This is a genomic window from Paenibacillus qinlingensis, from assembly GCF_013204845.1.
GTDB classification, from domain to species: Bacteria; Bacillota; Bacilli; order Paenibacillales; family NBRC-103111; genus Paenibacillus_E; species Paenibacillus_E qinlingensis.
Window position 1 is genome coordinate 115343 of record NZ_JABMKY010000018.1, and the last position, 57671, is coordinate 173013.

A 57671-nucleotide genomic window follows, 5' to 3' on the forward strand; every position below is an offset into this window, starting at 1 on the left:
GAGTGGCAATCGTATGAAGACATCCTTCCAGTCCTTTATCCGCACTGGCGCAATAGGCGTACTGTAGGGTTCTCCGAGAGACTGTAAGCTAATGATATGAGCGATGATGACCATGACACCTGCCATCATCCCTATAACACCATACATGGAGGCGATCGTCATCATCGGAAAACGGATTAAACGAACAGAAGCCGCCATGTCGTAATTCGGGAGAATGAAGGAAGCGACCGCTGTAGAGGCGACGACAACGACCATGAGATTGCTTACAATGCCCGCTTGAACCGCTGCTTGACCGATGACAATCCCTCCGACAATTCCCACTGTTTGACCAACTGGCGCAGGTAACCGTATACCTGCTTCTCTCAGCATTTCGAGCATGATTTCCATGATTAGCGCCTCTATAAAAGGCGGATAGGGGACGGCTGAACGAAACTCACCGATGGACAAAATCAAATCCAAGGGAATCAGTTCATGGTTAAATGAGATACACGCAATATAAAACGCGGGAAGAAATGCAGCGATGATACAAGCGAAGAAACGAAGCAGTCGAAAGAAGGTGGCAACTGGCCAACGTGTGCTGTAATCGTCAATGCCTTGGAAGAAGGCTGCAATCCCAACTGGCGCGATCAATACGCTGGAGGAGCGGTCCACGACGACACAGTATCTCCCTTGCAACAGTTGAGAGGCAGCCGTATCTGGGCGTTCAGTAGTGATCATCTGAGGAAACAAGGAAAAAGGATTATCTTCAATTAACTCCGCAAGCTCACCTGTATTTAGAATGCAGTCGATTTGTAAGTTCGTGATACGTCGCTCTAATTCATGGCGTATTTCTGGAAGCGCTACATCTTCTAAATACAAGATGGATACTTTGCTTTTCGTCCGATTTCCGACAAAAAATTCTTTGATTTTCAGCTCTCGACTGGAGAGGTATCGACGAATTAATGCAATATTTTGACTGCCTGTTTCTATAAAACCTTGATGAGCGCCTTTAAGAGAGGCTTCGATCTGTGAATCCGTAATGCCTCGTTGCGGCCAGCCTTGTGTTTCTAATGAGAAGGCATGAGCTTGCCCATCGATGAAAAGAACGCTATAGCCTCTCAAAATGGCATTTTCTACGGCTTCCCAAACAGGGAGGTTTTTGAGGTCTCCTAAAGCGACAGGCAATTCATCTCTGCCATCCGTAGTCGTGTAAAACATGAGCTGGTGAAGGACGTTATTATTGATAGAGTTTTTATCCACGAGCCCATCTAAATAGGTCAGGGCTGCTGGCGCTCCAGTTTGTTTATACGTGAAGGTACGGACGATCAAATCGGGTGTGTCGCTGAAAATCGTGGCGAGTTGATCTAGATTTTCGGAAAGGCTTGTGGAAATTTCGACGATATCGGATGATGGCGGTTCCTGTTGATCGTTGGAGTTGTCCTCTAGCATCCGATGTGCTGCTTTAAATAAACGGCGGATCAGTTCCATGTTCAACCATCCCATAAATTCTCAATTTCACGATACTGTCTTTCATTGTTCCATGGCACACGCTATTTTATGCGTCTTAAAGGCTAGATCACAACGAATCGCTTGGAGGTAGAAAGAACTAGAATAATCAGTGAAAAATGGAGGTTACGAGTTTGAAAACGCTTGCATTTAAGCGCTTTCAAGAGATATATCGAAAAAAACAAAGTTTTTTGTGAATTTCACCACATTTTCAGCAGGATTTCGTGTTTTTTTGTCGTATTTACTTCTTTACCAGAAAATTAATCTCTACAAATTAATATGGAATTGGGAGAGAACCGTATGCATGTTCGTTCATTTCAACTTGGTGATACCTCTTCGGTTAAAGAACTTCTAGAAGACGTTCTGTCGGAAACCTGCTACGAGGAGACGATTGAAGCCTTCGCTCGTCAGCTTTCGTGGGACACGGAGCTTGTTTTAATCGCTCAAGAAGAAGAGCAAGTCGTAGGCATGATTATCGGCACGATTGATAACAACAATGGCTACTACTATAGGATCGCAGTCGCAACAGCATATCAACGTAAGGGTATCGGCAAAGCTTTGATCGAGGCAATGAAGCAGCGGTTTCTCGGGCGGAATGTTAAGAAAATTATGGTAACGGTAGATGTGCACAATGAAATGGTGCTGCCTGTGTATGAGTCTGCTGGTTACAGTTCAGATGATTTTTCCAGAGCTGCTCATCGACTTAGCATTGTGAAAAAAGTAAGCGTCTAGTCTTCACTTGTTACTGGTAGGGAAATAAATAAGTTTGCTTCGAGGGAGCATATCTGTGCCGCCATTGCAATTGGGGGTCAGATATGCTTTTCTAGTATAATAAGGTGACGTTTCGGCAGCAATTGACAGAGGAGCATGGAACATGGATAATTTCACGCCGTATGTGATTAAAAGCTTTAAACACGACGGGCATCTACATCGCATGTGGTTGACCAATTGGCGGGTTCCTTCAAGTATGCTCCATGAAGAGCATCGGAAACAGGGCATGCTTGTGTTCATCAATAGTCAGACTAAGATTCAAGAAGCAGATGGCAAGGAGTGGGTTAGCCGCATTCCCGGGGTTTCTTTTTTTATTCCGAAAATGTGGTTTAATATCGTTGCGCTCATGGAGGAGACAGGGGTACGGTATTACTGTAATGTGGCCTCTCCTTTATATGTGAATCAGCACATCTTAACATATATCGATTATGACTTGGATGTTATTCGGTTGCCAGACCGAACGGTACATATTGTGGATCAAGATGAATACGAGCGTCATAAGCTCGGCTACCATTACTCGTCCCTTGTCGAAACGAAGGTCAAGGAGGGACTTGCAGCGCTGCTGGCGTTAGTGAATGAGGATAAGCCTCCTTTTCAGGATGACATGGTGACCTATTATTATGAGCAATGGGAAAAGTATAAGAGCGGAGGCGGTTGAGTGAGCTTCTTTGTAGGGCGAGAAGATTCGAAAAGGCAAGTTTCTGCACAAGGGTATGTCCATGAATCGAAAAGCTTCACGCACGAGCTGTGGGACTGGACGAAATCCATTCTCGTAGCTCTTCTTGTTGTTATCATTGTTCATCAATTTGGTTTCAATCTATCTACGGTGCGCGGTCACTCGATGGATCCGACGCTTCGAGAAGGTGAGTGGCTCTTCGTGAACAAAGCCATCACCTACTTGAAAGCACCTAGTCGTGGTGAAATCGTTATTCTCGAGGAGCCTGAGAGGTTAGCGTTACCTCAGCACCCTTTGTTGGTCAAAAGGGTCATCGCAATCGCAGGTGATGAGGTGCAGGGCCGCCAAGGGGCTCTTTATGTCAATGGGGATAAAGTTACCGAGCCTTATGCGGATACACCAATCGAGGATGGCGATTTCGGTCCGACAGAAGTCGGACCAGGTCAGATCTTCGTAATGGGCGATAATCGGCATCAGGCAGCAAGTGCAGACAGCCGTATGTTCGGGGTCATACCGATCAGTCTCGTACAAGGACGGGCTGAGTTTGTGTTATGGCCGTTCGATATGGCGGGAAAGCTATAAATACGTGTTCAAAAGGTCCGGTTTTCAGCACCGGAAGTTCCGCCTGAATTCAATATTCGATGTCGAGTATGCTTCTTGGACTGCTTCGTGATCAAAATTGGACTTGAGAGAGGTGTGCAGATTGGCGGTTTCCATGACAGACAGAACAGACTGGCGTAAGTTACAACAAGAGATCGTGGAAGCCGCTCCCTCTCTTGGTATTGATAAGATCGGCTTCACTTCGGCGGAGCCGTTTCACGCCTTGAAAGACATCCTTCTCCGCCACAGGGAGAAGGGCTTCGAGTCCGGCTTCGAGGAGCCGGACATCGAGAAGCGGGTACATCCCGAGCTGACCTTCGACGCGCCACGGTCGATCATCTCGATCGCCGTCGCGTACCCGTCGAAGCTTTCGAACCCGCCCCGATCCGAGCCTGGGGCGTATCGGGGCATGATCTCGCGCTCCTCGTGGGGGAGCGACTACCACGACGTGCTTCGCGATCGGCTCGCGAAGCTGGAAGCCTTTATCGCCGAGCGCGTGCCGGAGGCGAGACTGATGAGCATGGTCGACACCGGAGTCCTCGTCGACCGCGCCGTTGCCGAACGTGCCGGCATCGGCTGGAGCGGCAAAAACTGCGCCGTCATCACCCCCGAATGGGGGTCGTGGGTGTATTTGGGCGAAATGATCACGAACATCCCGTTCGAATCCGATATAGGTATTATGGACCAATGCGGGGACTGCACGATTTGCATCGATGCCTGTCCAACAGGGGCGCTAGTCGGCCCAGGGCAGCTCAATTCGAGCCGCTGCATCTCGTTCATCACACAGACCAAAGGGTATGTGGATGATGAATACAAACGCAAGATCGGCAATCGACTCTACGGCTGTGATACCTGCCAGGTCGTCTGCCCGAAGAACAAGGGGATGAACTGGACGCATCATCCCGAGCTTACGCCTGACCCGGAGAAGGTCAAGCCGCTGCTCATTCCCTTGCTCACGATGTCGAACAAGGAGTTCAAAGAGCAGTACGGGCGCATTGCGGCTTCCTGGCGCGGCAAAAAGCCCATTCAGCGCAACGCAATCATCGCGCTCGGCAATTTCAAGGACCGCACAGCGGTGCCGGTCCTTCAGGATTTGTTGCGGAACGATCCTCGCCCGGAAATCCGGGCTACCGCAGCGTGGGCGCTGGGGCGCATTGGCGGCGAGGAAGCATTCGCCGCTTTAACTAAAGCTGCTGCGGCTGAGCAAGAGCCGCAGGTGAAGACGGACATCGAGAAAGCCATAGCTGTACAGAACAGTCAAGCCGTGGCCATACAGGAGGAGTAAGATGAAACAGCCGCAAGAAACAGTCTTGCTCACCTATACCGAGATTGACTCGCCCATCGGTCCCCTCGTGCTTGTGGCATCCCCACAAGGCCTCTGCAAGGTCGAATTCGGTACCTTTGAGAAGAATCGAGAACAACGTGAGGGGTGGGCAGGTCGTTGGTATGGGGCGTTTGAGCTAAGCGAAAATGCAGAGCAGCTAGCGCACGTAGCTGACCAGTTAACGCAGTATTTTAAGAGAGAACGAGAGAGCTTCGATGGGGAGCTGGATCTACAAGGAACGGATTTCCAGAAGCGTGTATGGCTGGCTTTGCAAACGATCCCTTATGGGGAGACAGCTTCCTATAAACATATAGCGGAAGCGATCGGCTCACCTAAAGCTGTTCGAGCGGTAGGGGGAGCGAACAATCAGAATCCCATTCCTGTCATCATCCCATGTCATCGGATTATTGGAGCGAACGGCGATCTTGTAGGTTATGGCGGGGGCCTTCCGACCAAAGTCCACTTATTAGATTTGGAACAACGAACATTGCTCTCCTAGAAGTTCATCAACTACAACATGTGGAGTGAATCCTATGAAATATGTGCATTTGGATTCGGTGGAGTCTGGTCAATACCTGGGACGTACGATATATGCCAGTAATGGGGCTATTTTGCTTTCGGAGAATGTGCAGCTAACCGTGTTTATGATTAACACGCTGAATCGAATTGGCGTGACGATGATTTATATCAAAGACCCGAATCTGGAAGATGTAGAAATCCCAGAAATCCTGTCGGATGAAACGAAGCGGCTTGTCATGACACAGATGGGACAGACGTTCGCTTCTATTCAATCAGGGAAAGATTTCAACACACGCAACGTCAGCATGTCCATCAACACACTGTTAGATGAGATTATGAAAAATCGTGATGTCCTTGTCCAGTTGAATGATATTCGGACACAGGACAATCAGATGTATATCCATGCCATGAACGTCTGCATGATGGCTGTGCTCATCGGGATGAATATGGGTATGAATGCGACCCAATTGAAGGATCTCGCTATGGGGGCGCTGCTGCATGATATTGGAAAAGTTGAGCTGCTCACAGATGACGAATCAGAGGATCCGCGGCGACACCATACGTGGCGCGGGTTTGAGCTATTGAAGAATAAGCGTGAATTCAATCTGCTCATTGCACATGTTGCCTTTCAGCATCATGAGGCACTGAATGGAGAAGGCGTTCCGAGAGGCATCACGGGCGATGATATTCATCTCTATGCCAAAATAACAGCCGTCGCCAATATGTACGACAACTTACTCTTTGATATGTCTGCAGGACGCCGCAAGCTGCCTCATGAAGCCTGTGAATACATGCTGGCATTGGCGGAAACGAAGCTGGATCGCGATGTGTTGATTCAATTTTTGAAAATTGTTTCGATTTATCCGACAGGCACTTCGGTGCGGTTGACGAATCGGGAGACTGGCGTAGTCGTTGGTCAGCATCGAGGACTTCCAACGCGTCCGATTATTCGAATTGTGAAGCAAGATGCCGCAGATAAAGTGCTGGATATCAAAGAGATTGATCTGGCGAAAGAAACAACTTTATTCATTGAACAAGTTCTTTAATTTGTAAACCGTGGAACAGAAATGATATGATAGAACAAGCATTCTATTCTAAATTTGTACAAGCAGGGGGCACAGGTTATGTGGAGTTATTTAATTCCCATTCTCACATTGATTGCAGGTTTGGTTGGCGGTTTCTTTATTGGTGTATTCTATTTAAAGAGACAGCTGGAATCCATGCAAAACAATCCTGAAATGCTAGCCAAAATGGCGAAGCAAATGGGCTACAACATGAATAAGCAACAATTGAATAAAGCACAACAAATGATGAAGAATCAAAATTTTAACCAAAAGCGGAAATAAGAAATAGGGTGGAGTGATAGAGAAGATGGCATCCATCGATTATAAAAATGGATTAGTCGCAGAAAATCGCGAGCAGATTGAAAGCCATGTTCGTGAAATTTTGCGACTGATTGGTGAAGACGTGGATCGGGAAGGTCTATTGGATACGCCAGCTCGTGTAACGCGTATGTATGAAGAAATTTTTGCAGGGTATGCCGCAGATCCTCGTGAAGTACTTGGTGTTACTTTTGATGAGCAGCATGAAGAGCTTGTTATCATCAAAGATATCATTTACTACAGCCAGTGTGAGCACCATATGGCGCCTTTCTTTGGCAAAGTCCACGTTGGTTACTTGCCGAGCGGTAAAGTGGCTGGTCTCAGCAAATTTGCTCGTTTAGTTGATGTTGTTACACGCAAGCTGCAGGTGCAAGAACGTATTACCTCTGAGATTGCTGACATCCTGTTCGATGTGCTTAAACCGCATGGCGTCATGGTTGTCGTTGAAGGCGAGCATATGTGCATGTGCGCAAGAGGCGTGAAGAAATACGGCAGTCAAACCGTAACATCTGCTGTGCGCGGCTCCTTCCGTAAGGATGCGACATTGCGTTCGGAATTTCTATCTTTATTAAAATAATAAGAGCACCGGGGAATGTGCACGAAGACAATGGTCTTGTGCATCATTCCCTTTTTTCAGTTGTGCACGAAGTTAGGCTTGTTGGGGCATGGAGAATATAGTATTCTTTTAAGTTAATAATCCTTCTGCATCAGGGGGTCGAATGGTGACTATCGTACATGCTCTCGCATAAACTGATAGCAGTGTGAGGAAACGCCCCAGGAGCAGGACACAGGTGAGATCGGCGCCCAAAAGCGCTAGAGGGCTAGAGGAGGCAAGCATATGAACAACATACGGAAATATCGGCCTGGTGAGGCAGCTTCCTCGAAATGGAGTGAAGAACGGGATGAATTTGAACGGGATTATGCAAGGTTGATTCAGTCACCAACTTTTCGGCGTCTGCAGGGTAAATCTCAGGTGTTCGGGGCCGGCTCGGGAGATTACTATCGGACTCGTCTGACGCACTCCTTGGAGGTTGCACAGATTGCGCGAGAAGTGGCGAAGCGTTTAGAGCGGACGAATCCCTTTTTGAGCAAAAGAGAACATCCAGGCCTGATCATCGATCCGACTGTGGTCGAGTGTGCATCTATTGCGCATGACTTCGGTCACCCGCCGTTTGGACATAAGGGCGAAGAGGTGCTCAACCATATCCTCATGAAGGATCACGGCTTGAAATATGAAGGCAATGCGCAAAACTTCCGGATCCTCATGTTTCTGGAAAAACGAGCGGGCAGCGAGAGCGGTCTAGATCTGACGGCAGCCGTGCTTCTTGGTATCAACAAGTATCCTTTTTTGATCGAGGAAGAGGGGCGTCTCAAGGGTGTCTATGGGGCAGAGTGGGATGTTATTCAGGAGTTGCGTGACATTTGGAAAATGCCTGTCGGTTGTTCCACATTGGAAGCGCAATTGATGGACTTATGCGATGATATTGCGTATTCTACGCACGATATCGAGGATGGCATTCGTGCAGGCAAAATTCAAATGAACGCTACCTTTTTTGAAGATCAACGCTTGATTCGCCATCTCGTTATGGAGATATTAAATGATCCCAATCAGCATAAATTCGGCTGGGAGCAAGTTGATATCGAGCAGATGGTGCGTCGCGTGTTGCACGATTATTTGGAGCAATGGGAGCTCATATTTGCAGAATGCAACCGCGAGGAATCACGGACGCGCAGAGAGATGAAAGCGCGCTGGGTCAGCTCATTCGCGAGCCGTCTCGATATTATCGATGACACGGAACGCGGCTGGAAGAAGGTCGCCCTCGTCAAAGACGGCGCTGAAGATATGGATCTGCTGCGGACGATGGAAATCCTCAAGAAGCTGGCGTGGGTTACGCTGATCAAGGATTTCCGGGTCCTGCGCCTGCAAAAGCGCAGCGAAATCATCGTCGAGCGTCTCTGGGACAGCTTCATCGAAAAGGATAAAGGGCAATGGATCATCCCGCCCGACTGGATCGATAGCTACGAGCGGCGCAGCGTCAACAGCAACTGGAGTTGGCCGCGCTTCGTCGCGGACTATATCTCGGGCATGACCGACGCGTATGCCGAGAAGGTATACGCGGAGCTGTTTGCGAGCAAATCGGGCTCGATTTACGAGATGGATTGAGTGGGGCGTGCCCACTCAAGTTCTGTCTGCTTGTAGATGCGAGCGGCTGCTGGTAGCTACAAGTAACCACAAGCACCAGCAGTAACTGACAAGTAACCAACCACCTCGCCACCTCTCTTCCAGCAACTAGCCGCCGCCAGAGCACAAATAGATGGATTTTATACAGCTAATCTATCTAGTTTTCCTCATTTAGGAAGAATAGATGGATTTCCTGTAGCTAATTTGATGGTTTTAAGGGGAATTAGGGGAAACCGCGATATTTAGCTGTACTTTTTCCATTTAAATTCAAAAATCAACGAAATATGACAAAAATAGCTGTAGGTTTTCCAGTTAAGTTGTTGTTGTAGGCATACATGAGGCACCTGGATCGAAGCGCATACGGTGTCTAATGCACAAGAGAACAGTGAGTCCAGGGTCTAAGTAAGGACCTAAGTAACTAGCTACTTTCACTTACCTTAACCCACCAGTAGCCGCTTATCACTTACCAGAAACCGTAACCCACCAGCAGCCGCTTATCACTTACCAGAAACCGTAACCCACCAGTAGCCGCTTATCACTTACCAGAAACCGTAACCCACCAGCAGCCGCTTATCACTTACCAGAAACCGTAACCCACCAGTAGCCTTATCACTTACCAGAAACCGTAACCCACCCAGCAGTCGCTTATCACTTACCACAAACCGTAACCCACCAGCAGGCGCTTATCACTTACCAGAAACCGTAACCCACCAGTAGCCACTTGTCACTTAAAACAAATCGTAACCCAGCAGCAGTCGCTTTTCACTTAAAACAAATCGTAACCCACCAGCAGTCGCTTTTCACCCAGTACAACTCAGCATTCATTAGCAAAATCCATCACCCCCGCCGCGTGCAAATAGCTGGATTTAGTACAGCTAATCTAGCTAGTTTTTCACATTTAGGAAGTTTAGATGGATTTCCTGTAGTTAATTTAGCGGTTTTAAGGGGAATATGCGGAAACTGCAACATTTAGCTGTACTTTTTCCATTTATACTTGGTAATCAATGAAATGAGACGGAATTAGCTGTAGGTTTTCCAGTTAAGTTGCGACGTAGGAGCATTGAGTTGAGAGGGTTGGCTGAATATGAGGATGAAGGGTAAGCGCTGCTTGCCTCTTTTTCGCGCTTGGATGCAAGCCGGTAAATGGCCAAAAAAATACCGACCTCATCAGAGGTCGATTTTATAGGGAGGAGGGAATACCAGCGTTAACGTGCTCGGATGTGGCCGATGGTTCAATACTTCCGAGGAAGTCCATTGTGCGGCTCACATACGTTTTGGGCTCAGCACGGTACAGAAGTTCATGCTGTGCGTTAGGGAGAATCCATAGCTTAGAGGCGGTGTTGTGTTGCTGCTTGAACATAGCCTCGACTAAAACATGAGGAGCTTTGTTATCATTGGTGCCATGAATCATGAAGATTGGCATCTCATAGGACGTTGTGGTCACTTTCGTGAAGGGCACGTCATGCAAGCTTACGCCATTTAATAAAGGAAAGAATAAACGAACAAGTGGTAGAGAAGGGTATTTAGGGAGGTGCACGATTTGATTTATATTTTGATAAAGGGTGTCCGAGTTCAGCAGAAATGTACTGTCTAGGATCATCCCAGAAATATCTCCGTTTTGCTGTAGAGCTGTCTGTAAGGCAGTGCCTGCCCCCATGGAAAAGCCCCAAATAAAGATCGAACCGCCAGTGGTCTGTTTGATGTAATCAATGGCCCCAAGCAGCTCTTGGGATTCCTGAACACCGCCGGTCATGAGGCGACTGCTAGTGGGATTCACATAACCATAGTCAAACATGAGAACGTTGTACTGCTTTTTATGAAGCTCGCGAGCTAAAGTGTACAAAGGAACCCATTCCTCTTCGCGATTACCACCATAGCCATGTGAGAAAATGACAGTTTTACTCGAGCCAACAGCTGGTATGAACCAGCCATCTAAGTTGGATGTACCGTTTTGACTTGGAAAAGAAACGTTCGTATAAGGAAGTCGGACTGCCTTCATCGGATTCGAATGCAGAGGCTCAATATGCGGTCTAGCCAAGGTCCAAGCAATGTAAGCGTGGAAGATGAGTACGACTGAGGTGCAAAGAATTAATAAAGTTAGAAAAACTGTAGTGATTAGCTTTTTCCTGCGTAAAAAAGGTTGCGTAACCTGATCAAGAGTGGGTTGCAGCGATCCCGTAACAGGATTGAGTGTAGTAGTAGACATCGATGAAGCCTCCCTCCGTGAAGATGTGTATGTGAAATTTCGCTAGTTAGAGGTGTTAATTGGGAAGGGAGAGTTAATTGTTTAAATATTCTGAAAAATAATGCTGTACTTTAATATTATTCTGAATGCGCTTACAAGTCAATGTAGATGCGGCATTTGTAAGCCTATTGTAACGGTTCTGTAATAATGGGAAAAAGAGGTCTTTGACCTTTACGGTTCCGTGTAGTTTCGTTATACTGAACATAACAAGGTTTCATATAGTGAAACAGTTTGGCTTATAAAAGGTGGTGACTCTTCTATGGAAGATGGCAAGCTGACCGTGCGTGCTGTTGAGCGCGCTTTAGATATTATGCTTTGTTTCACAGGAGCGTCTGAGTTGACGTTAACCGAAATTGCTACACGTGTGCAGCTACACAAAAGTACCGTACATCGCCTTCTAGCATCCCTTGAAGGCAAGGGCTTCATCATGCGTGATGAAGCGACGGATAAGTACAGACTGGGCTACCGGCTCTGGGAGCTTTCGGCTAACCTGTCCAAAGAGGGAGACCCCGGCATCATTCTGCTGCCGGAGATGGAACGGCTGCGAGATCTTCTCGGCGAGACGATCTCGCTGTACGTGCAGGACGGCCTGGTGCGCGTGCGCATCCAAGCCGTGCAGAGCAATCATGCCATTCGCCGTGTTGCCCCTGTTGGGGCACGAATGCCGCTTTACGTCGGCGCCTCGAGCAAGGTGCTCGTCGCCTTCGCTGAGCCAGGGCTGCTGGAGCAGCTGCTAACCTCGGCCGACTGGCCGACAGGGTTAGACACGCAGGCGTACCTGCAGCAGCTCAGCGACACACGACGCGCAGGCTTCGCCACGAGCGTCGAAGAGCGTGAGCCCGGCGCGGCAGCTGTGTCCGCGCCCATTCTCGACCGCGGCGGCCGTCTAGTGGCCGCCCTGGCGGTCTCGGGTCCAGCGAACAGGCTTACGCTGGAGCTGATGCAAGAGCAGGCGCCGACGATTATGGAGGCGGCGCGCCGGATGGGTACGATGCTGCGCTAGCGGCATTAATGTCCATCTTGCGGCACATAAGCACTCGCGGTGGTCCTATCACGCTGTATGCGCCGATCTAAGCAGCAATAAGCAAGGTAAGGGTGCTTATCGCTAGCACATACGCCCGAAACGGGACATCTTGCAGCTCATAAGCACTCGCGGTGGGCTTATCTCGCAATATGCACCTATGTAAGCAGTAATAAGCAGGGTAAACTTGCTTATTACTGCTTTTTCATTTGCTCTGTCCCATCCCGTCTTGTCCCGTCCTGTCCCGTCCTGTCCCGTCCTGTCCCGTCCTGTCCCGTCCTGTCCCGTCCTGTCCCGTCCTGTCCCGTCCTGTCCCGTCCTGTCCCGTCCTGTCCTGTCCCATCCCGTCTTGTCCATCCTGTCCCGTCCGTCCCTCCGCGTCCCTCCGCGTCCCTACGCACTCCCACCCCAACGCCTAAATCCGAATCCCCAACATAGACGGATGCTTTACCGCCGATAAGCCATACTAAAAGTGGGAAAGGGAGTGGGCCATCATGAAGAAGACAGCCTCGATGCTTGCGATCTGGATAAGCCTAGCCAGTAACATCGTGCTGACCGCCATCAAAATCATCGTCGGCCTTCTGTTCAATAGCCAAGTGCTAATTGCCGACGGTATTCATAACGCTGGAGATGTTATTGCGACTGCAACGGCTTATAGCTCCATGCGCGTATCCTCCAAACCAGCGGATGTGGATCATCCTTACGGGCACGGGAAAGCAGAGGTGCTCGGGGCTTTTATTGTTGCGATAATATTGGCCGGAGCCGCAATCTATATGGGCTATCACTCGATACATGCTCTATTTGAGCCAGCGGGCGAGGCGCATATCATTGCCCTTTGTGCAGCTGTCGTTTCCCTCGTGTGGAAACAAGTTCTCTATATCTACACGATGCGTATAGGAAAGCAGCTTAATAGCAAAGGGCTGATGGCCACAGCCTACGACCATTTAGCGGACGTGTACGCCTCTATAGCGGCCTCGGTGGGGATCGGCTTAGCATTGATCGGAGATCACTACAATATTAGCTACTTGGCTTACGGAGACCCCGTAGCGGGGATTATCGTCTCCTTTCTTGTATTAAAGCTGGCCTACGAGATGGGTAGCGAATCCTTTGATATTTTGATGGAGCGTAGTGTCAGCCAAGCCTATATCGAGCAATATATCACATTGATTCGAGATGTACCTGAGGTTAAGCGGATTGATCGGCTTCGTGCGAGGGAACATGGTCATTACATATTAGTTGATGCGAGACTTGGCGTTCCAGGCCAGTTGACGATTCAAGAAGGTCATGATATCAGCCGCAGCATTAAGCGCAAAATCAAAGAGGCCCATAGTGATGTGGATGAGGTGCTCGTTCACTTAAATCCGTGGTATGAAGAACAAGCTGACGCCTGAGTAAGTGCGTTGGCTTTCTTTTATAATAAAACTGGTTATTATTTACAATCACTCCAAATCACGTTAGATTAGTCATAGTATCGTATCGACAACGTCTACGTGACAGTCCAAGGGAGTGAAAACAATGAGTCGGAGAGCCAAAGATATCTGGTTAGGAATCGCTGTGGCTAATGGTTGCGGAATCATCTTTATGCTTGTTACTGCGTATATCGTCAAGGTAGCAACAGGTGTGGGAGGGATTCTGATCTTATCGGATTTCGTCTTGCTCCCGTTTATCATGGGGATGATTAATGCCTATTTCTGGCGAAACCACCGCGTGTCGGTTGGCCCATCTTTTGGTTATGCTTTTCTTAATCTTGTTGTAGGTTTAATTTATAGTTATTTCATGATGGGCGAGGGGTATATTTGCCTGATCATTGTGGCTCCACTGATCTATCTTTTTATATTACTCGGTGTTCTGGCGGGTAAACTGATGTTTAAATGGAACCATTCAACGTTAAACGTCAGTATTCTCTCGGCCATGGCCGTTCTCATCCTAGTCAATATGATGACTGCTCAACCAAGTGAAAGTCAGGTCACAGACCGAATCTTAATTCATGCAAAGCCAGAAGTTGTATGGCAGCATGTCACCGCATTTTCACCCATTACGTCAGAACCTGATTATTGGTTATTTAAAATCGGCTTGCCCAGCCCTGTACAATCCACGGCAGACGGCCATTATGTTGGCGCAGCACGAAAGTGCATTTTCAGCAACGGCATCATTTTCGAAGAGAAGATCGTAGAGTATGAAGAAAGCCGAAAGCTAACCTTTGCCATAACCAAACTTCCAGATGATCCCGAAATACTAGGGCACTTGAGTTTATCCAAAGGACAATTTATTCTAGAAGACAATGGTGACGGGACCACGACACTCATCGGCACGAGCTGGTATGATTTGAAAGTGAAGCCATCTCTCTATTTCGATATATGGACCAAAAGCATTATTCGCCATGTGCATCTCGAAGTTATGGAGCATATGAAGGATTTAGCGGAACAAGCGTAACGCAGCAGCCTCTCTAGGACAAAAAACACCTCTACACGAGCTCGCTTGGGCGGCTCCATCTAGAGGTGTTTTTTATTTATACATCGCGTTCATCACACGATTTGCACACTATTACTTCGCAAAAATATGATTACCAATCTGTACCGTTTGTTGACGTGTCCAGATCCAAGAGCTTGTCGCAGTCTTTGGGTTGAAATAGTAGAGTGCGCCACCCGTTGGGTCCCAGCCGCGAACAGCCTCTAAGGCAGCTTTATAAGCTTGACTATCCGGTGTTAAATTATATTGGCCATCGCTGACTGCCGTAAAAGCACCACTCTCGAACACGATACCTTGAATGGTATTCTCGAACTGACTGGATTTTAACCGGTTCATAACGACCGCTCCAACAGCTACTTGACCCTGATAGGATTCTCCGCGTGCCTCACTGTAAATGACTTTAGCCAGCATATCGAGCTCTGCTTGATTCACCGTGAATTTTTGCAAGTACTCCCACGTTTTCGCACCAACGATTCCGTCCACGCTAAGTCCATAATTCGTTTGGAAGTTACGAACTGCCGCGGCTGTAATCGGACCATATTTTCCATCTATAGAAGGCTCATATATGCCTAAAGTTTTTAGTCGGAATTGTGCGTCCCATACGTCACCATTTTGTGTGCCTTGCTTTAAAGTCGTAGCTTCTGCTGCGGATGCCTTCGGGCTCCACGTTCCTGCATTCATCCCTAAACCAAAGGAAGCTACGAGTGCGACTACGACTAGTTTTTTAATCAACATCATCTTCATCTCCCCTTTCGCTTTCCTCAGTATAGGTGCCAGTATACCTCGTCTCAACCCGCAGTTTTTGGAAATGTAAGTCAATCCCTTGGGGCAGTAAGGGTCAGGAGGGTTGAATTTTTGAGCAAAATGAGTGAATTAATCACTTGTTTTTCCATCAAAAGGAAAAAGCCCGAGACTGCCATGAAGGCAATCCCGAGCTTTGTGTGTGTGTTTTGCTGGATATTATAATGATTAGTTTTTGTTTTCTGCAAGAATCGAACGAAGAACCGTTTGCAGGATACCACCATTACGGTAGTAGTCTACGTCTACCAAGCTATCCAAACGCACAAGAGCTGTGAATTCGAAGCTAGTGCCATCTTCACGAGTTGCAGTAACTTTTACTGTGGAACCTGGTTGAACATCGTTGCTAAGGCCAGTGATGTCGAATGTTTCGCGACCCGTAATACCTAGTGTTTTCCAGCTTTCGCCGTTAACGAATTGAAGTGGAAGAACGCCCATTCCAACAAGATTACTACGGTGGATACGCTCGAAGCTTTCCGCGATAACAGCTTTAACGCCTAACAAGAAAGTACCTTTTGCTGCCCAGTCACGGGAAGATCCAGTTCCGTACTCTTTACCTGCGATAACGACAAGGTTTTGGCCTTCAGCTTGATACTTCATGGAAGCATCGTAGATGGACTCCACTTCGCCAGTTGGCAAGTAAGTTGTTACGCCGCCTTCAGTTCCTGGTGCCACTTGGTTACGAATACGAATGTTCGCGAACGTACCGCGCATCATCACTTCGTGGTTACCACGACGGGAACCGTAGGAGTTGAAGTCTTCTCTTTTTACACCATGGTTAATCAAGTATTGGCCTCCAGGGCTGTCTACTTTGATGTTACCAGCTGGGGAGATGTGATCCGTTGTAACGGAATCGCCCATAAGTGCTAGTGTTTTTGCGCTGCGGATATCTGCGATATCATCAAGAACTGTTCCTAAGTCTGTGAAGAACGGAGGCTCTTGGATATACGTGGAGTTCGTATCGAACTCATACAGATCGCCTTCAGGGATTTGAATTTGGTTGAAACGCTCATTCGCGCGGAATACGTTGCTGTATTTGTCGCGGAACATGTCAGGGCTCATAGCAATGTTAAGAGCATCTTGAATCTCTTGGTTTGTAGGCCAGATGTCTTTCAAGTAGACAGGTTTGTTAGTATGGTCATAACCGATAGGATCTGTCGCAAGATCGATGTTTACAGTACCTGCAAGAGCATAAGCAACAACGAGTGGAGGTGATCCAAGGTAGTTCGCTTTTACTTGTGCGTGAACGCGGCCTTCGAAGTTACGGTTACCGGAGATAACAGCAGCAACTGTCATATCGTTGTCGATAATCGCTTTGCTTACTTCGTCTGGAAGCGGACCGGAGTTACCGATACAAGTTGCACAGCCGTAACCAGCAACGTGGAAGCCAAGAGCTTCTAGGGACTCAAGAAGTCCTGCTTTGATCAGGTACTCAGTAACAACAAGGGAACCTGGTGTCAAAGAGCTTTTTACGAAAGCTGGTTTTTTCAAACCAAGAGCTACCGCTTTTTTCGCTACAAGTCCAGCACCGATCATAACGCTTGGGTTGGATGTGTTCGTACAGGAAGTAATCGCCGCGATGACGACTGCGCCAGTACCCATTTTAACTGTTTCGTTTGGATACACAACATCAACAACTTCAGCCACTTTCTCTTCCGTCAAGCCGTATCCGCCTTTTTCGATCGGTGTACGGATGATAGCGTTGAAAGATTCTTTCATGTTCGTAAGTTCTACGCGATCTTGCGGACGTTTAGGACCAGCTAAGCTTGGAACTACCGTGCTAAGATCAAGTTCAAGAACATCTGTGAACACTGGATCTGGCGTGCTGTCTGTGCGGAACATGCCTTGTGCTTTGTAATAAGCTTCTACAAGTGCAATTTGCTCTTCCTCACGGCCAGTTGCACGCAAGTAGTTCAATGTTTCGTTATCAACAGGGAAGAAACCTATTGTTGCGCCGTACTCAGGAGCCATGTTCGCAACTGTTGCGCGGTCAGCCAAGGAGATGTTGCTTAGTCCAGGACCGAAGAACTCAACGAATTTACCAACAACGCCTTTTTTACGCAAAATTTGAGTAACCGTCAATGCCAAGTCAGTCGCTGTAGCGCCTTCTGCCAATTGACCAGTTAATTTGAAACCAACGACGTCTGGAGCTACGAAGTATAGAGGTTGACCAAGCATACCAGCTTCCGCTTCGATACCGCCAACGCCCCAACCTACAACACCAAGACCGTTAATCATTGTTGTATGGGAGTCTGTACCTACGAGGGAATCCGGGTACACGACAGTTTCGCCGTCAATTGTTTTCGTTGCTGCAACAGATGCCAAGTACTCCAAGTTAACTTGGTGAACGATACCTGTTGAAGGTGGCACAGCACGGAAGTTATCGAATGCTGTTTGCGCCCAACGCAAGAAGCGGTAACGCTCTTCGTTTCTTTCGAATTCTAAGTTAATGTTCATTTCGAGTGCATCCGGGGAACCGAAAGCATCAACCATGACAGAGTGGTCAATTACAAGGTCAACAGGAACAAGTGGATTAATACGTCTAGGATCTCCACCTTCACGAGCCATAGTCGCACGCATTGCCGCAAGGTCAACGACGACTGGAACACCTGTGAAATCTTGAAGAACGATACGAGCAGGAATGAAAGGAATTTCTTTGTTTTCATCGCGGCCTTCAGCCCAGCCAGCGATTTGTTTCACGTGCTCACTTGTAATTGCGCGACCATCGAATTGACGGACAGCAGCTTCAAGCAATACGCGGATCGAAACTGGCAGATTGCTAATTGTGCCGTGACCTTGACTTTCAAAGTCAGGAAGGCTGTAATACTGGAACGATTTCGTGCCGACAGTTAACTGCTTACGCACAGAAAAAGAGTCCTTATTGGACATAGGTAGTTCCTCCTCAAATTATAATATCTAACCATGTCACCAAATTTCATCTAGTGAAACTCGATTTCATAATTCCCTCTACCTCAAGTATAGCGCTTCGCCACGTGTGAGTAAAGATTAATTTCAATCATTTTTACCGTCAAAATGTCATATATTGAATCAATTCAAAGCAATTCGGGCTTGTCCTAACAAAACGCATTAAAACCTTAATAAAAGCTAAGGAGGGATACCAAGATGTCCTGGAAAACGGCGCTTTATAATTACGTTCATGCAAAAAACCAGGCTGAGCTTGAGGGCTCATCCGAACCCTTGGAAGCATTTGTCTCGGACAGCGCTTATGTACGGAAACAGGATGTCAAGGTGCGAAGGCTCCTGAACAGTTACCGAGAGCGTGACGCTAAGCTGCTGCGCGGAGAAACAAAGCTCCGTATGCAAGGTATTAAGGAATTACCATATGGTATTATCGCGGATATCCAGTTGCATCGGTTTTTGACCTATCAAATTGGTTTAATAGAACATCAGGAGGAGCGTATAGAGTCAGAGCGAGTGATCATCGAGCAACAGGCTTTAGGGTGGAAGGTTCAAAGTGCAGAGCTTTTGCAGAGCGAGAAGTCTCAGCCCAGCCGTGGCCGCAGCTTCCATTTGTCAGAGAATGAAACATTCCTAGACACCCAGCGCAGCTCGCCATCTCTTCCTTATATCAATCCTAGTATACGCAATACGAGTGGTCTGGAATCCGCTCACCGTAAAATCATTTATAATCGTCCCAAAGCCGTCCAATATGCGGAAAAATGGTGGCAAACACCGAATCCAAATTATGAATATTTTGAAGTAGATTGCACGAATTATGTCTCGCAATGCCTCTTTGCAGGCGGGGCTCCAATGGACTATACTGGGAAAAGGGAATCAGGCTGGTGGTATGCTGGCAAAAAAGGGCATCAAGAGCTATGGAGCTATAGTTGGGCAGTTGCCAACAGCTTGCATCATTACTTGGAACGTCCTCATAAGCATGGTTTGACAGGTACAGTCGTCAAGGACGCCTGGGAGCTACAGCCAGGAGACACGATCAGCTATGACTGGGATGGCGATGGTCGCTTTCAGCACAACACAATCGTGATAGGTAAAGATGCCAATGGGATGCCGCTCGTTAATGCGCATACCTTTAATAGCCGTAATCGGTACTGGGCATACAAGGATTCACCTGCTTGGTCGGAACGGACGAAATACACGTTCATTCATGTTGCTGATGAAATGTAAGAAGGCATAGAAATTGTAAATACTAGACGGAGGTACGTAATGAGCCGCAAAATACGAATTGGTTTAATTTATGGAGGGAAATCCGGTGAGCATGATGTGTCTTTGCAAACAGCATTGGCGGTTATGAAAGCTGTGGATTTCACGAAATATGAGATTACACCGTTTTATATATCCAAAAAAGGAGAGTGGAGAAGCGGAGCGCCGCTTCTAGGTCCCGCCCAGTCCAAAGAAGTGCTGACATTCAGTACGGGAGATGCTGGAGCTCCGGCTTCCAACGCGTTGGCACCGATTTTTGGCGGTATTCAAACAAAAGGTGATGTAGCTGTTTCTTCTATTACATCCGCTGGAGCGGAGGATCTCGGATTAGATGTCGTTTTCCCGCTTTTACATGGCACGTTCGGGGAAGATGGGACGATTCAAGGACTTTTGGAAATGGCGAACATCCCTTATGTAGGTGCAGGTGTACTGGCTTCTGCTGTCGGCATGGATAAAGTCATGATGAAAAAGGTTTTTGCGCAGGAAGGACTTCCACAGTGCATTTTCCGTCATTTTACCCGTACCGAGTGGGAAAAGAACCGCGCGTATCACCTCATGGAGCTGGAAACAGCGATTGGCTACCCATGTTTCGTGAAGCCGGCTAACTTAGGCTCAAGCGTGGGAATTTCCAAAGCGAGAAATCAAGAAGAGTTGATCGCGGCGGTTGCTTTTGCTTTCCAATATGATCGCAAAGTTATTATTGAAGAAAATATCGATGCTCGCGAAATCGAAGTTGCCGTTCTGGGGAATGATGAGCCTATCGCTTCCGTTGTTGGTGAGATCGTATCTTCCAATGAATTCTACGATTACAAAGCCAAATATTTGGATGGTAAATCAGCGATGATTATTCCTGCCGAGATCTCGCAAGAGGTATCGGATGAGGTCAGAGCGCTGGCTCTTCGTGCGTTCCTGGCGGTTGATGGTAGCGGCTTGTCTCGTGTGGACTTTTTCTTAGGCAAAATCGATCAAAAGATCTATATCAACGAAATCAACACGATGCCTGGTTTCACGCCGTTCAGTATGTATCCGCTGCTCTGGCAGGAGACAGGTAAACCCTATAAAGAGCTGCTTGATGATCTGATTCGTTTGGCGCTTGAGCGTCACGCAGCGAAGCAAAATATCCAATATTCTTTTGATACGGAGTAGATGAGCTATGGGATTTCAAACAGAATTTAATTCAGTTTGTAAGTTTAAGTCCGAACAAGAGCTCTACGAGCTACTGGAGTATGGCCGCGGCAAAATGGTGAAAAGCGGCTTCCGTGTTTTCCTGACAGGCCAAAAAGTTATCGCATACACGCCTGAGAATCAAGCAATTGCAATTGTTCGTATCGTAGCTTCTATTGCAGAAATCAATTTTCAAGGTGAAGAGGTTACACAAGTGGAGATGGAGCTCATTCGGCGGTTAACCGAGGAAGAAGCTCGCATTCAGACCTCGCTTGCATTCGAAATGTTTTTCGGCGAGCAAGCTTAGAGAAACACCGACCTTTAGGGGGTCGGTGTTTTTTGTTTTGCGTCTTTTCCCGCCAGCGCAGCTGCGGGGAAAAGCCAACAATAGCGCCCCAAAAGGGCGCTATTTCCGTGCCCCGGGCTGTCGCTCCGTAGGATAAGGCCCATTTTGGGCATTAAAGTCCTGTGCGTCAGCTCAGCTGCGAGGAAAAGCCAACAATAGCGCCCGAAAAGGGCGCTATTTCCGTCCCCTGGGCCGTCGAACCGTAGGATAAGGCCCGTTTTGGGCATTAAAGTCCTGCGCGCCAGTCTTTTGACCTTACTCTTTAACCAAACTCTTGCGTGAGACGTCGGAAATCGCAGTCTCAGTAGCGCACACACACCATTCCCCCTCTGAGACGTCGAAAATCGACTTCTCAGTCAAACAAACTAGCTGGATTAACGAAACTCTTGTGTGAGACGTCCGAAATCGCAGTCTCAGTAGCGCATACACACCACTCCCCCTCCGAGATGTCGAAAATCGACTTCTGCGTCTTCAAGCTGAGAACTATTTTAAAGTTGTAACTTGTTCAATGGCGAGATAGTTGACGCTTAAGGCTACGTTTTCGCAATGGCCCTTCCTATAGTATAAATCAGTATGTATATACGGTTTCTTTTGTCCCTTTCCAATAGAGTGCTAGATTCATATAATAGCTTATCCTACTAGAAAGGAAGTGATTATACATGGAAAAACACACGATCATTAGTACTGACGGCAGTTGGGTGAACGCCATTGAAAACGAGCCAAATGAGGCATGGGTGCAGCCGAGAGAAGGTGAAGCTTATGTTTGGGGAGCGAGTGATTCCGATGGGCCAGCAGGAGTGGTCGCCAAAACATTCAAAGTCCACTCGAAGAAAATTAAGAAAGCCAAGTTATTCCTAGCCGTTGACAACTATGCCATCGTACTCATCAATGGAGTACCGGTGATTATTGACCCACCGCAGGATACGGTAGCCTTCTACAATCCAGGGAGAACATTTCATATCGAGCCTTTTCTTCAAAAAGGTGAAAATAATATTGTAATTGCTGGATTTAACTCCCCATCCGATGCAAACCGAAGCGTATGCAATCCAGCCGGTATACTTGCACGTATCGAGATTAAATACGAGCATTAATCAGGCCTTCATCGCATCGTACAACAAACCCTTCTGACGTTTGGACGTTGATGGGTTTGTTTGTATGTGCACCTATTCGCTAGGGTAATCTAATTATGAGAAAATTCGGTTTTTGCAGCAACGCCAAGCACCAATACAGCCGAAGTAGCCGTACATTTCATATGCAATCGAATCTGGAGGTTAACCCGAACATGCTTATTCGCCTAGGATACGTAGCCATGTCCACTGTGGTAAAGAATGCTTCCCCGTCCAAGACGATGACGGCAACAAACTTCAGCAAGCTGCTCAATCGCGAGGCAGCTATTCGCAAGCTGCAGCGCATCGGCGCTGAGAACTTACATAATACGCTCCGTTTGCTCAAACATAATCGTGCTCATGACATCATGGTTTTCAGATTTTCTTCTCGTTTCATCCCGCTGATTGGTCATGAGATGCTAGGCGATTGGGATCCGATCCCTGCATTGTCGGCAGAATTTGAGGAGCTTGGCAGCTACGCCAAGCAGAATAACATGCGCGTTAGCTTCCATCCCGATCATTTCACCGTGCTCAGCACGCCACGGAAGGACGTCCTCCAGAAATCGGTCGAAGACTTGGAGCGCCACTCGGCCATGCTGAATGCGATGGGACTTGGCATGGAAGCCATGTGCAACATTCACGTTGGCGGTTCCTATGGGGATAAAATAAAATCTGCGAAGCGATTTGTCCAAAACTTCACCGCCATGCGGATTCCGATTCAACAACGAATCACGCTCGAAAATGACGACAAAACCTTCAATGCCCTAGAGACGCTCGAGATTGCCGAGGAAGTCGGTGCTCCCATGGTACTGGATGTGCATCATCATGCGGTCAATAACAATGGGGAAGATGTCGCCCAGTTGTGGCCACGCATTCAAGAAACCTGGCTAAGGCGCGCACGCTTGCATTTGGATGAGGCGTCAGCCTCACTTCCTCCCAAAATTCACGTTTCCAGCCCCAAAGGCGAAACAGAACCAAGAAGTCATGCCGACTACGTGGAGGTAGGACCTTTATACACATTCCTGAAATCCATCGCTCCCATCACGCCGAAGCTGGATATCATGATCGAAGCCAAGATGAAGGATAGCGCCCTTTTCAAGCTAATGGAAGACCTGAAAGGACAAGAAGGTGTCACAGCCCTCGATGAAGCATCGCTTACGCTCTAATCCCATATTTTTCTTGAATTGTTGGACAAAATGGGGTACTTTGGAAGGTAGATCTAATGACTAACCATGCCATTGTGAGAGGGGCTTCTACGAACCATGAGTCAATTGTTAAACGGAAAAAATATACTTGTTATGGGTGTTGCCAATGACCGCAGTATCGCTTGGGCCATTGCACAATCTTTAGCCGCTCAAGGTGCTAATTTGGTGTTCACGTTCGAAAACGAGCGCGTTGAAGAACGCGTACGTAAGCTAGCTGACACGATCCCAGGCTCCACGTTGATGCCTTGTAACGTAACCGTAGATGCAGAAATCGATACCTTGGCTTCCGCGCTCAAAGAAAAGTTCGGTGTCGTGCACGGTCTTGTACATAGTATTGCTTTTGCTAAAACAGAAGAGCTGGACGGGCTGTTCGTTGATACATCACGCGATGGTTTCGCGCTTGCGCATGACATCAGTGCGTACTCTCTAGTGGCCGTATCCAAACGCATTTACCCGCTGATGACCGAAGGCGGAAGCATTATGACGATGACTTACCTTGGCGCAGAACGCGCTATGAAGAACTACAACGTAATGGGCGTTGCCAAAGCTGCGCTTGAAGCTAGCGTTCGTTACCTCGCGGCAGATCTTGGCCAATTCGGTATCCGCGTAAACGGCATCTCGGCAGGGCCAATTCGTACTTTGGCTGCCAAAGGGATCAAAGATTTCAACTCCATTCTGCGTCAAGTTGAAGAGAAAGCTCCACTTCGTAAAACAACGGATACAGCTGAAGTTGGCGATACAGCGATGTTCCTCATGAGCAACTTGTCCCGTGGTATCACAGGCGAAGTTATTTATGTCGACGGCGGGTATCATATCGTTGGTATATAGAAGGTTTTATTTTCATAGATATAAAAGAAGGAAAACCGTACGGTCTTTGGGCCGCTACGGTTCTTTTCGTTTAAATTCCGCACCAAATGTGAAAATGTACGAATAATTTAGGATGAAACGCACTAGTATTAGAAACGTATAATTTACTATACTTAACGTATTATCTAAATTAATGAAAAGAAAGAGTTGATATATATGGTACAAGGTGGGACGGAAACTTTCGTTGTGGGTAGTAAAAGTTTTACAGCTGTAGCCATTAATACGGCAGCTAAGGCAGGTCAGTGGATCAAAACCAAGCTTGGAGATATTAATCATGTAGGGACGAAATTCTCTGCTCAAGACCTTGTGACCGAGGTTGATAAAGGAACGGAGAAATTGATTCGCAATCTGATTATGACGCATTTCCCGAACCATTCCATCCTTGGGGAGGAAGGCGTAGAGCCAGGTCCGGAGGCGTCAGCCAAAGCTTTGCAAGAAATGAGTGACGAAGAGTATCTCTGGATCGTGGACCCGATTGATGGTACAACGAACTTCGTTCATGGTTTTCCTTTTTTCTCCGTATCGATCGCACTGGCACATAAAGGTGAAGTCATTGTAGGTGTTGTATACGACCCATCACGCGACGAATTATTCGTTGCTGAGAAAGGGAAAGGCGCTTACATGCACGGCAAAAAGACAGAGGTTTCCGCGGATGAGACGCTGCTTACCAGTTTAATCGCTACTGGATTCCCGGCTGACCGTGACGGCGCGCTGCCCATTAACCTGAAAGGCGTTCAGGCGCTTTCTCCGAAAGTTCGTAACATCCGTGTGGCAGGCTCCGCTGCGCTGCATTTGGCCTATGTGGCTGCTGGGCGTCTTAGCGGGTTTTGGGAAATCGGTCTCAATGCTTGGGACATTGCAGCAGGTGCCTTGCTTATTACAGAATCAGGCGGCCGTGTGACAGATACGGAAGGTAATCCTTATCACTTGGGCGTTCGTAACGTGATGGCATCGAATGGACGCATTCACGAAGAGTTTCAGAACGAGCTAGCCTTAGCAGAAGCTACAAAAATATAAATTTAAAAAACCTCTTGCAAGGTCGTTCCATGAGGAATGACCCCGCAGGAGGTTTTTTCCTCTTTTGGAACTGTGGGAGTCCGTCGTAAAAGTCTGGTGAAATCCGTTCAAATCCACTATAATATGAGATATCTCATTTATTTAAACGTTTCAATTAACGGGACACGCGAGTCGTGATCGGAATGGATGGAGTGCTTCTATGTCGGTAAATACAGGATCAGGACCAGATATTATTACGTTTGGAGAAACAATGGCATTGCTCATGCCTTCAGGAGGTAAGGGCTTGGAGTACTCCTCGGAGCTGCATAGCCTGTTTGGCGGTGCTGAGAGCAATGTGGCGATCGGTATTTCACGTCTTGGCGGTCATGTGGGTTGGTTCGGCAGACTAGGTAAGGACCCGTTAGGTCGTATGATTTTCAAAAAAATCCGTGGTGAAGGTGTCGACGTTTCCCGTGCGGAAATGACGCCCGATGCGCCAACAGGGCTTATGATGCGTGAAGTTCTAATGGGCAAAACGTCCGTTTACTACTACCGCAAAAACTCAGCGGCAAGTCAGATGAGCCCGAAACATTTGGATGAGGCGTACATCGCTGGGGCTAAAATATTGCATATTACTGGTATCACACCGGCTTTGAGTGAGTCGTGCAGAGAGGCGGCTTTTGAAGCTGTTCGCTTGGCTCGTAAGCATGGCGTGAAGGTTAGTTTTGATCCGAACCTGCGTTTGAAACTGTGGAGCATTGAAGAAGCACGCCCTGTGCTGCTTGAACTTGCGAAACTATCGGATATTTTCCTGCCAGGTCTGGATGAGCTGAAACTGCTGTACCAAACGGAAGACTGGGATGTCATTGTTAGCAAGCTGCGCGAATTGTCGGCCGTTTCGATCGTCAAGGGTGGAGAAGATGTCACATATGTCGTTACGGCGGATACGATTACAACAGTGCCGTACTTCAAAGCAGAGCAAGTCATTGATACCGTGGGTGCGGGCGATGGGTTCTGTGCGGGCTTTTTGGTGGGCGTGCTAAAAGCTTATGAGTACCCTGAGGCTGTTCGCATCGGGAATTTGGTGGGCTCCATGATTGTGCAGACGGAAGGCGATTGGGAAGGTGCTCCAACGTGGGAGCAAGTGGAAGCAGTACTTAACAACATTAAACATATTGAACGTTAATTGTTTGGAAGAAGATACGAAAGATAAATCATACATGCTTACACATAGAAGGGAAGATGACCAGTGAAGAAACTTCAATTGCTTCAGCAAATTACAAATGAGGGCGTCGTTGCCGTCCTACGCGGAGATACACCAGAAGAAGTCGTCGAAATGGCGGATCAAGCGATCGCCGGCGGTATCAAAGTCATCGAAGTCACGATGACCGTGCCTTTCGCGCTGCGCGCCATCGAGGAGCTTGCGAAGCGCTACTCGAGCACAGCGAAGGACGCGTCTAAGTACGCGATTATCGGGGTGGGCACAGCCCTTGACCCGGAAACAGCGCGTGCCGCGATCCTAAGCGGGGCCGAGTTCGTTGTCGGCCCATCGTTGAACCCTAGCACCGTTACACTGTGTAACCGGTATCGTGTGCCGATCATGCCAGGGTGCATGACCATTGCGGATATTCAAGCCGCGCTAGAGCTTGGCGTGGACATTGTGAAGCTCTTCCCGGGTAATCTGTACTCCCCGGCGATGATTAAGGCCATTAAGGGTCCGCTGCCACAGGCGAACATTATGCCTACTGGCGGGGTGTCGCTGAGCAACCTCGGCGAATGGATTCAGGCCGGCGCAGTTGCCGTCGGCATCGGCTCCGATTTGACCAGCGAAGCCGTCAAAACAGGAAACTACAGCCTTGTTGCTAAGAAGGCTGCACAATATATCGAGGCCTACCAAGCGGCCAAGAAGTAGGCTTTTACATGCGCTCCGTCGAAATTAAGACGGAGCGTATTTTTTTGTGCGGAAATGGAGGCAGGGCATATGGAGCCGAACGGTCGGGCTAGATTATTGCTCAGTGTGAGCAATTTGGAGAAGTCGATAACTTTTTATAGAAGTCAGCTAGGTTGGGAGTTGCTTGAGCAGGATGAGGGGGGCCGTGCGGCATTGCTGCACATTGGTGACACAGCAGATGAGGCTGTTCTAGTCGTAGAGGGGTGTGAACCTAATGAGGTTCTGAACCGTTGGTTAAGACCGAATTACAGCAAAGCACAAGCTGGAAGCCTTGTTTACATCGGTGTAACTTCTGTAATTGACGTGGAGTCAAACTTGCTAGCCAGAGGCTTCCAGCAGGATATAGCGAGTAAGGATGCAGAACATATTCGTGAACGCCATGTTCCGACCATGGATGGGTATACACTGGTTTACTGGGAGGAACTGTTCCCAACCCATATCGAGATTATGGAGATGTATGAAGCGGGCGTGGCAGAGTTGCAGCAAGCCATTGACGGTTTATCCGATGCGCAGCTTAACTTACGTGAAGTGCATGATAAGTGGTCGATACGTGAGCACGTGCTGCATCTGATCGATTTGGAGCTGATCACTATACACAAAGTGAAATTTGCACTTGCGGAGCCGGGACGAATGTACGTGGGAAATTCGTTTCAACCGGATGATTGGCATCGTGGGCTGCACTACGCACAGCGGCCAATCGCTGCTGAAGTCCTACTATTTGGAGCGGTAAGGCAGCATATTCTTGGGCTGTGCAAGCATCTTCCGGATGCTTTAGACCGAACCATACGGACGACGAATCGGGAAGAAACCGTTGCACAATTGCTGAAAATGATGGCTGGACATGCCAAACACCATATGCGTGCTGCCCGGCGTATTCGTGAGCTGCATGGGGTTAGTGGGTAAGGGATACATGCACAGGGAATTACCGTCTAATTCGACTATAGTTAATCTTTCTATATATGCCATATCCCGGCTTATGGTAAGTTGGATACAACACAACAAGTTACCCAAGAAAGCAGCAGGGAGTCGATCAAGTGATTAAGTACCTAAAGGATTGGATGATAGAAGCAGATATAGAAAGTATGCAGGTGGCCATGGAGACAGGCGCAGTAACCTCAGAGGAACTTGTTCGGGTATATCTAGAGCGAATAGACATGTATGATTCTACCATCAATTCAATATTAGAAATCAATCCCGACGCGATCCATATCGCCAAGGACTTAGATAAAGAACGCAAGGAATCAGGGAGCCGTGGGAGATTACACGGGATACCGATTCTTCTCAAAGATAATATCGATACAGGGGATAACATGCATACGAGTGCTGGCTCGATTGCACTGGCGGATTCGTATGCGGCTAAGGATTCATTTGTAGCAGCGAAGCTGCGAGCAGCAGGTGCCGTTTTGCTAGGGAAAACGAATATGTCAGAATGGTCGAACTTTATGTCTAGCTCCATGCCTGCAGGATATAGTTCACGTGGCGGGCAAGTGCTTAACCCTTATGGCCCTGGGGAAATGTTCGTGAGCGGGTCTAGCTCGGGTTCGGCGGCGGCAGTAGCTGCAAATCTAGGGGCTGCTTCTATCGGAACGGAGACGGCAGGTTCTATTGTTGGACCAGCAAGTCAGCATTTTGTAGTGGGAATCAAGCCTACGGTTGGACTAGTGAGCCGTGCGAGGATTATCCCGATCTCAAACAGTCAGGATACCCCTGGGCCGATAGCTAGGACAGTGAAGGATGCTGTTATTTTGTTAGGGGCATTAACGGGCTCTGACAGCGAGGATCCTGCTACGCTAGCGAGCAGAAAAGTCGCTTTACAAGACTACACACCGTTTTTGGATACGAGTTTCTTACGTCAGGCCAGAATCGGCATTCCGCGGCATTATTATCAACATTTGGACAAAGAACGATTAGCCATTATGGAAGCCGCCATTGCAACCCTGACCATGGAAGGCGCAACAATCGTAGATCCGGTTATCTTACACGTGGAACAGCAAAACTGGAACAATGATGCTATCACCTATGAATTCAAAAAAGGCCTGAATGCCTATTTATCGCGTTTGGCTGAAGACATACCTGTTCACTCTTTGGAAGAGCTGATTGCTTATAACGACAACCATGCAGAAGCTGCTTTGAAATTCGGGCAAGACACGCTCGTTCGCTCACAAGAAACAACCTTGACGGAGGCAACCTATCTGCAGAAGATCCAAGCCTACAAGGAGCAGCCACTCCAACAAGGAATTGACTATGCACTTGAAAAAGACGACTTAGATGCGCTCCTGCTCCCTGGTGATGTGGATGGCCTGTATATCGCGGCTCGACTGGGCTACCCATTGATTTCAGTTCCGGCCGGGTATTCTGAAGAGGGAGTTATCGACGCACGTGGTCATTCAACCAAGGGGCCTTTTGGGGTAGTATTTTCGGGCAGAGCGTATAGTGAACCTACTTTGATCAAAATCGCCTACGGTTTCGAGCAAGCTACCCATCATCGTGTTCCGCCAGATTTGGACAAGAAGAATGTGAGGGAGCAACATCCCTAGCTTTAAAAATACAACAAAAGATCCATCTAACAGCACACGAAAGTTTGAGGGGAGTTAGTCGGAAAAACCGACTAACTCGGAGGAATTAGGTGCTATGCCAGTGGAGTTAGTCGGAAAAACCGACTAACTCGGAGGAATTAGGTGCTATGCCAGTGGAGTTAGTCGGAAAAACCGACTAACTCGGAGGATTTAAGTGCTATGTCAGTGGAGTTAGTCGGAAAAACCGACTAACTCGGAGGATTTAAGTGCTATGTCAGTGGAGTTAGTGCTATGCCAGTGGAGTTAGTCGGATGAACCGACTAACTCAGTCAGAGGAAGCGTAGGGAAGCTTCTGAAGCTCTCACGTTTTCACCCAACACAAAGAACCCGAAGACCTGATTTCCTTAGAAATAGGTCGAACGGGCTCTTTGTGTTGGTCCCTCTAACGTGTGGGAGGAGAGGGGGAATCCGTACTACTTGTTTTCCGCATCATACTCGCTGGCGAATTCGGCCAGGGCTTTCACCTTACCATGTGGTGGATGTTGAGCTTGTTTACGACCCTTCCATGCAGCTTCTTGGCGGCGCTTCGAGTGGCTCATAGCTGAAAACCTCCTGTGGTACGCGGATGGTGTTGCACTAATAAAATGCGATACATGCCTCTATTTTATGCAACGAATAGATGTACTTTTTACGAAAAAAGCTCCACCAGACCATGAAGGTCTGATGGAGCTTTTTGCAATGATACTATTCAGTTGCAACGGATTGGTCAGCTTGCATGTTGACCGGGGAGATCCGGATGAAGTTAGCTTCTAGATTGCTTAGCAAACCTTCGATTTTCGCCGCGGCTCCGGATTGACCGGAGTTCGCAAGCTCAGCGTGGTAAGCTGTGAGCAATTCAGTAAGATCTTTTTTACTTTGAAGGCCGATAGGCTCAAGTTTAACTTTAGCGCCTTTCGCAATACGACGCTCGATTGCTGCTTGATCAAGACCCATTTCAGGCACGAGACGTTGGTAGATAACTCCACCTGTCATACCTGCACAGATCCATGGACCTGGATCGCCCATAACAACGGCACGGCCGTTTGTCATGTACTCGAACGCAAAACCTTTGAGGTTCGCACGAGCTGCTAGACCGCCAAGCTCATCTTGCAGAGGCGTTGTGATCTCGCCGCCGAATACAACGTCAGCACCGGAGAAACGAATACATGCACGTGTATCTGCACTGCCTTGGATCAAGAACAATCCTTTTTGAGCGCCGTAACCGAATGATTTACCAACGCTACCATTGATGAAGGTATTGTTTTTGCCAAGTGATTTTACGATAGCTACTTTACCACCGAAGGCCATTTTACCAAGACCGTCTTCAGCACCGCCGTGTACCGTAATGTCTACGCCACGCGCGTTGAATGCGGCAAGACCGTTACCAGGAACGGAACCATCGATCAAGTTAAGTGCAACGGCTGGAAGCTCATCGTAGCTGCCGTTGAAACGGTCTCTTACACGATGGCTGGAATAACGAGTTCCAAGGATACGGGACTCGGCATCCACTTTGGACCAGTTGCGAACAACAGGAGCATCGAATGATACGGAATCTGGGAAGAAGTCTAAACCTTCTGCACCAGCCGCGATACGAATATCGGACGAAACTGCTGCTGCTTCAGCTGCTCTTGTTTCCTCAGAAATAAACTGCAATGGAGCTGGACGAAGAATGTCGGACAGGTCAATACGCTCGATGTGGCTGATTTGCTCCAAAAGATCGGAACGGCCAACAAGTTCTTGTAAGCTTTTGAAACCAAGGGAAGCAACAACTTCACGAACTTCTTCGCCGATACCGCCGAACAAACGAACCAGGCTATCTACAGCCGTGTCAAAGACACGCGGAACGAAACGGCGAAGACCTTTTTCTTCGGCTTCTTCCATGGAATCGATTTGTGTTGCGATACCAACATGACAAGTGTCCAAATGACAACCGCGACATGTTGTACAACCAATGGATTGCATAGCGATACTACCGAAACCTGCACGGTTCGCACCGAGCATAACCATTTTAACAACGTCAGCGCCTGATTTCAGACCGCCATCGGACCACAGCTCAACGCGGTGACGAAGACCAGCTTCAATTAAAGCAACGTGAGCAAGCTTCGTACCGATTTCAGTTGGAAGACCAACGTGCGTCAAGGAGTGGATACGAGCCGCACCTGTACCGCCGTCGAAACCGGAAAGCGTAATAACGTCAGCGCCAGCTTTCGCTACACCAACTGCAATCGTACCGATACCAGGAACAACTGGGATTTTTACGATAATTTTGGCTTTACGACCGCTACCTTCTTTAAGCTCGGAAATGATTTGCGCCAAATCCTCGATCGAGTAAATATCGTGGTTATTGGACGGTGAGATCAAGTCTGAACCGATTGTCGCGTTACGAGCTTCAGCGATTTTCGCTGTAACTTTGGAACCTGGCAAGTGACCGCCTTCACCTGGCTTTGCCCCTTGACCAATTTTGATCTCAAGGAAAGCGACTGCGTTAGCAAGCTCAATGTTAACACCGAAACGTCCGGAAGCGACTTGCGCTCCGCGCGTTCTTTTGTAACGGCCAAGCATATCTTTAATCTCTCCGCCCTCGCCGTTCATGGTAACCATGTTCAGACGTTCGCCGGCTTCAGCGTAGGCACGGAAAGCTGTTTCATTTTGTGAACCGAAGGACATCGAAGAGATCAACATCGGCAAGGAATGACCGCCAATGGAAATATCAACTTGCGACGGATCGAGTGGTTGACGGCCATCGCTGATTGCTTTGAAGCCCGCAATGTGACGAATGGAAATCGGGTTCTTCTTCTCTTCTTCACGTAGTTTGTCGCGGTAGTCGCTGTAAGGAGCAGCTCCTGATGCAGCATCGCCTAGCGCTTTCCACATACGTTGGAAGAAACGGAAGTTTTTCGCTGCTTTCGCTTTTGGATTGATGAAATCTGTGTAACGAGCTTCAGCTTCAGCTTCAAGCTGAGCAAAGCCAGTACCTGCTTTTTCACTACCAAGATAGTTCACGATATCCAGCACCTCGGAAACTTCCGGATGGAAGCCGATGGAGGAGAAGAAACGTGTGTACCCGCGAAGCTCATGCGTACCGATGGTTGAAATGACTTTTTCAAGCCCTTTCGTAAGTGCCGCGTATACTTTACGTGCTGCTGCTGCGTTGCCTTCTTTGTCAGAAGCCGTGGAGAACAGCAAGTAAGGTGAGATCACATCTGCACCAAGACCACAAGCTACTGCGATATCATGCAGACTGCGAATAGCAGCTGAACGAAGAATCAAAGTAACTTGACGGCGCAGGTTGTCGCCGAAACCGAGTTTCTCTGCACGAAGTGCGATATCGATTTTGGAAACAGCAAGGTGTGGATCTAGCCACAAACGGTCGTTTTGGTGAGCTTCTGCATCGTCCAAGACGAGAAGTACAGCGCCATTACGAGCTGCAGAGATTGCGTCTGCTGCAAGTTGGTTCAAGCCGTCTTTTAGCGAAGTCCCTCTAGCGAAAGTTGTGGAAAGAACAGCTACTTTGTTATCACCTTGTGCACGGAATTGTGCAAGCAATTGCTCAAATGATGGTTGGGATAGATTTTCTTCGCTGCCTACACCGTTCGTTCCTTCAAGAACAAGCGGAGCAAGAAGCTCAAGACGAAGATTGCTATCCACCTGTGCAAATACCGGAAGACGTGCTCCAGCAATAACGCGAGTGGAGAAATGCTCCATTTCACGGTCGCGGTCAATAGCGGGATTGGTTACAACGGCAACACTTTCTTTAATGAAGTCAGGCACGTTCTGGCGTTCCCATGCAAGAGCAGCATGAGGTGAATCATGGCCCAATGAACGGATTGGTTCAGCGCCTGTTTCGGACATGGATTCGATGTGTGAAATACCGTCGCGATCCCAACCAAATGCACTGTACACTTGATCCGTTGTAACAATGTTTTCATTAAGATCAGCTTCTGTATTCGTTGGAGTAGGGTTCAAATACGAGCGGAGACCGCCAATATTTACACGCTTGCTTACACGCTCATACACGAGAGTCTGAACTTCATGATAAGGAATCACTTGAATGTGCTCGCCTGGTGTTAGAACAACACCGACTTTCTCACCTGGTGCGATTGGCTTCGGATCAGCAACCATTTCGCCAACCGTAATAACACCTTGCTCCGAAGAGAAGTACAGGGACGTGTCACTTTCAACCATCCAAACAGGACGAAGACCTAACGCATCTACGCTGAAAATACATTCGTTGCCGTAACGGGAAACGATACCTGCCGGACCTTGTGCAAAGTGGCCCCATACTTGACGGTAGTACACATATAGATCTTGAAGTTCCGGACGGAACTGTTTCATTTCATTAATAATAGGAGGGAACACCATTTCCATCGCTTCGAAAAGGGACAGTCCAAAACGGTGAATGAACGTTTCGATCGTTCTGTTCATGTCTTGGGAGTCAGACCCGCCGCTTACAAGCGGAACGCCAACCATGTCAGCTTCAAGACGAAGTTTCTTCACCGTGTTGATTTCACCGTTATGTCCAAGAAGGGAGAACGGTTGAACGCGGAAGAAGCTGGACAATGTGTTCGTTGAATAACGGTTATGACCAATCGTTACTTGGGACGCAAATAAAGGATCACGCAAGTCGTTGAAATATTTAGGTAGGATGCTAGCTGCACCTAGTACTTTGTAGGCAGATGTTACATTGCTAAGTGTAGCAACATGAACATTGTAACGATCTTCAATAGCAATATGCAGTTCATAAAGGTGATCGGCAACTTGACCTTCGGTCTTATTGCTGATGGCTGCAATTTGCCAGAACGTAGGCTCATCGAGCAAACCATTAGCGCCTAATGAGCCGCTATCAACTAGGTTTTCTTGCTCTAGAATAATGGATACATCATGGGAGGCAAATAGCTCACGAATGCCGTTTTGAATCTCAGTAACAGTCAAATCCAACTTGCGTGGAACAAAGATATGTCCAACAGAAAAACGGTTGTCATAGGCAAGTTTGCTGTCCAGACCGGCATCTGTTAACTTCTTTTCCCAGAGCGCACGTGGAATATCTGTTAGAATACCGCAACCATCGCCTTCACCATTGATAAATCCAGAACGATGTTCCATTTTAACAAGGGCATCAATCGTCTTTTGGATGTTATCACGGGAAGGATGACCATTCTTCTCAATAATACAAATAATACCGCAGCTGTCGTGTTCGGTTCCTAGTAGATCTTGAAAACGGCCTTCATTACGCATAATTTCATTCATTGCTCTGGTCAGTCGCCTGACCGTCACCCCCCATATAATTAAACTCCTCTTGCTCTCGCTTCTTGCATTCTGGCAAAGATGAATCTGCTAGCTATTTCATTTCCTGAAGAAAAACCACAATGTGGGTCAAATCCGAAATATGCATATTCTTGTATAAAGATGCAATATGACTGAATATCATACCAAATTACAGGAGATATAACTCATGTAATGCGGCATAAATCGACACGTTGTAAAGTAGGGCGCCATACACAAAAATCCGCATAGTATTTGTAAATCATGCCCTAACTTTCTAGGAAAATACTGTGAAAAGGAGCGATTTCGCTAAAAGGGTAAAAGTAATCTTAGAATAGCATGAAAATTTGCATCCGACAATACTTGCGAATGCAAATCACAAATGTAAGCGTTACCTTTTTTGTATATTGGTGAATAAAACCATAATTCCTAACACCTCATGTAAGGGTAGAAAGACGAACGAACTATAATCCTGATAGGATCATAGTTCGTTTTTGGGACAATCAGCGGGTTTTCATGATCTTAAAAGCTTGGTCTGCCGCCTCTAGTGTTTGGGCAATATCTTCATCGGTGTGGGCGATTGTCATGAACCAAGCTTCGTATTTGGAAGGGGCAAGATTGATGCCTTGCTCCAGCATAAGACGGAAGAAATCAGCAAACTGTTCGCCGTCGGTATCTTGCGCTTCCTCATAATTGGTGATCGGATGATTACAAAAATGAGTAGAGAAGGCGCCGCCGATGCGGTTCAGCGTCAAGCCGATGCCATGGCGGGCGGCGGATTCGGAGATGCCATTCGCGAGTGTTGTACCAAGCTGCTCGAGCTTGGTGTAAACACCCGGCTGCTGGAGTACCTCCAAGCAGGCGATACCGGCGGAGATGGAGGCGGGGTTCCCCGCCATCGTGCCGGCTTGATAAGCAGGTCCGAGCGGAGCGACCTGCTCCATCACTTCCTTGCGGCCCCCGTAGGCCCCGATCGGCAGCCCGCCGCCGATCACTTTGCCGAGGGCCGTCAGGTCCGGTTCGACGGCGGCGAAGCGCGCCGCCGTGTTAGGGCCTCCCTCTAGAATAGGGAGGCCTTCGTAGGTCTGTGCCGTTCCGTAATGGAATCGGAACGCTGTGATGACCTCGTCGTAGATGACGAGGGCGCCGTGTTTGCGAGCAGCAGCGCATAGCTGCTCGAGGTAACCGGCATGGGGCATCACCATGCCGAAGTTGCCGACGATGGGCTCCACCATCACCGCGGCAATATCTTCACCCCAACGCGCAAGCGCGGCTTGTAGTGCCGGTATGTCGTTGAACGGCACGGTGATGACCTCTTGCGCGATGCTCGCCGGTACGCCGGCGCTGTCCGGCGTACCCAGCGTGGACGGCCCGGAGCCGGCCGCCACCAGCACGAGATCCGAGTGGCCGTGGTAGCACCCGGCAAACTTAATGATCTTGGTGCGCTTCGTGAACGCGCGCGCCACGCGAATCGTCGTCATCACGGCCTCGGTGCCGGAGTTGACGAAGCGCACTTTGTCGAGCGAGGGAATCGCCGACTTCAGCATTTTAGCGAACTCGATCTCGAGTTCGGTTGGGGTGCCGTACAGCGTGCCGTTCTGCGCGGCGCGGATAATCGCTTCCGTCACGTGCGGATGCGCGTGACCGGTAATGATTGGGCCATAGGCGGCGAGGTAGTCAATGAAGCGATTCCCGTCTACGTCCCAGAAGTGTGCGCCTTGCGCACGCTTCATGAAGACGGGCGCGCCGCCGCCGACGGCTTTGAATGAGCGGGAAGGGGAGTTGACCCCGCCGACGATGTGTTGCAGTGCTTCTTGATAGAGGAGTTCGGATTGCTTGCGTTCCATGACAATATCATTCCTTTATATGTAGTAGTGGTTGAATTCATTAAGTCATTAAGTAGCGAAACCTGGTCTGCGCCAAACGGAAGGGGAACGAGAGGACGCTATTTGTGTTGTTTCGGCTGTTTTGGAGTTGAAAGGGAACTAGGATGCGCTAATCCAGTCCAATGATGCGATTTCCTGCCTATAACTATGAAATAGCGCACTGACGTTCCGCTTCGTGAGAAATTTGGCTGATCTGGAGTGAATAGCGCACTGACGTTCCCTTAGGAGTGAGTGGGGAACTGATTTTTGAGCACTTATTGCCCTGATGTTCCCTCAGGGGTTGGGTGCACCTTATTATGAGCACTAGCATGCCTTCGAAACGAATATATCAAGGTTAGCATCACTAACCAAACACATGCAATCCTCTTAATCCCAGACCCTGTATCCCGACCCAATGAATTCCGTAACCCGGACCCTGCATCCCGACCCGATGAACTCCGTAACCCGGACCCTGCATCCCAGCCCAACGAACTCCGCAACCCTGCCCCTGCCCCCAGACGATAACTCCGCAAACCCAACCTTGCCTCCGCAACCCCCAGGGCCACTAACAAATTGCGAATGACAAATTTCCATTTTTGTCATTCTACATTATTTTGTTTAGTGATACATCCCCCTCCGAGAACGGGATTGAAGTAAAGTCACTTGATGGCTTGGGTATTTGAGCAGCGCGATCTCTGGGTTCGTTCACAGCCCCCCTTGAATCCATGCTGCCACTAACAAACTACGAATGACAAATTTTCATTTTTGTCATTCTACATTATTTTGTTTAGTGATACATCCCCCTCCGAGAACGGGATTGAAGTAAAGTCACTTGACGGCTTGGGTATTTGAGCAGCTAAATCTTTGGGTTCGTTCACAACACCCCTTGAATCCATGCTGCCACTAACAAACTACGAATGACAAATTTCCATTTTTGTCATTCGTAATTATTTTGTATAGTAATACATCACCTCGGAGAACGGCATTGAAGTAAAGTCATTTGACGACTTGGGTGTTCGAGCAGCTAAATCTCTGGGTTCGTTCACAGCACCCCTGAATCCATGCTGCCAGTAACAAATTGCGAATGACAAATTTCCATCTTTGTCATTATGTATTATTTTGTATAGTAATACATCACCCCGGAGAACGGGAAACTGAAGTAAAGTCACTTGACGGCTTGGGTGTTTGAGCACCGCGATCTCTAGGTTCGTTCACAGCACCCCTTGAATCCATGCTGCCACTAACAAACTACGAATGACAAATTTCCATTTTTGTCATTCGTGATTATTTTGTCCAGCCATGCACTACCTCGGAGAATGACTCGCTCATACAAAAAATAAGAGTGGATACCCACTCTTATTATCCGCTTTTCTCACTATGTTTGTTCACTATGCTTCTTCACTATGCTTCTTCACTATGCTTCCTCACTAGCTCTCACGACATGCTTGCTGCCACTCCGCATGCTAGTCGTGTCCCTATTTAACGGTCTTCGCAGCAACCTTTGGTGTTGGAGAAGGTGACGGTTTGGTTGGCCCTGAATCAGCTTCAGCCGTGCCAGCAAAAAGGTCTTTCAAATACTTTTGAAGTTTTACTTTGTCCGCGGTGATTACGGAAGCGCCACGGATCGTTTTCTCCATGAGCAAGTCTGAAGGCGGAAGCTGTGAAGAGACGATGCCATCAGCTTTGGCTTCATACCCAAGGCTGCCGAGCTTGAGCATGTCCGTTACGCTAAGATTCGTATCAATATACGGATCAATTGCATTTAGAATACGCGGGAGCTTGATTAGCGATGAAGTGGATTGCATTTTAGCCGCAACAGCTGTCAGGAACTTCCTTTGTCTCTCCGTTCGGGAGAAGTCGGACAACGCATCATGGCGGAAGCGCACATATTGCAGGGCTGTTTTGCCATCTAGATGCTGCTGCCCTTTTTTCAAATTAATGTCGTATACATGATCATCTTCGGAGTCGGAATATTTCATATCCTTCTCAACATCAATATCAATTCCACCAACAGCATCGATCAAGGCGATGAAGCCTTTGAAATCGGTGTAGACATAATATTGAACCGGAATGCCAAGCAGATCGCTAACGGTTTTCATGGCCAAATTAGGTCCGCCTGTCGTAATCGCGGTATTAATCCGGTCTTCGCCTTCACCGGGGATTTTCACGTAAGTGTCCCGCAGAATTGAGAACAGATGAGCCTTCTTGGTGACAGGATCGATGGAGGCTAGCATAATACTGTCTGATCTTGGTAACTCATTCTTCACCATCCCACGAGAATCGCCGCCTAACAGCAAAATATTCACGCGCTGCTTGCTTTCCCATTTCGGTGGTGTGTATTTATCAGGATCCTTCAAGCTGTTAGGAATTAAGGTTGTGCTTCCGCTACCTTTCCCATCTGTACTGTCTGATTTATGAGAGATATTATTAGCGAAGCTGTAGAAGGCGTAAGAATAATAGCCGGCGACCACTATAAGAAGCATAACGATCAGGAGCATGGCCCGTTTGAAGATTTTCATACTATGTAAGCTCCTCTCCAAGGTAAAATTTGGTGTTAATTTATGGGTGAATTCGATGCCTGTTAATCTGTACTTTTTTTTCTTACAGAATTGGGGTATCATGAGCTTGTTGTACGGTTGTATGAAACGTCATTATGATCCATATTATAGATGCTACGAAACTTCGATAGCAAGTTATGACGAATGTTGCCGTAATCTGTAACCGAGACGACGAAGTCAGGGGGGAAGACGCATGTTAGCCATAGATGTTCAAATGCTGCGCAAAGAATTTCAAGTTCAGCAAAGCCGCGGTGGCCTCAAAGGGGCCATGCAAGATTTATTCAAACGTGAATATAAGCAAATTACAGCCGTGAAAGACATAAGCTTTCAGATTCCGAAAGGCGAAATTTGTGGATATATTGGTGAAAATGGGGCCGGGAAATCGACGACGATCAAAATGTTGACGGGGATTCTCGTCCCAACGTCTGGTCACATCAAAGTGAATGGTTATGTGCCGTTCAAAGAGCGTGAGAAATTCGTTGCTGGGATCGGTGTTGTTTTCGGTCAACGTAGTCAACTCTGGTGGGACATTGGTGTAGTTGAGTCGTTCCAGTTGTTGAAAAAGGTATATCGCGTCTCCGAAGCCGATTACAAAAAACGTCTCGACGAGCTCGTCGACCGTTTACAGCTGTCGGATCTTCTATCAAGACCTGTCCGTAAGCTGAGCTTGGGTCAGCGGATGCGCTGTGAATTAGCGGCTTCCTTGCTGCATAATCCTGAAATTCTGTTTCTGGATGAGCCAACCATTGGCCTCGACATTGTTGTGAAAACAGAAATTCGCGAATTTCTGAAGTCGCTCAATCAGCGTTATGAGACGACGATTCTGCTGACGACGCATGATTTGCAGGACATAGAGGCGTTATGCTCCCGTGTTATTATGCTAGATGACGGCCGAATTATTTATGATGGCGGTCTGGAAGAGCTCAAAGCTAGATGGGGCAAAGGAAAAGAAGTTGTCCTGCAGTTCGAGCATCCAACAACGTTAGCACGACTTCAAGAGCTGACCCTTGGCTTGGATGTAGCTTGGCAGCTTGAGAATGAGCTATCCGCCAGAGTGTTCATTCCTTACGAAAGAGCGAATATCTCGGATGTGTTAAGCCGCGTTGTTGGTGTGCTGCAAATCCAAGATATCAAGATTAATGAAACGAATACGGATGATATTGTTCGTGAAATTTATAAATCAGGCTCGGCCGATGTGAAGCGTTTGGAGATTGATCTCCCAGAGGGAGTTACGACCCATGCATAGAGCTTATATAGAAGTTATACGCATGCGGTTTCTCATGATGCTCGCTTATCGGGTGAATTATTACAGCGGGATCCTGATTTATGCCCTTAATATTGGCTCTTACTATTTCGTCTACAAAGCGATTTACGGTGACCAAGCTGTCATTGGGGGACTTACACTAGGTCAAATGACAACCTATGTGGCGATATCCTGGATGGGACGCGCTTTCTATTTTAATAACCTAGATCGCGAGATTGCAAACGAGATTCGTGATGGAAGTGTCGCAATTCAATTCATCCGGCCTTACAATTATATTTTTGTGAAAATGATGCAAGGGTTGGGCGAGGGTGTATTTCGTCTCCTGCTCTTCACAACACCGGGAATGATCCTGATTTGGCTGCTGCTTCCGATTCAATTCCCAACGGATCCGAGCTTGTGGGTCATTTACTTAGTCATGTTGTTCTTCAGTTTCCTAATTAATACACAGTTGAATATCATTACAGGTTTGTTTGCCTTTTTTCTGGAAAATAATGAAGGCCTTATGCGCATGAAGCGCGTAGCGGTGGACCTTTTTTCAGGGCTTATTATTCCGATTTCCTTTTTCCCAGGATGGTCTAAGTCGATTCTGGAGTGGCTGCCTTTTCAGGCGATCACTTATCTACCCAGCGCAGTGTTTACCGGGAAAATAACAGGTAACGCGATACTCCAAAACTTTGGCGTGCAAGTACTCTGGTTCCTGCTCCTTATTATTCCGATCTATGTGCTGTGGATAAAATCCAAAACACGTCTATTCGTACAGGGAGGGTAACGCATGTTCTATATAACCCTCATTTTTGATTACTTTAAAAACTATATGAAAACAAGGCTCACCTACCGATCCGATTTTTGGATTGAAGTGCTGTCCGACTTGTTGTTCAATGGGTTGAATCTATTCTTCATTCTTGTCGTCTTTCTGCAAACGCAATCGCTAGGCGGCTGGAATCAAGAACAAATTTTGTTCATCTACGGTTATTTTATGATCCCATATGGCATATTTATTTCCTTTTTTAATCTGTGGGGCTTTAGCGAGCGCTACATTGTCAAAGGGGAAATGGATCGTATCCTAACGCGGCCGGCTTATAATCTATGGCAGCTTATGCTCGAAAATCTCGATCCAGCTTCCATGTTCAGTGCATTGGCAGGTTTAGTCGTTATGATCTACTCCTGGGTGCAGTTGGATCTGCCGTTCCACTGGCATGATCCGCTGATCTTCATCGTCATGGTGGTAGGCTCAATCCTCATTTATGCAGGCGTATACATCTCGCTGACTTCATTAGCCTTCTTCTCTGATGCGCCAACAGGCATCTTGCCGTTGATTTGGAACATCCAGAATTATGGTCGCTACCCAGCGACGATCTATAATAAGCTGCTCAGAAGTATTCTGACGTGGATACTGCCGTTTGCGTTCGTTGGCTTTTATCCAGCCGCGTATTTCATTGATCCGGAGAACTGGAAGTGGTTCGCTCTCCTAACCCCTGTGATGGGCATCGCGTTTAGCGTGTTAGGTATCACGGTGTGGAATATAGGCGTGAAGCGTTATCGCGGCGCGGGTTCATAACGAGTTTTAATCAAAGAGCTGGCCCGCAAGGTTGAATTCAACCTTGTGGGCCAGCTCTTTGTCATATGGATCCGCACGCCTGCGAAGCAAGCTGTAGGGTAAGCATCACTCACCATCCAAAGGTGGTTCCGAAAAAGGTTCGGAAGGAGTTTCTACGCTCGGAAGCGGCTGCTCAATAGAAGCGGTTGTAAAGCGTCGCTTAGGCGCGCTCTTCGCCTTCGAGCAAGTCAAATCATACTTGCGACCATTGGCTCTGCCGAATCGAACAATTTTGCGGATGATGGATTGATCCGCCAACTTGGTAAAGGGACAGGGATCAGGCCTTGTGTTGACCTCAAGGATCCATGGCTTCAGTCGTTGATCGACGGCAATATCGATGCCAAGCTCATTCATGCCGGGATAGGTGCGGTTTAATTGACCTGCGGTTAGGTAGGATATTCTTTCCATTTCACGCATAAGAATAGATGTTGCTTGGACACCGTATCGGGGTTCCAAGAGGTCATAGGGACTGTAAATGGTGCCACCCTGACTGCCGTTGGTAACGGCTTTCTGCGGATGAGCGACCCTAGCAGCAGTCCCCGTACATACCCATTTCCCAGAAGGGCTGCGCTGAATCATGACACGAAAGTCGTAAGGATTGCCTTCGTGCGTTAGCACGTGAATACCCTTCTGAATGAGGTAGCGCTTGGTGCCGCAGCGCTGTCGAAGGGACTGATACAGCCTCTCAAAAGTCGGAAAACGGTAAGTGTTCACCCCACTCTGATAGCGATAGCCTCCTTCGCGCTTCTCGATGCGCATAACGCCAATCCCAAGGGAGCCGATGTCGGGTTTAACATAGAGCATACCGTGCTGGGCGAGCATGGCAGCTAGTCGACTGCGATCAAAAGGATTCGTTGTAGGTACATGCTTACGCAGCTTTACATTTCGGAGCATGATGCGTGTTTTAATCCATTTGCTTGAAACGGCCTTCAGTGAACTTGTCATGGTGACGATCCTCTTTCTACCGAGTACGGCGTTTCATTATTTCAATATGATATGAGTGACTCTAGGTGCGGGTGAACAGGGAAATGATTTAGGAAATGAGGAAAATAGAACGATGGGCAGGAAGGGCGCATAGAATATGTAGTCAGATGGATTTGGGCTACAGATTCAGTTAGTAGAGCTGAGAGGAGGAGCCGCACGTCTATGCACATAAAGGATGTTATACAAAAGATGAAGCGGCAATTTCCCTGGGTGCTGCCAGAGCACGAGCGGGAAGAGCTAGCTACACTACCGCTCGTGTCAGCGGGAATATTGGAAACGTATTACTATACGGATACCAACCCATTACTACAGCATAAGGATATGAATCGATATCAAACGTCAGGTACGAGTTCGAAGCGACGTAAGACGATTTTTTATTCCCAATCTGATGAGGAAGCTTATCTGCGAATCAAACTGGACGTTTTCCGCAGCATTCTGGAAGGTACTAGTTATCGGACTGCGATGGCAGACATGGGCACGGGACATGCGGAGGCGACGGCCGTCGAGGTATTCCGCGAGCTCGGTATGGAGGTGGAGTCGGTATCCTTTCGGCTTCCGATCGAGGGGCATATTGAACGGCTTCAAAGCTTTAGACCCGAAGTGCTGTATACGATGCCGTCTATTTTGGATCGAATTTTGCAAGCGTCGGAGAATCCTGCCCACTACGGCATCCGGCATGTCATTCTCGTTGGTGAGATTGCTTCACCAGGCTGGAGACAACGCACGGCCGAAAGACTGGGGATAGCCGAGACGCAGGTCACGGATACGTATGGCTCTATTGAAATTGGGACCATTGCCTACTTTTCACACGATTATGGTAGGTATTTGTTTGCAGAGGGCATCATCGCAGAGGGTGTCAAAGCAGAGCTGTTAGATGTCGATATGGAGCCCCTGCCGGATGAGTTGGAGCAAGTTCTGGTTCTTACCTCAACTGTAAGGGATGCATTCCCGGCGCTGCGATACGTTACTTACGATGTTGTGCGTGATTTGAGAGCTATAGATGTGAATGGCGTTCCAACGCAGAGCTTTCAGAGCATCGTGAAACGCATTGGACCCGACCTGAAGCACGGGGAGAAAATCAGTATCTACGACATCGAAGATGTTGTCTATCGTCATCTGCGTGAAGCCAGCGTTCGTGTACAGGTGAGTGGCAATGCATTGACGGTTTATGTCTACAGTGCCCAGGCAACTCCAGCTGTTCTTAACAGCATTCGTGCAGAAGTAGAAAGCCGCATCCCGGCTATCGGCATGATGATTCAGGCAAAGCTTTTGGATGGTATCCAAGTTATCGGGGGCACCTTTGAGGATTCGCAGAACCGCACCTCCGTGAAAAATAAAAAGATTTTTTACACATAAAGGAGGGGAAGCGAATGGAACTTGAAGGAGGAATTGTCCGTGCGATCGGGCATACGCCCTTGATACGACTGTCGCGTTTATTTAAAGATCAACCCTTTGATGTTTATGGCAAAATGGAGTGGATGAACCCAGGCGGCAGCGCGAAAGATCGGCCAGCCCTGTTCATGCTGCGGGAGGCGATCCGCCGTGGTGAGATGACGAGCGAGAGTGTCATCGTGGAGTCGAGCTCGGGCAACCTCGCGATTAGTCTCGCTCAACTTTGCCGATACCTAGGGCTTCGCTTCATCTGTGTTGTTGATCCGCGTACGACGCAGCAGCATTTGCAAATCATCCGCAGCTTCCACGGGGAAATTGACCTCGTTTCCGTGCCGGATGAGGCGACGGGTGAGTTTTTGCCAGCGCGCATTCGGCGGGTAGCTGAGCTAGTGAGTCAAATTCCAAACGCCTACTGGACGAACCAGTATGGAAGCCCAGACAATGCGCTGGCTCATAGCGAGACAACGATGCGGGAAATTGGCGAGCAGTTAGGTGCGGTTGATTATTTATTTTGCGGCGTCTCTTCGTGTGGAACGATTCGAGGCTGCATGGAGTACATTCGCAGTCGTGGATGGGCGACACAGATCGTGGCGGTGGATGCCGAAGGCAGTGTTATTTTTGGCGGGGAAAAAGGTTCAAGGAAATTCCCTGGACTAGGCGCAGGTATCACACCTGGCTTGCATCGGCATGATGTTGCGGACAAAGTCGTGTATGTATCCGATAGGGATTGTGTGGAGGGCTGCCGTTCATTAGTTCGTGAAGAAGCCGTGTTAGCGGGCGCCTCGTCAGGCGGCGTGATCTCGGCGATTCGTAGTATGAGCAGCATCATTCCTGCGGGAGCCGTTTGCGCTGCTATTTTGCCGGACCGCGGTGAACGGTATTTGAATACTGTGTATAACGATGAATGGGTTAGGCGAGAAATTGGGTATACACCGAGTAACTAGCATGGGAGACTAGCGAATGTTGTATTTACAGGATGACCATATCCGAGAGATCGGAATCGATTGGAAGAAGCTAACCGACATCATTCAGGATGTCGTTGCCATACAAGATAGCGGGGATTGTGCGCATCCCTTGAAGCCATACTTACGTTTTCGTGATCCGAAAAACCGGATTATAGCGATGCCTGCTTATGTAGGCGGTAATATCGATATTTCGGGTATCAAATGGATTGCGAGCTTTCCGGACAATCGCCTTAAGGGGCTTCCTCGGGCTCATAATACGCTGATTCTGAATAAACCCTCGACAGGTGAGCCTCTGGCTTTTATCCACAGCGGACTGTTAAATGGTCTTCGGACCGCAGCGGTGAGCGGTGTGATGTTGAGTCAATTCGTGAAGGTCAGGAAACTTGACCGTTTGCGCATTCACTTAATCGGGTGGGGGCCCATTGGGCGGCTGCATCTGGATATGTGTGTCGCTTTATTCGGCGAATGGATTGATGAGGTTCGGATCTATGATCTGAATGGTGTCGAGCTGGAGACGATTCCGGCAGCTATTCAGAGCAGGACGCAAGTCATTCGTGATTGGCGCATGGGCTATCGCGAGGCGAATGTTATTATGACGTGCACAGTGTCAGCAGAGAGGTACATTGATGAAGCCCCGCCTCGCGGTGCGCTCCTTCTCAATGTCTCGCTCCGAGATTATAAGCCGAAAAGCGTTGCTGACGTGAAAACAATCATCGTGGATGATTGGCGCGAAGTATGCCGTGAAGGGACTGATATCGAGCAGTTGCATCTGCGGTATAACTTACAAGAGTCGGGTGTACACACCTTAGCCGACGTAGTTCTTCGCGATCAACTAGCTGAAGTGGAAGCCCAGGAACCCGTGTTTTTCAATCCGATGGGCTTAGGTATCTTCGATATTGCCATTGCAGGCTACTATTGGAGGGAAGCATTACGCCTACAAAAGGGTGTTACGCTAGAAGGCAGTAAGTATAAATAGCTTCGGGGAGTTAGCTTTCCTGGCCATGCGGAACGACGTTCTGCTATTTCGCTAGAATTGGAGCTTTTGTGGGCACTATTCCATGAAGTAGCGTAACCTCGTTCCGTAAATAGTTGCAGATACTCTTTCGAATAGCAGAGTGACGTTCCGTTACAATGGGGGAGTGCTGCAGGTGGTGGGGATAAGTAGAAGTAGAAGTAGAAGTAGAAGTAGAAGTAGAAGTAGAAGTAGAAGTAGAAGTAGAAGTAGAAGTAGAAGTAGAAGTAGAAGTAGAAGTAGAAGTAGAAGTAGAAGTAGAAGTAGAGGTCGGAGCAGAAGTAGATATAAGTGTGGATAAGAATGTGGTTGGTTTATGGTGAAAGTAGATGGGAATGTGAGTAACTATTCTGTAGCCCAACAGTGGTCCGACTGGAGTTTGGATGTAGTGAGTTAGATGAATAAAATAGCATAACCATAGGCCGGATTGGGTTGATTACAAAAGTAAACAAGGGTTGTCTCAAAGGTCGTCACTGCAATAAAAGCAGCCCCTTTTTAATCTTATTCACATCTATCCACAGAGTTACCCACAAGTCCACAGGGCCTTAAGTCCCTGTTGTGCATAACTTAGCCCATACGTATTAACATATCCACATGTTGAGTTATCCACAGAAAATTGCCTGTGGATTATAAAAAAATGTTGTTCTGCATGTAACCGCAACCGCAACCCCGCCTACACGCCCAACCTACGCTCAGCCCTAGCTGCTACTTAACTAACTAACTGGATTTTCTACATCTATTCGAACCGCATTTTATGTTTCTGAGGGGTTAGCTGGATTTCCTCCAGTTAATTTTCAACTTTTTTTCTGTTTCTTCAAGTTTACATTCATTTAACTGGAGTTTTTACAGCTATTGCTGAAAAACCATCGATTCCGCGAGAATTACCTGTAGGTTATACAGCTAAACAGTCGGACAAGCTACTTAACCACCTCAACCTGTGCCCACCCGCAGAACAAGCCACCGCAGCGCCTCAATTTCTCATCTCAGCCACCTCAATTCTTCACTTCAGACCACCACAACCACACGCCTCAGCCCCGCATCCACATCATTCTTTCTTCTTTTGTCACAAAACACACGCCTATTTCGCCTTATAGATATAAAAGCGAAACTGGAGGATGATGAACATGACAAAATACGACACAGCCGTCATTGGCGGAGGATTAGCAGGCTTCATTGCTGCAATTGAGGTGGTCAAAGGTGGCAGAAGCGTTGTTCTGTTGGAACGTTCGGGACGAATGGGTGGCAGAGCAATGACGAATAAGAAAAACGGTGTGCTGTTCAACCTTGGCGGACATGCGTTATATCAAGCTGGAGCTGCTTATCGCATCCTAAAGGAGCTAGGTATACGCATTGAAGGTGGCGCACCCCCATCTAATACTAACGTGATGTGGCACAACGAACTTGCACCTATGCCAGCCACAGCGCTTAGCATGCTCACATCGAAGCTGCTCACCTGGTCCGGGAAGTTTGGGCTTTTGCGACTCGTCATACGTTTAACCAAAATGGATGCGGGCAAAGTACGAGACGCCTCACTGAGAGAGTGGGCGGAACAAGAAATCACCGACCCGATGGTTCGGCATATCTTTTACTCGTTGTGTCGAACAGCTACTTATGCACACGATACAGATCATCAGCTTGCCGCGCCTGTGCTTGCACAAGTACAACGAGCGCTGAAGGGCGTTCTCTACCTCCACGGAGGCTGGCAAACGATCATTGATCAACTGCAGGAGCAAGCGGTGGCAGCGGGAGTCCACATCCTCAGCGGTGCTGATGTGAAAGAAATCATTCATACGAATGGCCGGATTCAAGGTCTTAACCTGTCAGACGATCAAACACTCGAAGTGGCGCATGTCATTAGCACAGCATCTCCTTCGGAAACGTATAAGCTGGTTCCTGACGCAGAGCATACCATCTTGAAGCAGTGGAAAGAGGCGGCGCGCCCCTCCAAAGCAGCGTGTCTTGACCTTGGCTTGAAGAAGCTTCCCGTTCGTGGTCGGGATTTTGCAATCGCACTAGATCAGCCGATTTACTTCTCTCATCACACAGTGAACGCGAAGTTAAGCGAAGATGGCAGTCTAGTTGTTCATTTGATGAAATACAATGGTCCTGGTGACAGCAACCCGAAAGCAGATGAGGAAATGCTAATAGCCACCATGAATACCCTGCATCCAGGCTGGGAAAAAGAAGTGGTAGCGAGGCAGTACCTGCCTAACATAACCGTGGCTCATGACACTCTCCATAGGGGGAAAAGCAATCCTTTTACAGGTCCAGCTGTTGAAGGCATTCGAGGACTCTATGTAGCCGGTGACTGGGCAAGTCATGGCGAAATGCTCGCAGATGCCTCAGCGGCAAGTGCTAGACGTGCGGCTCAAGCTATTTTAAAAACACCCCAGTTCGCTTAAAATTGTCCTATAACAGTAGATCGGGAGGTGTGACAAGATGGAGATCACAGGAACAGAAGCTTCCGAGCAGATCTATTTGAGCTATAGACCTTTAATGTTCTCGCTAGCGTATCGCATGCTGGGAAGTGTAATGGATGCGGAAGATGTGGTACAGGAGGCATTTCTGTATGCCAATGAGACGAATTTAAACCATGTACACAATCCCAAAGCTTATCTATGCAAAATCGTGACCAACCGCTGTATCGATAACCTGCGCTCCGCTAGCAAAAAACGAGAGGTTTACGTCGGACCTTGGTTGCCGGAGCCGCTGTTGACGACAAACGAGACACACACAGATCATCATATCGCACCAGATCTCGCGTATACGCATAAAGAATCGCTATCCACCGCATACCTTTTGCTCCTGCAGCAGCTGTCTTGGGTGGAGCGGGCCGTATTCTTGCTTCGCGAGGTCCTACAATATGAATACGATGAAATCGCCGAGATTGTGGGCAAAAGCAGCACGAATTGCCGTCAAATTTTCCGCCGAGCCAAGAATGCGATAAGTCTTCCGCCGGAGCGGGCTGCTGAAACGAAACAAACGACAGCCGTCGTGGAACAATTCGTGCACGCATTAGTGTCGGGGAATATCGCTCAGTTGTTAACCATCGTGAAATCTGATGCTATTCTATACTCAGATGGCGGAGGCAAGGTGAAAGCGGCGACAAACCCTATCCTGGGAGCGGAGCGGATAGCCATGTTTTTATCTGGGGTTTTGGCCAAATTACCAGAGGGCTATCGCTCAACCTTAACGACTGTGAACGAACAAACAGGTATTGTTGCGTATGTGAATGATCAGCCTCATAATGTGATGACTTTCCAATTAGAGGATGGGCAGATCAAAGCTTTCTATCTCGTCATGAATCCAGATAAATTGAAGCATCTGGAAATAGGGCAAACGGAAGCGTGAGGTCGTAACCTCTAATAATAGAAAGCTGCTCAGGAGTCATTGCGATTCGTAGCAGCTTTTTTCGTTTGATGTCATGCGGGGAATGTCGCATAATGGGATGAAGTTAAGAGTGACAGAGCAAGACGAGAAAGAGGAGAGAGCCGTGTTGAAAAAAGGAAATGAAACGGCAGTAACCAAGCGTAAAGCACCAGCCTTTTCGCTGCCTGCCTCGAGTGGAGAGAAAGTTTCTTTAGCCGATTATAAAGGGCGCAAAGTTGTTATTTATTTTTACCCTCAAGATAATACACCAACCTGCACCCAACAATCCTGTGACTTTCGGGACTATAACGGGAAATTCGCGGAGTTAGGTGTAGAAGTGATTGGTATTAGTCCGGACGAGCTGAAATCACATGACAAATTTATTGCGAAGTACGAGCTGCCATTTCTTCTGCTTTCAGACACGAATCATAAAGTAGCTGAAAAGTATGGGGTATGGGCATTGAAAAAGCTGTATGGCCGCGAGTATATGGGCATTATTCGCTCGACCTTTCTCATTAATGAAAAAGGTTACATTGTGAAAGAATGGAGTAAAGTGAAGATTAAAAATCACGTGCAGTCTGTACTGGATGCTGTGATGGAAATGAAGTAAGGCAATGTTAATCTATCAAAAACATTACACATGAACGATGCTTCTCCTTGTAGAGAAGCATCGTTTTTTTCGTGTCATACTCTCGCACCTCCGCCCATATAATCTATCAGATGTCAAAATGATAGAACATGCGGAGGGATCATCGGATGCGCTCACAGGTACAAGCTCCAAACAACGGACGACTACGATTTCAAATCATGATGGTTGTTGTTTTACTAGTTTCACTAATGGTTGGTATGATGCCGGCCAAAGCCGCAGACAATGAAGGTGATCCTGCCGTACAAGATGCGTATGGGCAGCTTCAAGCAGGGAAGCGACTAAAGAGTGAGAGGACTTACGTAACACCGGAGCAGCCTACTGTATATCTGACGTTTGATGATGGTCCTAGCAAGTTGACGAATCAGGTGTTGGATATTTTAGATAAAGAAGATGTTAAAGCAACGTTCTTCGTACTTGGTGAACAAGCGAAAGCGCATCCTGCTGAACTCAAAAGAATCGTACAAGACGGTCATGCCATCGGCAATCATACCTATAATCATGTTTATAAAGAGCTCTATAGTGATTTTCAGACCTTTTGGAACCAAATCCAACGAAGCGAAGACGTTATTTCAAATATCGTGGGGATACGACCTCAACTCGTACGAGCGCCTGGCGGGACAGCTACGAATTTTGATGCCTACTATTTTTATTTGATGGAGCAAGCAGGCTATATCATGGAGGATTGGAATGTCGACAGTGGAGACTCCAAGAGAGCGAATGTCCCGGTAAATGAAATTTGGCAAACGGTGAAAGCTTCCCCCCTCGATCACGAGATTAATATTTTGTTTCATGATGGAACGGGACACGAATCTTCTGTTCAAGTACTACCTCAAGTGATTAGCTATTACAAAAAGCTAGGATACGCCTTTGCCACGTTGACAGATCAAGTGAAGCCCAAACAATTCGCCATCACGAAGCCGAAATGGTCGCGGAACATGAGTTTGAAGCAATTTCAAGTGATGATAGATCAGACGCAGCAATATGCAGTTGCTCATCCGAGTCCATCGGATCTCGTGAAGCGGGCAGAGGAAAAGCGCCTCGCTCAGAAGCTAGAGGCCGAAGCTGAAGAGAAGGCTAAAGCGAAGAAGGAAGAAGAAGCGGAAGCTGCCCGCATTCTCGCCAAGCAAGCTGCCTTGCCGCTGCAGGTACATGTGATCGGAGGCAACACGTTTAGCATAGAACCTTCCATGTATAAGCTGCATGCGAATCAAATAGAGTTGCCTTTGCGCTATCTGATCGAGAAGATGGGTGGGAAAGTCGCGTGGCAAGCCGATACGAAAACAGCCAATGCCCATTACGGCATTTATGATATGGACTACGATCTAGTGAATAGAAGCATTCGTTTGTTCACTTTAGGCAAGCCAACAGCCACGTACTCGTTAGCGGATATGAACATGCAAGATAATCAAATTATTGTACCACTGCGCAAAACGATCGTATCACTCGGAGGCCGAATTACGAATGCTGTGATCGACCCTGACTACCGTGAGGTTTCTATGGCGCTGCGTCCCCTTCACTTTTTCAAAGAAAATAATACTATTCTCAAAAACTCTCTATTTGCAATGGGAGGATAATGTCTAAAAGAGTAGAGAGCTGGAAAAACTAGAAGCATACCCTTATAAAGGAGGCTTCTTGTCTATGGCATCGAAAACCCGAATATTCGATCAACCGCAGCCTCTTGTGGAACGGATGATCATGAACGTAGAGAAAGTGATAGTCGGCAAAAGAGAAACGATAGAGAAAGCTTTTATCGCGATGTTGAGCGGCGGGCATCTACTGCTAGAGGACGTTCCTGGTGTAGGCAAAACCATGCTAGCACGTGCGTTAGCCAAGACGATTGGTTGCGACTTTAAGAGAATTCAATGTACGCCAGATTTGCTTCCTTCGGATGTAACCGGTGTTTCTGTTTTTAATGTTAAAAGCAATGAGTTTGAGTTTCGGCCAGGGCCATTAATGACGTCTGTCGTACTTGCGGATGAATGTAATCGGACCTCTCCGAAGACGCAGTCTGCTTTCCTTGAAGCGATGGAAGAAAAACGAGTGACCATTGACGGCACAAGCTATGAGCTGCCGAAGCCATTCGTCGTCATCGCGACGCAAAATCCGATGGATTATGAAGGCACTTACGCGCTGCCGGAAGCGCAGATGGATCGGTTTATGATGAAGCTTTCGCTTGGGTATCCGACGCATGATCAAGAGATTCTGATGTTGGATCGCTTGCAGGATCGTCACCCGTTGGAAAGCTTGAAGCCTGTTATTGTGCAGGATGAGTTTGTGCAATTACAGAAAGAAGCGGCCATGATCCATGTGGATAACACGTTAAAAGATTTCATCGTTCGCTTAGCTTTAGCAACGCGAGATCATGCTGATTTTTACATAGGTGCAAGTCCGAGGGCGTCTTATGCGTTGATGCGTGCTGCACAAACGGCGGCTTATGTGAAAGGGAGAACTTTTGTTGTTCCAGATGATATTAAAGATTTGGTTTTACCTGTGTGGACGCACCGGCTAATTCTCACTGCGGATGCGCGCATGATGGGCCGTTCAGCAGAACGTATTCTTCAGGGTTTACTCGATGGCATGCAAACACCAGTTCTTCGTTATGTCACAGCGAAGTAGGGGCCATGACATGAAAAGCTGGGGGAAGACGACACTGTTGCTCGTAAGTTGTGTGTTGGTGATCTATTTGGCTTATCGCCAAGGTGGAATTGCTGCGTGGTATTTAGGTATCTGTTTATCATTGATCTGGATACAGGCAGGATTATTTTATGTATTTGCGCTAAAAGGTTTGAACTTGAGTCGGCGCCTGTCAGGTGACGTGTTTCTTGCTGGCGAAGATGTGACGATTGTGCTGGAGATCCAACATCGATCGTGGGTGCCACTACCGTGGCTGCTGTTGAAAGAAACTTGGATTCATGAAGGAAATGGGAGAAAACTGACGTACAGCAAGCTGCTTTTTCCTTGGTTTCAGAAGTCGATTTTGTTGCCTTACAAAATGACCCATCTCATGCGAGGCAGCTATCGCTTTGCTCACCTTGAAGCAGCGGCAGGAGATCTCTTTGGCTTCGCGCTTCGCAAAGTACAGCGGGAAGATTTACAGCGTTATGTTGTGTATCCACGGCCAGATGCTTTGGGGCGGAGCGGGATGACCTTCCAATCGGAGGATGGTTCTACAACACTTAGTTCAAAGGGCGAAACGCCGCTGATCAGCTCCGTTCGCGATTACGTCAGCGGTGATCCGTATCACCGCATCCACTGGAAATCGACGGCTCGCCTGAGCCGTCTGATGACCAAAGAGCCCGAGCAGGCCGCCTCCACGAAGTGGATGCTGCTGCTCGATGTCACGCCTGCGGCGGGCCCAGCAGAAGCGGCACAGCCGCTGCTGGAGAAGGGCGTCGCCCTCGCGGCCGGCTTCTTCGAAGCCGCCGCCAGTGGGCGAGAGAGCTGCGGCTTCGCCTGCAGCTCGGGAACGGCCAGGCGAATCGCGCCGACGATTCGCCCCGATCTAACGCTCGCGTACGAAGTACTCGCGAGCGTTGGCGGCAAGCCCGCCCTGTCCTTTCCTGACCTCGTCAGGAAAGAGGCGGCAGACTTGCCGCTGCATGCGTCGATGCTGTGCATCACATCGACGCTGGATGTGGCGCTGGTGCGCGCGATCGCAGATAGCGGCACCAGGCGCAGAGCCGTGCACGTGATCTACGTGCACGCGCGGCCTTCCCTCTCGGTCGCAGAGCGAGAGGGGGCTTCCCAGCTGCAAGCCGCAGGCTGCAGCTTTACGGAAGTGCCGCATCCGCAGAGCCAGTGGCCGAAACAAGGGGGTGTTGCGGATGCAACCGCTTGAACCACGCCGCGGGCTGCACGCTCGCTCTCGTGCTTCGCACTTTTTTAAGAAGCGCGCAGGTACTTCGTCCTTAGACACTTCGCCCTTAGGCACTTCGCCCTTAGGAGCTTCGCTCTTAGGCACTTCGCCCTTAGGAACTTCGCCCTTAGGAGCTTCGCCCTTAGGAGCTTCGCCCTTAGAAGCTTCGCACTCAGTCATATCGAACTCAGACGGTCCGTCTTACGCATCTTCTTCCCAACCAGACACATCATCCCGTTCATCCCGCAGCAACACATCACAGCTCATCTTCCGCGCAGACAGCCTGCCGCCAACACACAATAGTCTCTTCCGAGATGGTCTCATCACCCTGCTGCTCTTTCTCCTTCTCTCGGAATGGCTGCGACCTTTGGCTTGGTTGGGCGATGAGGTGATCCAAATTGGACCGATTCTTGTTGTGTTTGCCCTGTGTCTTGCACTGGACTGTTTCCGTGTTCCTTATGGTTGGGGTTGGTTGGCGAAGTCCAGCATAATTCTGGTTTTTATAGGTTATATGTTTAACCGAGATACCGTGCTTGATGGAGGATGGATCCTCACATTGGCGAGAACGCTCGTGCAAGATTTTGTCTATATCGTGCAGGCTCATTTTGATCTGATTAGCGGGGAAATGCGCACGCTCCTGTTTCTAATGGGTTGGGCGTTGTTGCTTTCCGTTGTTCAAGCGCTAATGCTGCAAAGACAGCACAGCCTTTGGTTTGTAATGGCTACCTTGATCTATCTCGTAGGCATACAGCTCGTATTAGGGGCGGATACCGTCCAAGGAATCATACGCACAGTAGGTTATGGGCTGATCCTGATGGCGCTTCTCAACCTGTCAAGAATCGAACAGACTTATCGGGTGACAACTGTGCGTTCACGTAATTATTTGCAGTGGCTGATCGTTAGTGTGATCGTTGTTGGTATGTTGTCTGGCGTTGGTTGGTTGTCGGCCAAGCAAACAGAGTCCGAGCCTTTGATGAAGCCAGTTAGCTGGGCGCATTGGTATGATCGTTTGTTTGAGTTCTATGAGGATGAGACGAGAGTAAGCCCAGCCATGGCAACTTCGGGGTATGGCCAGAACGATACGTCTTTAGGAGGTCCACTCCAAGTGGACACCTCGCCAGTGTTTACAGCCAAAACCACTGAACTCACCTACTGGCGCGGCGAATCCAAAAGCTTCTACGATGGCAAAGGCTGGACCCAGCCCATTCAGAAGCTAGAACCTTTCGTGGCTACTAGTTCTTCGGTGACAGCTCCGGTCATTGTGCAGGAGATTTTAATGAACGAGAAGGCGGCGAATAAGCAATTGTTCGTAGGTGGTGGGCTGCGGAGCGTTGATATGCTGCTGAGTGAGAAAGGGAAGCTGATTCCGCCAGGGAGTCTGTTAACTTCGGGAACAAGTGGCTTAACGACCTTACCGGCGATTGCTGATCCGCTTTCCTATTACAAAATCACCGTCCAACCCAATAAAGAAAATCCAGATCTTTTGAACTCTGATATTGCACCATATCCGGAAGAAATCACTCGTGACTATTTGCAATTGCCAGAGTCATTGCCGCGGACGGTAAGGAGCACGGCCGAGCAAGTCACCGCAAATCGGTTGACGCCTTATGCCAAAGCGGTGGCGATCGAGCAATATTTGAGCCAAACCTTTCCCTACAGTCTCGAAAAGCCTACCAATCCCAGCCGCAGCGAAGATTTCGTCAGTCATTTCCTGTTCGTTGATCGGACAGGGTATTGTGATCATTTTTCCACGGCTATGGTTGTTATGCTTCGTTCTGTCGGTGTGCCTGCTCGGTGGGTGAAGGGGTTTGCTCAAGGAACCGTAGACGCCACCGATGACAATGGGCTGCACGAGGTGGTTGTCCGCAATCAAGATGCGCATTCGTGGGTTGAAGTCTACTTCCCGTCGATGGGGTGGGTGCCATTCGAGCCGACGCCTGGTTTCTCAGGGATTTCCGTAGATCAACCTAGAGATATGTTGACGACAGCAACTATGGAGCAGTTGGGGATGACAGCTTCCCTTACGAATACACCGGTAACTCGATCTGTTATCTCTAAATCGGGTGAATGGTTGCACACGATAAAGAATAATCTTATCCAATTAGTAAAGGCTTATAAGAGTGCCGTTTTCGTTCTTATCTGCTCTATCGGTTTACTTGTTGGTCTATATTTCGTACTAAAACGTCAAGGCTACATGTTGCGTAGAACAGTGGAGTTCTCTAGTTACAACAATGAATCTCCCAATCAACAACATCCGTTGACGCCGTATATGGATCGCTTGTGGAGACAGCTTTTCCGCAAATACGGCGTAAAGCCTGCCAATCAAACGGTTCGCGAATATGTCATGAATCTTCAGGTGACGCAACAAGGGCAACAACAGGCACTGATGGCTTTCGCTCACATCTATGAAAGTGTCCGCTACGATCCGGCGCGAGCTTTTGCCTATTCGAAGCGGGAAATTACGGCGATTTGGAAAGCCATTCAAAAGACACATTAAATCCTATACACCTTAGGCAGCTCAGCACGTAGTCGATTCACTTGGTTCCTTACTAATATTCGATTCGGTGCCTATGATAATAACCCTTAACTGGTGCGAACCAGAAAGGGTTATTTTGCTGTTTGAAGATTGTTGCCGAGCCGTGATTGGTGAAGGCCATCCCAACTATTTCCCGCTACTTTCCCGAAAATGCTCCCAAAGCTTCCCGTAAAATCAGGAACACCCTACTCTATTTTCCAGGATTTCCCTCGATGTAAGCTATGTAGAGGAAAGTGACGCAGGAGCGATACAACGTTCAAAGAACGAAGGAGGTAGAGGGATTTTTTATGATGCTGATCATACGTAAAATGGCAAGTCTTGCACTCATTTTTAGTCTATGTATGACTTCTATTATTCCAATAGGAAATGAAGGAATAGTGGTGGCAGCTCCTAGCCAAGGGGCTTTGAGGCAGGCAGCTGTGGATTCTTCAGGAGAAATTTTGCCAGATTGGGCCAAATCTCAGATTGAGGATCTGCTCCAAGCAAAGCTGATTGAAGGTTATGAAGATGGTACATTT

Annotated in this window: 47 protein-coding genes (2 of these 47 running past the window's edge); 37 read left to right on the forward strand and 10 right to left on the reverse strand. The window is 48.1% G+C overall.

The window, feature by feature from the left end; translation table 11 throughout:
- Window positions 1-1467, reverse strand: the 5' portion of a protein-coding gene (locus HQN88_RS26565; RefSeq protein WP_246320473.1) for a spore germination protein. Its footprint begins 90 nt before the window's first position; the window shows 1467 of its 1557 coding nt (coding positions 1-1467); it begins with the start codon at window positions 1465-1467; its stop codon lies beyond the left edge, outside the window.
- A gap of 318 nt (window positions 1468-1785) precedes the next feature.
- On the opposite strand from HQN88_RS26565, the gene HQN88_RS26570 reads away from it, so the two are divergent.
- From HQN88_RS26570 to HQN88_RS26610, 9 genes are all read left to right on the forward strand, one after another.
- Window positions 1786-2217: a GNAT family N-acetyltransferase gene (locus HQN88_RS26570; protein ID WP_157256964.1), complete on the forward strand. Its 432-nt coding sequence runs from the start codon at window positions 1786-1788 to the stop codon at window positions 2215-2217.
- Between the two features lie 142 nt (window positions 2218-2359).
- On the forward strand, window positions 2360-2914 hold the full coding sequence (locus HQN88_RS26575) for a DUF402 domain-containing protein (protein WP_173118211.1): 555 nt from the start codon (window positions 2360-2362) through the stop codon (window positions 2912-2914).
- Window positions 2915-3514: a signal peptidase I gene (gene lepB / locus HQN88_RS26580; RefSeq protein WP_173118212.1), complete on the forward strand. Its 600-nt coding sequence runs from the start codon at window positions 2915-2917 to the stop codon at window positions 3512-3514.
- 133 nt (window positions 3515-3647) lie between these two features.
- Window positions 3648-4817 carry a tRNA epoxyqueuosine(34) reductase QueG gene (queG, locus tag HQN88_RS26585; protein WP_173118276.1) on the forward strand — a complete coding sequence of 390 codons (1170 nt, stop codon included), beginning with the start codon at window positions 3648-3650 and terminating at the stop codon, window positions 4815-4817.
- Between the two features lies 1 nt (window position 4818).
- Complete coding sequence (locus HQN88_RS26590) at window positions 4819-5355, forward strand: methylated-DNA--[protein]-cysteine S-methyltransferase (protein ID WP_246320474.1); 537 nt, start codon at window positions 4819-4821, stop codon at window positions 5353-5355.
- Between the two features lie 34 nt (window positions 5356-5389).
- Window positions 5390-6421, forward strand: coding sequence for an HD-GYP domain-containing protein (locus HQN88_RS26595; RefSeq protein ID WP_173118213.1), 1032 nt, complete (start codon window positions 5390-5392; stop codon window positions 6419-6421).
- A 78-nt stretch (window positions 6422-6499) separates the two neighbouring features.
- Window positions 6500-6721, forward strand: a complete 222-nt coding sequence (locus HQN88_RS26600; RefSeq protein WP_056617548.1) for a YneF family protein — start codon at window positions 6500-6502, stop codon at window positions 6719-6721.
- 25 nt (window positions 6722-6746) lie between these two features.
- Window positions 6747-7334 carry a GTP cyclohydrolase I FolE gene (gene folE, locus HQN88_RS26605; RefSeq protein WP_173118214.1) on the forward strand — a complete coding sequence of 196 codons (588 nt, stop codon included), beginning with the start codon at window positions 6747-6749 and terminating at the stop codon, window positions 7332-7334.
- A gap of 261 nt (window positions 7335-7595) precedes the next feature.
- The gene (locus tag HQN88_RS26610) at window positions 7596-8921 is read left to right on the forward strand and encodes a deoxyguanosinetriphosphate triphosphohydrolase family protein (RefSeq protein ID WP_173118215.1); all 1326 of its coding nucleotides are present in this window, start codon (window positions 7596-7598) and stop codon (window positions 8919-8921) included.
- Window positions 8922-10119: 1198 nt separating this feature from the next.
- On the opposite strand, the gene HQN88_RS26615 is transcribed toward HQN88_RS26610, so the two are convergent.
- On the reverse strand, window positions 10120-11145 hold the full coding sequence (locus HQN88_RS26615) for an alpha/beta hydrolase (RefSeq protein WP_173118216.1): 1026 nt from the start codon (window positions 11143-11145) through the stop codon (window positions 10120-10122).
- Window positions 11146-11443: 298 nt separating this feature from the next.
- Here HQN88_RS26615 and HQN88_RS26620 point away from each other — a divergent pair, with 298 nt between their 5' ends.
- Entirely contained in the window at window positions 11444-12187 is a 744-nt protein-coding gene (locus HQN88_RS26620) for an IclR family transcriptional regulator (RefSeq protein ID WP_173118217.1), read from the forward strand.
- A 212-nt stretch (window positions 12188-12399) separates the two neighbouring features.
- Here HQN88_RS26620 and HQN88_RS37385 read toward each other — a convergent pair whose 3' ends face one another.
- On the reverse strand, window positions 12400-12606 hold the full coding sequence (locus HQN88_RS37385; protein ID WP_216855835.1) for a hypothetical protein: 207 nt from the start codon (window positions 12604-12606) through the stop codon (window positions 12400-12402).
- A gap of 93 nt (window positions 12607-12699) precedes the next feature.
- Between HQN88_RS37385 and HQN88_RS26630 the strand changes: the two genes are divergently transcribed.
- The gene (locus HQN88_RS26630) at window positions 12700-13596 is read left to right on the forward strand and encodes a cation diffusion facilitator family transporter (protein ID WP_173118218.1); all 897 of its coding nucleotides are present in this window, start codon (window positions 12700-12702) and stop codon (window positions 13594-13596) included.
- A gap of 124 nt (window positions 13597-13720) precedes the next feature.
- Window positions 13721-14638 carry an SRPBCC family protein gene (locus HQN88_RS26635; protein WP_173118219.1) on the forward strand — a complete coding sequence of 306 codons (918 nt, stop codon included), beginning with the start codon at window positions 13721-13723 and terminating at the stop codon, window positions 14636-14638.
- A 111-nt stretch (window positions 14639-14749) separates the two neighbouring features.
- Here the strand turns inward: HQN88_RS26635 and sleB are convergent, their stop codons facing one another.
- Together sleB and acnA are read right to left on the reverse strand one after the other, a co-directional pair.
- Entirely contained in the window at window positions 14750-15418 is a 669-nt protein-coding gene (gene sleB / locus HQN88_RS26640; RefSeq protein WP_173118220.1) for a spore cortex-lytic enzyme, read from the reverse strand.
- A gap of 225 nt (window positions 15419-15643) precedes the next feature.
- On the reverse strand, window positions 15644-18361 hold the full coding sequence (gene acnA, locus HQN88_RS26645) for an aconitate hydratase AcnA (protein WP_173118221.1): 2718 nt from the start codon (window positions 18359-18361) through the stop codon (window positions 15644-15646).
- Window positions 18362-18595: 234 nt separating this feature from the next.
- On the opposite strand from acnA, the gene HQN88_RS26650 reads away from it, so the two are divergent.
- The 11 genes from HQN88_RS26650 (at window position 18596) to HQN88_RS26700 (ending at window position 29826) form a co-directional block, all read left to right on the forward strand.
- Window positions 18596-19618, forward strand: a complete 1023-nt coding sequence (locus tag HQN88_RS26650; protein ID WP_173118222.1) for an amidase domain-containing protein — start codon at window positions 18596-18598, stop codon at window positions 19616-19618.
- 39 nt (window positions 19619-19657) lie between these two features.
- Window positions 19658-20800 carry a D-alanine--D-alanine ligase gene (locus HQN88_RS26655; protein ID WP_173118223.1) on the forward strand — a complete coding sequence of 381 codons (1143 nt, stop codon included), beginning with the start codon at window positions 19658-19660 and terminating at the stop codon, window positions 20798-20800.
- Between the two features lie 7 nt (window positions 20801-20807).
- Window positions 20808-21125, forward strand: a complete 318-nt coding sequence (locus HQN88_RS26660) for a hypothetical protein (protein ID WP_173118224.1) — start codon at window positions 20808-20810, stop codon at window positions 21123-21125.
- Window positions 21126-21823: 698 nt separating this feature from the next.
- A complete protein-coding gene (locus HQN88_RS26665) occupies window positions 21824-22255 on the forward strand; it encodes a hypothetical protein (RefSeq protein WP_173118225.1) in 432 nt (143 codons plus the stop codon).
- 191 nt (window positions 22256-22446) lie between these two features.
- Window positions 22447-23436, forward strand: coding sequence for a UV DNA damage repair endonuclease UvsE (gene uvsE, locus HQN88_RS26670; RefSeq protein ID WP_173118226.1), 990 nt, complete (start codon window positions 22447-22449; stop codon window positions 23434-23436).
- Between the two features lie 96 nt (window positions 23437-23532).
- Window positions 23533-24303: an enoyl-ACP reductase FabI gene (gene fabI / locus HQN88_RS26675; RefSeq protein ID WP_028555353.1), complete on the forward strand. Its 771-nt coding sequence runs from the start codon at window positions 23533-23535 to the stop codon at window positions 24301-24303.
- Window positions 24304-24498: 195 nt separating this feature from the next.
- Window positions 24499-25359 (forward strand): inositol monophosphatase family protein, encoded by an 861-nt coding sequence (locus HQN88_RS26680; protein ID WP_173118227.1) that lies wholly within the window; start codon window positions 24499-24501, stop codon window positions 25357-25359.
- A gap of 199 nt (window positions 25360-25558) precedes the next feature.
- The gene (locus tag HQN88_RS26685) at window positions 25559-26524 is read left to right on the forward strand and encodes a sugar kinase (RefSeq protein WP_173118229.1); all 966 of its coding nucleotides are present in this window, start codon (window positions 25559-25561) and stop codon (window positions 26522-26524) included.
- A 63-nt stretch (window positions 26525-26587) separates the two neighbouring features.
- Complete coding sequence (locus HQN88_RS26690; protein ID WP_056617588.1) at window positions 26588-27250, forward strand: bifunctional 2-keto-4-hydroxyglutarate aldolase/2-keto-3-deoxy-6-phosphogluconate aldolase; 663 nt, start codon at window positions 26588-26590, stop codon at window positions 27248-27250.
- Between the two features lie 69 nt (window positions 27251-27319).
- Window positions 27320-28192 (forward strand): VOC family protein, encoded by an 873-nt coding sequence (locus HQN88_RS26695; protein ID WP_173118230.1) that lies wholly within the window; start codon window positions 27320-27322, stop codon window positions 28190-28192.
- 131 nt (window positions 28193-28323) lie between these two features.
- On the forward strand, window positions 28324-29826 hold the full coding sequence (locus HQN88_RS26700) for an amidase family protein (protein ID WP_173118231.1): 1503 nt from the start codon (window positions 28324-28326) through the stop codon (window positions 29824-29826).
- A gap of 452 nt (window positions 29827-30278) precedes the next feature.
- Here HQN88_RS26700 and HQN88_RS37870 read toward each other — a convergent pair whose 3' ends face one another.
- The 4 genes from HQN88_RS37870 to HQN88_RS26715 all read right to left on the reverse strand — a co-directional run bounded on the left by HQN88_RS37870 (window position 30279) and on the right by HQN88_RS26715 (window position 39490).
- Window positions 30279-30404: a DUF6254 family protein gene (locus tag HQN88_RS37870; RefSeq protein WP_235549887.1), complete on the reverse strand. Its 126-nt coding sequence runs from the start codon at window positions 30402-30404 to the stop codon at window positions 30279-30281.
- A gap of 145 nt (window positions 30405-30549) precedes the next feature.
- Entirely contained in the window at window positions 30550-35091 is a 4542-nt protein-coding gene (locus HQN88_RS26705; RefSeq protein ID WP_246320475.1) for a glutamate synthase-related protein, read from the reverse strand.
- Window positions 35092-35609: 518 nt separating this feature from the next.
- A complete protein-coding gene (locus tag HQN88_RS26710) occupies window positions 35610-36953 on the reverse strand; it encodes a glutamate-1-semialdehyde 2,1-aminomutase (RefSeq protein WP_216855836.1) in 1344 nt (447 codons plus the stop codon).
- Window positions 36954-38446: 1493 nt separating this feature from the next.
- Window positions 38447-39490, reverse strand: coding sequence for an LCP family protein (locus HQN88_RS26715; protein ID WP_246320476.1), 1044 nt, complete (start codon window positions 39488-39490; stop codon window positions 38447-38449).
- 232 nt (window positions 39491-39722) lie between these two features.
- Between HQN88_RS26715 and HQN88_RS26720 the strand changes: the two genes are divergently transcribed.
- The 3 genes from HQN88_RS26720 to HQN88_RS26730 are packed head-to-tail and all read left to right on the forward strand — an operon-like array spanning window position 39723 to window position 42351.
- Window positions 39723-40775, forward strand: coding sequence for an ABC transporter ATP-binding protein (locus HQN88_RS26720; protein ID WP_173118232.1), 1053 nt, complete (start codon window positions 39723-39725; stop codon window positions 40773-40775).
- A complete protein-coding gene (locus tag HQN88_RS26725) occupies window positions 40768-41562 on the forward strand; it encodes an ABC transporter permease (protein ID WP_057313367.1) in 795 nt (264 codons plus the stop codon). The genes HQN88_RS26720 and HQN88_RS26725 overlap by 8 nt, the downstream gene beginning before the upstream one ends.
- A gap of 3 nt (window positions 41563-41565) precedes the next feature.
- Window positions 41566-42351 (forward strand): ABC transporter permease, encoded by a 786-nt coding sequence (locus tag HQN88_RS26730; protein ID WP_173118233.1) that lies wholly within the window; start codon window positions 41566-41568, stop codon window positions 42349-42351.
- 105 nt (window positions 42352-42456) lie between these two features.
- Here HQN88_RS26730 and HQN88_RS26735 read toward each other — a convergent pair whose 3' ends face one another.
- Window positions 42457-43335 (reverse strand): YheC/YheD family protein, encoded by an 879-nt coding sequence (locus tag HQN88_RS26735; RefSeq protein ID WP_173118234.1) that lies wholly within the window; start codon window positions 43333-43335, stop codon window positions 42457-42459.
- A gap of 228 nt (window positions 43336-43563) precedes the next feature.
- Here HQN88_RS26735 and HQN88_RS26740 point away from each other — a divergent pair, with 228 nt between their 5' ends.
- The 11 genes from HQN88_RS26740 to HQN88_RS26790 form a co-directional block, all read left to right on the forward strand.
- The gene (locus HQN88_RS26740; protein ID WP_246320477.1) at window positions 43564-44730 is read left to right on the forward strand and encodes an AMP-binding protein; all 1167 of its coding nucleotides are present in this window, start codon (window positions 43564-43566) and stop codon (window positions 44728-44730) included.
- A gap of 14 nt (window positions 44731-44744) precedes the next feature.
- A complete protein-coding gene (gene sbnA, locus HQN88_RS26745; RefSeq protein ID WP_173118235.1) occupies window positions 44745-45710 on the forward strand; it encodes a 2,3-diaminopropionate biosynthesis protein SbnA in 966 nt (321 codons plus the stop codon).
- A gap of 16 nt (window positions 45711-45726) precedes the next feature.
- Entirely contained in the window at window positions 45727-46707 is a 981-nt protein-coding gene (locus HQN88_RS26750) for a 2,3-diaminopropionate biosynthesis protein SbnB (RefSeq protein ID WP_173118237.1), read from the forward strand.
- A gap of 1160 nt (window positions 46708-47867) precedes the next feature.
- Window positions 47868-49145 (forward strand): phytoene desaturase family protein, encoded by a 1278-nt coding sequence (locus HQN88_RS26755; protein ID WP_173118239.1) that lies wholly within the window; start codon window positions 47868-47870, stop codon window positions 49143-49145.
- 37 nt (window positions 49146-49182) lie between these two features.
- The gene (locus HQN88_RS26760) at window positions 49183-50094 is read left to right on the forward strand and encodes an RNA polymerase sigma-70 factor (protein WP_173118241.1); all 912 of its coding nucleotides are present in this window, start codon (window positions 49183-49185) and stop codon (window positions 50092-50094) included.
- Between the two features lie 145 nt (window positions 50095-50239).
- A complete protein-coding gene (gene bcp / locus HQN88_RS26765; protein ID WP_246320485.1) occupies window positions 50240-50722 on the forward strand; it encodes a thioredoxin-dependent thiol peroxidase in 483 nt (160 codons plus the stop codon).
- 146 nt (window positions 50723-50868) lie between these two features.
- Window positions 50869-52335, forward strand: a complete 1467-nt coding sequence (locus tag HQN88_RS26770; RefSeq protein WP_246320478.1) for a polysaccharide deacetylase family protein — start codon at window positions 50869-50871, stop codon at window positions 52333-52335.
- A 64-nt stretch (window positions 52336-52399) separates the two neighbouring features.
- Entirely contained in the window at window positions 52400-53377 is a 978-nt protein-coding gene (locus HQN88_RS26775) for an AAA family ATPase (RefSeq protein ID WP_173118247.1), read from the forward strand.
- A gap of 10 nt (window positions 53378-53387) precedes the next feature.
- The gene (locus HQN88_RS26780) at window positions 53388-54599 is read left to right on the forward strand and encodes a DUF58 domain-containing protein (protein WP_173118249.1); all 1212 of its coding nucleotides are present in this window, start codon (window positions 53388-53390) and stop codon (window positions 54597-54599) included.
- Window positions 54586-57114 (forward strand): transglutaminase-like domain-containing protein, encoded by a 2529-nt coding sequence (locus HQN88_RS26785; RefSeq protein ID WP_173118251.1) that lies wholly within the window; start codon window positions 54586-54588, stop codon window positions 57112-57114. Before HQN88_RS26780 ends, HQN88_RS26785 begins: the two co-directional genes overlap by 14 nt.
- A 326-nt stretch (window positions 57115-57440) precedes the next feature.
- Window positions 57441-57671, forward strand: the beginning of a protein-coding gene (locus HQN88_RS26790; protein WP_173118253.1) for an S-layer homology domain-containing protein. The gene runs 7893 nt beyond the window's last position; the window shows 231 of its 8124 coding nt (coding positions 1-231); the start codon lies at window positions 57441-57443; its stop codon lies off the right edge, out of view.

Coding starts and splice junctions, on each gene's coding strand:
- HQN88_RS26570 (WP_157256964.1), top strand. CDS start 1,786: ATGCATGTTCGTTCATTTCAACTTGGTGATACCTCTTCGGTTAAAGAA.
- HQN88_RS26575 (WP_173118211.1), top strand. CDS start 2,360: ATGGATAATTTCACGCCGTATGTGATTAAAAGCTTTAAACACGACGGG.
- queG (WP_173118276.1), top strand. CDS start 3,648: ATGACAGACAGAACAGACTGGCGTAAGTTACAACAAGAGATCGTGGAA.
- HQN88_RS26590 (WP_246320474.1), top strand. CDS start 4,819: ATGAAACAGCCGCAAGAAACAGTCTTGCTCACCTATACCGAGATTGAC.
- HQN88_RS26595 (WP_173118213.1), top strand. CDS start 5,390: ATGAAATATGTGCATTTGGATTCGGTGGAGTCTGGTCAATACCTGGGA.
- HQN88_RS26600 (WP_056617548.1), top strand. CDS start 6,500: ATGTGGAGTTATTTAATTCCCATTCTCACATTGATTGCAGGTTTGGTT.
- folE (WP_173118214.1), top strand. CDS start 6,747: ATGGCATCCATCGATTATAAAAATGGATTAGTCGCAGAAAATCGCGAG.
- HQN88_RS26610 (WP_173118215.1), top strand. CDS start 7,596: ATGAACAACATACGGAAATATCGGCCTGGTGAGGCAGCTTCCTCGAAA.
- HQN88_RS26615 (WP_173118216.1), bottom strand. CDS start 11,145: ATGTCTACTACTACACTCAATCCTGTTACGGGATCGCTGCAACCCACT.
- HQN88_RS26620 (WP_173118217.1), top strand. CDS start 11,444: ATGGAAGATGGCAAGCTGACCGTGCGTGCTGTTGAGCGCGCTTTAGAT.
- HQN88_RS26630 (WP_173118218.1), top strand. CDS start 12,700: ATGAAGAAGACAGCCTCGATGCTTGCGATCTGGATAAGCCTAGCCAGT.
- HQN88_RS26635 (WP_173118219.1), top strand. CDS start 13,721: ATGAGTCGGAGAGCCAAAGATATCTGGTTAGGAATCGCTGTGGCTAAT.
- sleB (WP_173118220.1), bottom strand. CDS start 15,418: ATGAAGATGATGTTGATTAAAAAACTAGTCGTAGTCGCACTCGTAGCT.
- acnA (WP_173118221.1), bottom strand. CDS start 18,361: ATGTCCAATAAGGACTCTTTTTCTGTGCGTAAGCAGTTAACTGTCGGC.
- HQN88_RS26650 (WP_173118222.1), top strand. CDS start 18,596: ATGTCCTGGAAAACGGCGCTTTATAATTACGTTCATGCAAAAAACCAG.
- HQN88_RS26655 (WP_173118223.1), top strand. CDS start 19,658: ATGAGCCGCAAAATACGAATTGGTTTAATTTATGGAGGGAAATCCGGT.
- HQN88_RS26660 (WP_173118224.1), top strand. CDS start 20,808: ATGGGATTTCAAACAGAATTTAATTCAGTTTGTAAGTTTAAGTCCGAA.
- HQN88_RS26665 (WP_173118225.1), top strand. CDS start 21,824: ATGGAAAAACACACGATCATTAGTACTGACGGCAGTTGGGTGAACGCC.
- uvsE (WP_173118226.1), top strand. CDS start 22,447: ATGCTTATTCGCCTAGGATACGTAGCCATGTCCACTGTGGTAAAGAAT.
- fabI (WP_028555353.1), top strand. CDS start 23,533: ATGAGTCAATTGTTAAACGGAAAAAATATACTTGTTATGGGTGTTGCC.
- HQN88_RS26680 (WP_173118227.1), top strand. CDS start 24,499: ATGGTACAAGGTGGGACGGAAACTTTCGTTGTGGGTAGTAAAAGTTTT.
- HQN88_RS26685 (WP_173118229.1), top strand. CDS start 25,559: ATGTCGGTAAATACAGGATCAGGACCAGATATTATTACGTTTGGAGAA.
- HQN88_RS26695 (WP_173118230.1), top strand. CDS start 27,320: ATGGAGCCGAACGGTCGGGCTAGATTATTGCTCAGTGTGAGCAATTTG.
- HQN88_RS37870 (WP_235549887.1), bottom strand. CDS start 30,404: ATGAGCCACTCGAAGCGCCGCCAAGAAGCTGCATGGAAGGGTCGTAAA.
- HQN88_RS26705 (WP_246320475.1), bottom strand. CDS start 35,091: ATGAATGAAATTATGCGTAATGAAGGCCGTTTTCAAGATCTACTAGGA.
- HQN88_RS26710 (WP_216855836.1), bottom strand. CDS start 36,953: ATGGAACGCAAGCAATCCGAACTCCTCTATCAAGAAGCACTGCAACAC.
- HQN88_RS26715 (WP_246320476.1), bottom strand. CDS start 39,490: ATGAAAATCTTCAAACGGGCCATGCTCCTGATCGTTATGCTTCTTATA.
- HQN88_RS26720 (WP_173118232.1), top strand. CDS start 39,723: ATGTTAGCCATAGATGTTCAAATGCTGCGCAAAGAATTTCAAGTTCAG.
- HQN88_RS26725 (WP_057313367.1), top strand. CDS start 40,768: ATGCATAGAGCTTATATAGAAGTTATACGCATGCGGTTTCTCATGATG.
- HQN88_RS26730 (WP_173118233.1), top strand. CDS start 41,566: ATGTTCTATATAACCCTCATTTTTGATTACTTTAAAAACTATATGAAA.
- HQN88_RS26735 (WP_173118234.1), bottom strand. CDS start 43,335: ATGACAAGTTCACTGAAGGCCGTTTCAAGCAAATGGATTAAAACACGC.
- HQN88_RS26740 (WP_246320477.1), top strand. CDS start 43,564: ATGAAGCGGCAATTTCCCTGGGTGCTGCCAGAGCACGAGCGGGAAGAG.
- sbnA (WP_173118235.1), top strand. CDS start 44,745: ATGGAACTTGAAGGAGGAATTGTCCGTGCGATCGGGCATACGCCCTTG.
- HQN88_RS26750 (WP_173118237.1), top strand. CDS start 45,727: ATGTTGTATTTACAGGATGACCATATCCGAGAGATCGGAATCGATTGG.
- HQN88_RS26755 (WP_173118239.1), top strand. CDS start 47,868: ATGACAAAATACGACACAGCCGTCATTGGCGGAGGATTAGCAGGCTTC.
- HQN88_RS26760 (WP_173118241.1), top strand. CDS start 49,183: ATGGAGATCACAGGAACAGAAGCTTCCGAGCAGATCTATTTGAGCTAT.
- HQN88_RS26770 (WP_246320478.1), top strand. CDS start 50,869: ATGCGCTCACAGGTACAAGCTCCAAACAACGGACGACTACGATTTCAA.
- HQN88_RS26775 (WP_173118247.1), top strand. CDS start 52,400: ATGGCATCGAAAACCCGAATATTCGATCAACCGCAGCCTCTTGTGGAA.
- HQN88_RS26780 (WP_173118249.1), top strand. CDS start 53,388: ATGAAAAGCTGGGGGAAGACGACACTGTTGCTCGTAAGTTGTGTGTTG.
- HQN88_RS26785 (WP_173118251.1), top strand. CDS start 54,586: ATGCAACCGCTTGAACCACGCCGCGGGCTGCACGCTCGCTCTCGTGCT.